This window comes from Collimonas arenae (assembly GCF_000786695.1).
In the GTDB taxonomy this organism is placed as follows: Bacteria; Pseudomonadota; Gammaproteobacteria; order Burkholderiales; family Burkholderiaceae_D; genus Collimonas; species Collimonas arenae_A.
Map to the genome: position 1 here is coordinate 1 of NZ_CP009963.1, position 41,440 is coordinate 41,440.

The following is a 41,440-nucleotide window of genomic DNA, read 5'->3' on the forward strand; positions in this document are numbered from 1 at the left end:
ATGTCAGTCCGGATCCTGGCGGCCGGCACCAGGTCCACGGCCAGGCGCTCCTATCTGGTCGAGCAGCTGGCCGGCGCCGCTGCCGGCGGCGGCTCCCTGCAGCTAGCGCCGGATCTCCGATCGGAACAACCAGGGCGAACACCTGGCGCCGGCTGCGCCGGCGCAGCCCACTCCTGCAGCTCGATGTCAGTCCGGATCCTGGCGGCCGGCACCAGGTCCACGGCCAGGCGCTCCTATCTGGTCGAGCAGCTGGCCGGCGCCGCTGCCGGCGGCGGCTCCCTGCAGCTGGCACCGGATCTCCGATCAGAACAACCAGGGCGAACACCTGGCGTCTGTTCCGATCAGACATAAAAAAGCGCCTCGGGCGCCTTTTTTTTTGATATCTCGGTGCCAGGGATAAAGAAGAAACCAAAGAACTTTGGAGAAATTAGCAATTTATGAGTGTCCAGTAATGCATACGACAAAATATTATTTCACCCAGATATGCGCCGGGCTTGCATCGGCCTGGTACGCCTCCCACATGGTTATGTAGGCACTTTCTAAGTGTTTAGAAAATTGTTTTGAGTCAAACAATGCGCTTTCTCGGCTTGTCACTTTAAGTTTCTGGCGCAATGTTAACAGCTTCGTCGGATTGGTTGCCAAATCCAACGCCAGCTGTTCATACTGTTCCAGTGATGTCGTAATTAATTCTGGAATTCCTGCCGCATTAAGCAGACTACCGGCAACGCGGCCAGCAAACGTTGTTCCTACGCAGGTGACCAGTGGCAAGCCAGCCCAAAGGGCATCACTGGTGGTTGTATGCGCGTTATAAGGCAAGCTATCCAGGAACAAATCAGCAAGTTGCAAGCGCCTTAAGTGCGATTTCAATTCCATATGCGGAGCAAAAATCAGTCGATCTCCACTGATGCCTCTTATTTCTGCCTCTTTACGTAAATTTTTTTCTTGCTCGGGCGACTTACTCAGCATCCAGAGCACGCTATTACTGACCTCTTGAAGCAGACGCATCCAGATATCGAAAAACTGCGGCGTTATTTTGTAGCTATTATTGAATGTGCAAAAAACGAAATCTTTATCTAAAAGTCCTATGTCATCGCGACTATGCGGCTTATCGCCAATTTCTCTCCTTGTATCATTTGGCTGATACGAACCAGGGAGATAGACAATTTTTTCTGCATAAAACCGTTGATGATCTTCTGGAACGATAAACTGGTCCGCAATAAGGTAGTCGATAAATTTCGCGCCCATAGTACCGGGGTATCCGAGATAGTTGATCTGGATCGGCGCTGGCCGGTATGCGAAGACGCCAGGTCTTGCGTCTGTCGTATATCCTTTCAGATCGACAGCTATGTCAACTTCTAAGGCCCTAACAATATCCGCGATCTCCTTGTCCGACTTGGCGCTAACATCGATGAATGTTTCGAAACTCGCTTCGAGTCTCTTTCTCATTACGCTTCTATCATTTTCGCCAAAAGATATTCCGATGACGTCAAATCGGCTTTTATCGTGAAGCTCAAATAACTCAACCATCAAAAACGCAGTGGCGTGTTCATGAAAGTCGGCGGATAGGTACGCAATGCGAATGCGATTATGTGAATATTTTTGCGATCCGCCTAGTGTTACGCTTGACCGTGAATAATGCTTCTCCGTAAATTTTTTCGCTACCTGTAGTTGGTCCGGCATTGAGTCAGACAGACCCAACAGGTAGAACGGATCGATGCAAGGTATTCCTTCGCTTATTTCAACCCGTAATGACAGAAGTTCCTGATTCAATCCAGACCAATCACAGCACATCATTTTTGCATGCAAGAGTAATCCGCGCGCATATTCAGTGTAAGCATCCAATTTCAATACTCGCTGAAAATGCACGACTGCCTTTGCAAACTGGCCGGTTTGAAGCAGAGCCACCCCATAATTCATCAACAGAGTTTCGTCATCCGGCCTCAGTATTTGAGCGACATCATAATTCTCTAACTCAGCTTTATAATTTCCTAGTTTGCTATATACAATGCCGCGATTCAAGTAAGCTTCGAAGGATTTTTGATTCAGCGAGACAGCCTTGTCAAAGCAAGCTAGTGCATCAACGTTTCTATTGATCGCCTGTAGGGAAACACCCAAATCATGCACGGGTTCAAATGAGTCCGGAGAAAATGCCAACGCCTCTCTAAAACACGTAATTGCGGCAGCGTGTTCTTCCATTTTCTGTAGCGCTACTCCCCTGTAATACCAGTTTTCAACTGACGTTGGATCTATCTTCAATGCCGCCTCAAGAGACTTCGCGGCATCAACATATGCCCCGCATTGATAAAACGCCTGCGCATTTTTTAAAATTTCTGCTAAACCGGAGTCAGGCATAGTTCTTTTCCATTCGATTTTCGTCGCACGTTATAAAGCACTTCATCAACAACCTCCAAAAAAACGCAGCCCTCGTAAGGGCTGCGCGAACTTTGTTTACGAATTAAAAAAGGTATATTTTAAAACGGAATGTCATCCCCCCTAGGATCCTGCGACGTATGAGGCCCCTCCGACGACGCACCTGCAAGACCAGGAGATGTGTCACTACCGGCTGGTCCCTGACGGCTGCCGAGCATCTGCATGGTGTCGGCGATGATTTCGGTGGTGTAGCGCTCAGCGCCGTCCTTGTCTTGCCACTTGCGCGTCTGCAGGCGGCCTTCGACGTAGATCTGCGAACCTTTTTTCAGGTACTGGCCGGCGATCTCCGCCAGCTTGCGGTAGAAGGTGATGCGGTGCCACTCGGTTAATTCTTTTTTCTCGCCGCTGTTCTTGTCTTTCCAGCTTTCCGTGGTGGCAACGGCAATGTTGGTGACCGCTTCGCCGTTCGGCATGTAGCGTGTTTCCGGGTCGCGGCCGAGATTGCCGACGATGATGACTTTGTTGATTGATGCCACGATGACTCTCCTATTGTATTAAATAGTAATTGCGTTGCAACTATCGACCAAAGCTCTTCGGCTCAATCCCTTTGTCGATTTTCCCTTGCGCTTCTTTACTGCCGAACTCCTTGACAATACCAACCCGATTAGCTGGATACCGTATTTCAACATTTTCCCCGGCCCTCAATAAATCTCTATTCAAACTGCTGAGCGCTATGCGTTCGTGCTGAACGTTCCGCTCTCGACCGTTGATTTTGACCAGCTGAACGACATACTTATCATCCACACTCGTAATCGTTCCGTTGTATTGCCCGCCTTTTTCGGCCAGCAGAACAAAATTTCCCTTCTCCATGAAAGCCTTCTCGCTTTTATAAACACCGCGCAGAGATTCGTTTTTAAAAGGATTGAGAGCATCACGTGAGTCGTTATAGACAAACGACCGTGCTGCACTCATGGCAGCCATTTCATACGCGGACGGCATTTGATTTTTCACTTGCGATTGCATAGTGCTTTCCAAAATTCGCACGAAACCAACCCGCTCTTCCTGTGTCAATTTATCGCGTCTTCCTTGTCTAATCAGTTGAAGTGCGTCGTTAATGACCTCCAATTCGACAGACCTCTTTAAATCATTTTGAAATTTTTTCATTTTATTTCCCAATAAAATTAATGCGCCCCACCATAGAAATAAGAAATAATAATTACGACGCAAAACAGACCCCAAAACACAGGTTTCGGTAACATCCAGATAGCCCTTCGAATAATTGCTCGCATGGCGGTTCCGATCAGCTGCGACAAATTTGGAATCATACAAATCCTCTCTATTTTTAAACATAAAATACCGCCTACCCAGGACAACTGAGAGGCGGCATATCGCAGTGCAACGAGTTCAGATGCTTAAGTCTTGGATCCAACGGAGCGGCACCGGCAGGACAATACGGTCAGTTGCAACCTGCATCGCCTGCCCTAAACTTTCGGCCTCTTCCACCGACATATCGAAATAGCTGGATTTTTCCAAAGCCAGATTTTGCGAACATTCTCTGAATGACAAAAGATGCTTCTTAGTCTCATTCCGCATCGCATTAAAATCTGGATGCTCACACTCGTTTTCGTATGCAGTGAAGAAAGCAATGCGAGATGCGGATATGCTGGCCCACTCCCTCCCTGCCAAGCGCCTAGCAGAATCACTCGCGCTCGACATCTCTAAGATTTGCCAGAAAAAAATGAACGCCAGTGCAGCAGTGGCGATTACGAAAATTTTTACCCCAAGCGCCAGATATTTCATCTGGTCTCTCCTGGTGGTAATGAGAGAATTTCAACGCGTCGATTGGGGGCAAGACAGGCGATGACAGACGGAGACTCTTTTCCAGGACATGCAATTAATGGGGATGATGACCCTGCGCCTTGAACGGTGAACGTACTTGTGACGCCATCGTTTTTCAGTTCATCGGCGATTGTCTGGGCACGAGCCTTCGACAGTGTTGCGTTGTGCTGCACTGATCCGAGTCGATCTGTAAAGCCTGTGACGGCGATTTTTTCGGGTGGCGCGGTATTGATTCGTTGCGCCAAAATATTGACGATCTGCTTTCCTTCCTGCGTGAGTGCAGCACTGTCAAATTTGAATGTCGTACTCGCAGACAAAACAATCGGCTTGGCTTTTGGCGCAACTACAGGTAAGGAAGGAGGCGGTGTTGGCGCAACACAATCTGCCATGTCACGCTCAACGTCGAGACGTAATTTTTTGGCCCGTTCGATCTGCGCCCAGCCATGAACCCAGCGCGTACCATGCGTCTCTTCTTGCTCTTTCCATATTTCATCCGTGAGAACAGCCAATCGGCCGGCCGACTCGCTCTTACAAGAAGACGCAGAAGCATGGATATTAGTTACTTCTATTTCGCGGATGGCTTTGGCCCAATTCGGTCGTGAAGGCCAGTTTTTGACAGTATACAGAGGGATAAAGGGAGCACTACCATCAACAAAATGTCTCCCGTTCTGTAATGCCTTCGGCGCTACATCGTTGAAAGTGCTGGATACCAGCACCTCTCGGTCCTGTCGGGCGGCTATTTCCAAAAAACCTTCAGCTAGACCGCGCTGAAACGAGTCTGGAATTTTTTTTGCTGCTGGCATCAAAGCGTCGGCTTCCGTGGCAACACTTGCAAATGCTGAGCCAGTGCATAGGGCCGCCAGAGCCAAAATGGTATTTTTTAGCATGGGTATATCCTCACAATTTATTATGGAAAATCACAATAAGTTGCATGTGGTTATCGAAGTGAAAGGAGTGGTGTATTGACACCACTCCCAATTGAATTTAGAAGCCTAAGGTTGCTCCAATCGAAGTCGCCATTTTTCCACCGCTCGTTGCGTGTGAAAAATGGGCGTTGATGAGAAATCTGTCCGAAGCCCAGTAGTTAGCTCCCACAGCTACAGCAGTCGCTCCCGCGTAGGTGCCCATGGCCGCAGCCAACTGGAAGTTACCTTCGGCACGAGCATTGGGAATGAGGGACGATGCGGCCATCGATGCAGCGCCGACAGCATTCATTTGTTTCGTGACTTGCTGTGAAAACTGCCCGAGCTTGCTGTCTGTGTAGGCATCGGCTTGGCTTACGCCAGAATTCACCATGCCCGTTACTTGACCGAGATTGGTGGCATCCGTGCTGTACGTACCTGCAGCGACGTTGGCGATGGCACGTTCAGCCCCGGCGCTCCCGACACTGACGGTATTGCTTCGATCGGAGACGGAACCAGGGCCAATCGCAACTGAATTGGCGCCCGATGCCACCGGATTGGGCAGTCCGCTTGTGTTGTTCGCCGCAATGGAACTTCCAACCGCGCCAATAGCGCCGCCAACGCTATTGTAGGTAACGCCATTGATCGTATAGCTTGGTGCAGTAACGGCCCCAGTGGCCGGATTGTAGGTTGCTCCGCCCCCCAAGTTCCCAGCCACCGAAGTGCCAAGTGCATTGACGTTGCTGCCCAACGCATTTACGGACTGATTCGTAGCATTAAGCTGACTGCCGTTTACTGCATCGGTGCTAGTCGCGTTGACCTGGCCGGCGGCCACATTTGTGACGGTTCGTTCGGAACCGACGCTCCCAACGCTGACTGTGCCGAGCGGCACAGTCCCGGCGAATTTGTAAGCAGTTCCATTGATCGTCGTGCCGGTGGTGGCAATTGTTGCCGCTGTAGTCGAACCGGCCCCCAATGCTACTGAGTTCGCTTGAGTCGCCTGAGCGCCAGCACCAAGCGCCACAGAATTGTTGCCTTGGGCGAGTGAATTTGCACCGATTGCAACTGTTGGATCGCCTGTCGCCTGAGCATTGAAACCGATTGCAACAGCACCAGCGCTAGATGCCTTAGATAATTGTCCAACAGCTACGGTATTCGCAGCTGCGGCAGTTGAGTTGTCCCCTACCGCGACCGCGCCGACTCCGCTTGCGGCAGACGTTGCACCTACCGCCACAGCACCAACGGCTGAGCCAACAGAATTCGCACCAAAAACCACGGTTTGGTCGGCGCTAGCTGTTGCGTTCAAACCACCAGCAATTGCCGAATTCCCGGCGACCACTGTTCCCGGCCCGATTGCAACCGCATCCGTGCCGGTTGCGCTCGATGCCGCGCCGGTGCTATTTGCTTGAAAATACTTGGTTTTAAGGTCGGTGTACGTGTTGGCTTGGTTTAAAGTATTGGCGCCAGCCGCATTGAGCTGATTCACATTGACCGCATCTGTGCCAGCAACACCTGCAGCTACATTATGCAGACTCACAGGCGTTGTAGAGCCGACGCCACCCAAGGTAATTGCGCTATGGCTTGGATCGTCGTACTGAACACTATTCGCGGCCAGAGTGCTCACCGCACCCAAAGCACTTCCGACGTCGTTGTAAGTGCTGCCGTTGACAGTGTAGGATGGTTGCGTGATAGCGCCAGTGGCAGGATTGTAAGATGAACCGCCACCCAAGCTGGATGCGACAGATTGACCTAATGCCGTTTGACTGGTACTTAAGCCTGAAACAGACGTGCTCAAAGTTGAAACTGTACTACTCAAGGCGGTTTGGCTGGTACTCAAACTGGAGACAGAGGTGCTTAGGTTTGTTACTGCTGTGCTGACGGTATTGAGTTGATTGACATTCACCGCATCCGTACCATTGACGCCAGGTGCTACAGTCACAGTTCCTGGATTCGCCGTGGTGCCTCCATTGTTATAGGTGACAGTGCTGGGATTGGCACTACTTTGAATGAGAGTCGTCAACTCACTAGTTGTCGCCGCATATCCAGCGTTCGTCGTGCCTGTTGGGCAAGTACTGCTAGGGGTCGCATCCAGCACGAAACCGAGGTTTGCGGGCAAGGGAATATCGGTGTTGCCAGTATAGGCAGTCCATGTACCGGTTTGACCGCCAGTGAGTCCAGGAAGCGTTCCTCCATTCTGCATCACAGCACTAGGGCCCTCGCAAAGCAAAGTTCCCGCATTTGCCTCATGCATAGATGGTACGGAAAATGCGATGAAAAGTGCTGCAGATAACGCCGTTTTTCCATATGGAAATTTTTTTTTGATTACTGCTTTTTTAGAACATATAATTGTGGTAGCCATTTGTAATACCTTTTCATTGAGACGTGGAAATTGTTACTTGGTTAGATCGGTGCGGGTGCTACAACACCTGTACCGACCGCATACTTATGAGACGACGATATAAATCAAGGGACCTCTCTTTCAATTAATAACTGGATTGATATGTCACTCCCTGCTGCCAGCGACTTTGCCAGTGCGCGATATACTGCCCAGCAATTTGCGGATTGTTCCAAACGACTATGACGTTTTCACTGTTACTTTTCGCTGCAGCGGATGAGTAGTTAAAACTGCCCGTCTCGACGTGCCGCCCATCGATCACGATGTATTTGTCATGATGAATTGGATACGTATTGATTGTCCTGGTAGGAATGCCTGCGTTGACAAGCAAATTAAGCGCTTTCTGCGGCGCGCTTGTTCGAGTCTCTTGCAGGTTATTCTTATAGTCCACCAGCACAGCAACATCGACGCCCCGACGCTTTGCATCAATTAGCGATCGCACGACCGGGGGCGACGTAAATGAATATGCCGCCAAGCGGATTGACGACCTTGAAGCCCGTATCGCCTTCAATACCAGGGCCTCACCACTACCATCAGGAGAGAATGCGGCTTCGACAGATTGAGCTGCAGGCGCCTCTGCCTGATTAGCGGTCATAGCATCATTGAACTGATTTAGCATGGACCCAAGATTGCCAGCGACTGCTCCAGGACCAAAAGTAAGGCACAAGGACATTAGAAATATTCGACGCATAAAATATTCCTACTTTCTCACTGTGCCAACGAATTCAAATGAATTCGCAGGCTGAATTTGCGCTGCATATAGACATCAATCGCCATAGGCGATTGCTGCTTCTGCCAAACAACCTTGTCATACACGTTCACGTAATTGCCGTCGTCAATATTCCCGGCTTGATAGGAGCTAAGTAGTTTCCCGACGCAAGCGCGCTTGCCATTCCCGTTCGTAGGATCCGTTTGATCGCCAAGCTGCGGAGTGTCAACGGTGGACCCGTTTGGTAAAGCTTGAACAACATTGATTCCTTGTGGTGCGGCTTGTAGCGGATCAGGGCAAGGGTCGTATGGGTCATTGACCATCTGTGCGTAGTTCGCACCGTTATCGTTTTTGTCCGACATGTCGCAGCTAGGAAATGGCCTACCGTGCGTCAGATCGTCGTACAAACGATTAATGAACGAGACACAGTAAGGCGCTGCAGTCGGGCCGTTAGGATTGGCCAGGCACAACAATACCGTACAGCCATATTCACTAGCTTGAGCGGCGCCAGTGACTCCTGTGGCACCAACCAACAACAGAACTGCCAATATTTTCTTAATCATTTTCAATTCCAAAAAATAAACTGCGAATTAATCAAATTAATCAACCACCATTACAAACGCATCGGTACCAGAATCTGTATTGCCTCCCCGTTGAACCTGAATCGCTTCCTGCTTTCCAACTGGCTCAATAACAACCGGCGGTAGCTCGTCGGTCTTGGCAGGCGCTAACTGCGGTACATCACCAAAACTTACCCAGTCACCGCCCTGGCTGGCTTTCGCCAATTTCTGCAGCGGCTGGCGACCGACCGCACGAACTGCTACGGCAACATCGCCGCTTTGCTGCTCAACGGCTGGAACTACCGTTGTTGGACTGCTTAAATTGAGCGCATTGGAAACCACCTTTTGAACATAGCTAGTTTCGCCAGGCCGATCTGGCCGAAAGCCACGCGTAAAATTTCCGCTGTAATAGCAAGAAAACGAAGCCCGCAAGGCTTGTTGTTCATTCGGGATTTTTTCTTTTGCTCTTACATAGCAATCTTTAAGGATTGCCGCGCCGGCCTTGATATTGCGGCACGGCTCAAAGATCGTTTCGTAGGTTTCGCCATACTTGGCGAGGTTGTATCGATTGACTTGAGCCAGCCCTAGGGAGAAATTAAAGCCATCCTTTTCCAGAGTTTTTGCGGTCGCGACCGCTTCGGCCTGGCTGCGTGGAGTCCGCGCCAACTTCCCATTGACGACGCCAATGGCAAACGGATTGAATGTCGATTCTGTCGTCACGACACCTTTGAATGTTTGCGGATGGATATCAGGAGCGCATTTGGCAACCAGTTCTTCAAACTCCGTGAGGTGCGGCGGAACAGCCGGCGCCGCAATAGCCATCAATGGCAATGCGTTGCATACACTGATCCCCGCCAGCAGCAGATTAATTGCCTTCATAAAGGATCTCCGAGATGAAGCGGCGCCCACTGTTTTTATCGTAGGAAAATTGAACAACCACCTGGATCAATGATTTGGCGTAGTCGATAATTTGCGACTGATTTAACGCAATACCAGCGCGTAGCACCATCATCGAAAGACGTTCATACATCATGGCCGGGCTATTTGAGTGGATCGTCGTTATCGATCCACCCGCCCCGGTATTAAGCATTTCAAGGTACGAATAAGCTTCTGCACCACGAAGCTCACCCATGATGATTCTGTCAGGCGTCAGCCGTAATGACGCCTCCAACAAATCAATTGCAGAAACTTTCGAAACGCCTTGGCCACCACGCGAGTACAGCAAGTGCAAACAATTCGGCTGCGGCGGCCGTATTTCTCGAGAATCTTCAATCGTCACAATCCGCTCATAGTCCGGAACCGTCTTGAGCAAGGCATTAAGGAACGTCGTTTTACCTGTGTTGGTTCCGGCAGAAACCACTATATTCTTATGCGTCAGCACGGCCCCCCGTAAAAATCCCTCCCAGTCTTTTTCCTTGCACATCCGTGTTAGGTTTTCGTTCGAATATTCGACGCTCTCCTTTTTCTCGTTGATGTTGTTGAAGGCGCCTTGCTTCTTGTAATCCTCAATGGTGAGATCCAACAATGAGGGCTTACGAATACAAAGTGCCATTGTCTTTTCCCCGACAGCCGGCGCCTTGACAACCTGGACGCGATAACCACCGCGCTCGGTATCATCGACACCATCAGACAAATCAATAGGCATCGTTGCCGACAACAACGGGCGTTCTCGATCTGTCTCCTGGCTGGAATACGACGCCGTAACGTCTGCCAAGGACTCCAGGAGCGCATACGACAGTTCCGGCATGTCGATGCGCTCCATATACCCCTGCCCCTGCCGTGCAACGAACATTTCAAAAGGCTTATTGACCACCAATTCAGTGACCTTGGCTTCATCAAGGTATGGCTTCATAGAAGCCAGTTTTTGCCGGAACGATGCGATTTGAGACATTTAAATTCCTTCAGTCAATAAGAACTGCGCCGTCTTGCTGCTTGGCTGCGTCCGCTTGTTTCTTATAAATTTTTGAGAAATCCAGATCCCGATTCACAAAAATGCGAATGCGCGTACCGGCCGGAGCAGTAATTGTTGGAGGGATATTGATATAGGGCGCCAGGACCGACTGCGAGGTCTGAGCCGCTGCTTGCTGGACCGATTGACGATATTGGGAGGAAGAGTTGTTTTGATCGCCAGTGGACACCCCAGTATTAGACGCACCAGCGCCAATGATTGAAATCAAGGATGATGTGCCAAATATTTCGGCAAAATGCGTGTCTACCAACCCGCCAATACCCGACGTACCGAGCTGGTCAGACCCGATGCTGTCCAGCACAACCTCGCTGATAGTGTTATCTGGGTTGGCCGTGCGCAAGGTATTCCAGACTGAAAACATGCGACTCTGCCCCTTGGCCAAGGACGAGTTATAGACGCCACACATTCGCGAACCCCAAGGAATCAGCTTCAAGCGGCCGCGCTCTGCATACACATCGCTTTGAATCGTAGCGCAAATGGTTCCCGGCAAATCAGAGATAGACCTTGGAACGATGATTCCATCAAGAACCTTACCCTGAAGGATTTTGTATTCCAGGTCTGTGATGTTGTATGCGAGACTTACAGGAACCCCTGTACCCGACACTGAACGGGCAAACCGTGAATTGGTATCCTGCGCCCCTTTGTCTCCAGCAGTTCCCGCGCCCAATCCAGCCTGTCCTTGCGCATCTGCCGCCGTGGACGGCCCCGCCTGCGCGCTGACACCACTAGGCTCAATTGCCGATTTTCTCCGTGCCTCCAAAAATTTGCGCGCCTGCTCTTCGCGCTGCTGCTCCAACTGGGCCTTTTGCGGATCCGCAGCTTGTTGGCTAGCTGGTGTTGCTGTCGGCGTGACAGCCGGTACAACTGCGGCGGACTGTTCCTTGAGCTGAGGTACTGGCTTACGCGGCGCCACCGTCAGATTAGCGTCAGGTAATGCGGCAGATTTTGATTCTCGCCCCTTTAAAAAATAGACCGCGACGATGGCAGAAACAGCAATAACGCCTATCGCAACGCCGTTCATTTTCTTTTTACGACTCGCGGCAACAATCGACGCGTTAGTCTCTTTCTCCCAAGAATCTACGGCCTGATCCCGAGAATCTAATGGTTGCGTAGTTGCCATTATTAATGCCCCCCGCCCTTCAAGTCACTAGCGCTACTTGCTAATTTCTTGGCATTAATGGCTATATTCTCTACGCACAAATGTGCATCACCGTTACGCAACGTGAACATATGACCAAGTCGCTCAACTACTAGGTACTCGCCGTCCCTGCGCGTGTTTACAACCGACTCCTTCCCATCGCTACCAACAATATAAATACCCGGTTTTTCGGAGTTTTTCTCGAACAAGAACCACGTGAATTCACCATCGTCGAAAACACTTTTCAACGGAATTGTGGTCTTGTCACCGGCAGCGAAATAGTGGGAGTTTGTCTTCGCTGGATCAAATCCCTTTGTCGTACGGTCGTTACTTTGGCTCTGAACAGCGTTCGACACAACATCGACTGAATTCGCGTTTGGGTATATGAATCGCACCAAAAACGTTATGTCACCCTGCTTTGAAGAGCTGTTGAGTTTGAAAAAGTAGGTGCGTTTGTTAGTCACAAGCGTCATATTTGTGGCTGCATTGGGCTCGACAGGCTTAACAAACACCCGGCTTCCGCTAATAACCGTTTGCCAAGCAATCGAGTCACCTATCGTACGAACTTTGATAACCTCGTCCGGCGCAAGCTCAATCGTTGTCTGATAGCCGTAGGTGCCAACAATTTCATACACCTGGTTCGCGTCATAAGCTACTTGTTTGATTCGTTGATCCGACACCAACGAGTTCGGCGTTTTCGCGGCATGCGCCGGTAACGCCGAAAACATCGAAGCGCCGGCAATGGTGGCGGCGGCGATAGAAAGGGTATTTTTCTTCATGATTTTCCTTGTATGTGCGATGAGATTATTGAGCGCTAAATCGTTGGCTCTTACTGTAGGAAGTTGAGGCAAATCCCAATGGATTTTCCCAACGATCCCCAAGCGCAAGCGGCTTAAACGTATAGATGTTGCGTATCATGGCTGTGTAGTATTCGGACGTTTCCACACCATCTTTATCTTTCGTGACGCTTTTAAATTCAACCTGGTAAGCGTCGCGTTTATCACCAAGAGGATTGATGGCCGTAATAACCGGGTAACGTCTTGCGCCTGGCTGCAGCTTGTAATAAGGATTGTCTGGATTGTCGGCGGCAGTCTCATGGTCGTACTGCTTTGCTACCGAAACAGTCGAGTGCAGGCGGCACAAATCAGCGTTGCGTTGACGCCAATTAGGATCAAACGTGTTACAGGCCGTAATAAAAGTGTTGATATCGCTTTCGACAAAACTTTCCAAGCCAGTGATAGTTTCCTTGGTCACGACCTGCTGCTTGATGACATGACCGTTCGCATCCAACACACTCACTACCGGAATAACTTTTTGGTTAGCAGCCAGGTACGCTACCGCCACCCCCAAACTAACTATTGCGATAATGCAGCCAGCACCAAACAGGTTTGAGCGATTCCGTTCAACCTTGACTTTATTGACCCCGCCAACTTGTGTCTGTTGAGTCTTTGGATCATCCTTGAACGTGTTTTTTCTAAACATTATTTGGCACCTTTTGTAGTAAGAGTTCGGACAGCCATCATTAATAACGAAGCGCCGCCGACCGTTGCACCGCCGGAGAGAGCGGCAGCCCATCCTTTGATCTGCAACATAAAAATAATCAAAACAGCTTCGATGATGAGGAGATAGGAAACTTGTTCGCCGGTAATTAATCTGGCATCAATGAAGCCGGCCGCTTTACCAACCTCATCGATGTAATCGCCAAATGCCAAAAATCCGAATCGGACAATAGCGATCACTAGGATGTAGACCAGCGAAAAATTGAACATCATGCTTAGCCAATTCATGAACCACTGTCTCGTTTGGCTAAACATGGCGAAACCGATGAACAACGGCAAAAGCACCATCGTTATCGCCAATCCAAATTTGGCGATAGTCATGTAGACCAGAGCAACGCCGAATAAAATTGTATTGACAATCAATATGCCCATACCTTCCAAGATCGCGTTGACCTGATACCAATCAACACCGCGAAGCGTTTCTGACACCTTGTCGGCATTGGTGTATAGGGCATCGAGCATATTGGCTGTTGGTTGTCCTGCCATAATCGTTCCTGCAGCGGACTCCATAAACGATACGAAGATGTTGTAAATCGTCAATGCAAGGCCACCCCAATTCAATGTCCCAAAAACCGCTGAAGTCATCACGGCTTTTGTGAGCACATCCCGCCATTCCAACGGCGAGTTCCCCGCGTAAACCTTGTATCCGAGCAGTGCCCAATACAAGATTGCGGCGTAGGTAATTGCAGGACTAATCGCAGACGCAATAGCAGGATAGGTCTGTGTCAGAAACGAGGTTGTGATGCCATCTGCAGCGCCGATAAGCCCTGTTAAAGTTAGGGTAGACATTGGCTATTTAGCTCCCGTTACCTGTTTCCAATGGCTTACAACATCGGCATTCACAATATCGTCGATGGTCAAGTGCACGCCGGTATTTGCCTCAACTCTTTTCGTTATATTGAAAATGCACACGTCCCTGGTGTGTTCGCGCTGCGTCGGCTGAAAATAAAGGTCAGCCTCGCAGTGAGTTGGAAACCACTGGCTAAACTGTTCCTTGGTCGCGGTCAGCAACGGATTCCCGGTTTTCTGCTCCGGTTGAATGACGGTCTGCGGCAGCATTGCCGTGCGCGGATCGGCCATTGGCTTTAGTAGGGTCTGCAGAAAAAAATAGGCCCCAATCAGTACACCAATAATGATTAACAATTTACGCATTGGTTACCTCAATATATGGCGTGTTGTCGATCGGCCGAAAATCGCAGCCGGCACACGGCGACGTATCCAGCTTGGCCGAATTACTGGCGCAGCCGGCGATGATGGCACCCAAGAACAAGATGGCGAAGAACCGCCAGCTTTTCTTGATAATCCAGAACGGGATCCATGCCGGCGCGAAAACGATTTTCAACAAGAGAAAAAAGAGTTTCATAGCGATATTCCTTCGAGAGTTTTGGCGATTGAAATTATTGGTCGGCGCGCTTGTAGCGTTGCTGAATACTTGCCGACGCCTGATTTTGTTGGTTCAACAGATTCGCCTGCAGGTTCGTATTCATCACATTGAGCTTCGCCATGGCCGAAGTGAGCATGCCGTTTTCGGTAGAGATGCGGTTTTGAAGATCGGCGGCATCTTTGGCGTTGACGGTGGTGTCAACTTGTGCTGCCATCGAAGCCAGGTTGTTGAGATGGGTCTGAACCTCCGAATACAAGGCATCGCCGCCAGTCAAAGCGGCGCGTACCGAATCGGTACTCAGCTTGTAGCTAGTAGCCGTCTGCCCGTTAGGATTCTGGAAAAGCTCTTGCGGAAGGGTCTGGATTATCTTTTCGTATGATCCTTGGCTGGCGCCGAACGTCCCGCTACTCTGTTGAGCAACGACTTCTTGCCATGAACCCGGAACAACCGAGGATTTCTGAATAGAATCAGTCAGGCCTGACAGGCCCCGGCCATAGCTACCCGTAACAGCGTCGTATTGCTTTTTGACTGTTTCGTACGTCTGCTGCAATTGCGCCAGATTAGCGGCTAATCCAGCCCAGGTAGCAGCATCGCCAACCGGTACGCCTTGCGCGAATACCGATGTGGATGCAGAAAAACTCATGGCGATAGCCAGGGAAATAAGTTTCTTTTTCATGGTCAAACTCCTATTGGTTAGAAATGTGTTTCTTGGTTTAACGGGACGGCCAATTACGCTTTCTGCTCATCATCGTCATCGTGGCGATACTCCGCGACCGGTGGCGGGGAAGGAGGTCGAAGGCGCAGCCGCAAAAATTCAGCATCGCTTAAGCGAAGCTGGGCATAGTCAGCGTCGTTCGAACCATCAGGAAAGAAGAATTTCGTCGTCATGGCTAAACTCCTTTTGGCTTCAAGTTGTGGGTGTTTTGCGATATGGCGCGTTCCATGAATATCGGCACCCATTGTTCCGGCTCATCGGTGCCAAGCTCTGCAATGATCGATTCCATAAGGGCGACGCCTTTGTCGTTAGACGATAGAACTGGAATGAACTCGGGTAAGTCGGAAATATCAAAAACGGCCCTAATAGACTCATTGCCGCGACGAATCAGAAACTTGCGATCTGATTGCGGCGTTTCTCGGATGAATTTGAATTCCTCTTCGGTCAGGCCCAGCTGGTCGACGTAATCAGGGTGGTTGGCGCCATCGTTCGGCAAAAAGAGTTTTGTCACTGACTGCTTTTGTATTGAGTCCGTTTCGCAGAACAAGTACTTTGCATCAGGCGTGACAAAAATCAGCAGCCCATTTTTCCGCCGAATTTGCATAATGTAGGCGTCGATCTTTTCCTTCCAGTACGCATGCTTCACCAAGTTCTGGCCCTCTTCCAGTACGATGATGAAAGGCAGACCGTTCATGGCCTGCTCGATCCGATGGAATGGATAGCTCAACACGACCGGCAATTCCGGTCGTGCATCCTGCCCCTTGATAAGCTGCTGCATTTCGAAGCAATAGTGCCTACAAGCCGTTAAATCGATGCTGTCATCCTGGTTGTCGAACACGCCCCAATTCGCGCCCAAAACGCCATTGGCACCGTGCCAGATGGACATGTCTTTACTCAGATCTCCCTGGCCAAAACACCATGCGACATTACGCAACCGTTGATCCGCGATCGGAAGCAAGTAATTTTCATCGACCGCCTTCTTAAAACGCTTAATATCGTCAGGAACGATCACACCGCCGTAGCAGGTTCGCATAAGCGACAGCAGCTCAATCAAGTAAGTGCGGTTATCTGGCGTGTCGGGCAGCTTGAAAGGATTCCAACCACTGTTGCCCATTACAGATAGCGTGGTGTGTTTTCCGCCCATGGCCTTCATAAAGACTTTTGCGCCATGCCGGTTATCAAACCAAAAAACACGCGGCTCAGCCTTGTCCGCCATCGTTACCAGCGCTGCTAAGATGGTCGTTTTCCCGGCACCAGTGTCTGCAGTAACTGCCGTGTGTCCAGCGACCATGCCTTCCAGTTCTCGATGAAAGTTAAAGTGATAAGCAGTGCCACTTTCGGTTTCAAAGGTCATGATTGCCGGCCCCCACAAATTGCCATCAATTTTTCCGATGGCAAAATTGTGTAGCGAGGCGAATCCGGCAAAATTTGCCGACTTGATTTTTCCGCGCCGCCCAATGTATTTCTGAGCCTGGCCCGGCAATTGCGACCAAAAGAAGGTTTCCACCCCGAACCACTCGCGAACGGCTTTAACACCAAGGCCGACAAAAGCCTTTTTCAAATGCCCGATAGCAGTATCCAGGTCACTCATGGTCAGGCGTTTATTTTCGATGGTGTTTGGCGAGTGTGAAGGTACGTGCACAAACATGGTCAGATGGTGCAAGCCATTCACAGACCGGCCACGCCTCAGATCTCGCATACCCTGTTTCAGATCATCGACATCTTCATCGGCCGCACCATCCTTGTCGTTGACTTCGGTACGTTTTTTTTCGGTCTTCATATCGGACTCGTCATGAATCCGATCTGTGAAAAAGAAAGACTGTGTGATGATGAATTCAACAGGCAACTTCAAGAAATCGTCCAGCATGTGCGATGGTGTGCGCGTAGGCCATTCAGCCATGCTTATCACCGCGCCGGCACGTTGATTCACAAGACCTTGACACTCCATCACATTACTAACGGCCTTGAAATTCAATCTCGACATTGCAAGCGCCTTGTCGAGCGTCAACTCGGTTACAGGAACGCGTTCATCTTCCAGGTTTATCAAATAGTGGAAAAATCCACCAATCTCAGTAAAATCCTCTCCGAGAAAATCGAGAACATCGGCGCCCTGATAAAAATCATGAAAGCCGTAAACAGCCTGAAATTTCGACCAGTTCAGCTTAAAGCCGTGAACCGCGTGTTTTGCAAAGTCACTCGAAATCGGTGACAACGGCAGATCTGGCCGTCGCTGAACCTGCAACCTACGGGCGCCATAATCAGACAAAGATTTGATAACCAGGCTCGATGCTTCGTTAATATCCTTCGCCTGCTCATCAAAAGATTCGATATCTTCCTGAGTAACCTGATTGCCGGAAAAAATATTAGCTACACGATCGATCAATCCAGGCGCCCCTTGACGAAAGCGATTACGCACAATTGAAATATAAATTTCATTGACGTAGAAGCTGCGACTTTCGCAGCGTTGGCGCCACGCCGCATTAAACTTACGCGCAAACCATGTTTTACCTTCGCCGGCGGGATAACTATCAAGCTTGCGCCGAATCAGGTGAACGTAGATGCCGCGATCGCTATTTGCAATCGAGCGCAACACCGTGTTGCGTCGATTTTCAAACTGCTTGATCTTCTTTGTTGAGAGGGATTCAAAGTACAAGCCATCGAGCTTAATGACCTGGACCAAACCATCATCCTTTGTAATAACCGTGTTGTCATCGTAATGAACGGTATACGGGATCATTAGGCTTGCAGGCATTTCGTCATCATCCTGCTTGGCCCCATTCGGAACCGGCATCGACATTGACATGTCGAATTTTTCTTTGAGTGTGTCAGCGAGGCGCATAGCTTCGGCATCCCCATAGTCGTTGATTTACACATGCCTTTAGATTCATGTACGCGCCGAAAATATTGAACAAGTACACGTCTTTTAAGCAAACCAGGTAAGAGATAAAAAGGAAAGCTGGCGCCAGTCCGAACATCAATATGGAACGCGTTACCATCGCGGCCATAACCGGGACAAAACAACTGATGCCAATGCTGGTCATCGTCAACCCGCCTATCATCGAAGGGCGGGCCATCGCGACAACGAGTAATTCCCCTTCGTCTTCGAATTTCTCGCCGTTCATCATTGAATAGTTCCGGCGCTATTCTTAAGGCTGAGAACTATGTTTGGTGCAAAGAACACGAGGCAAATTCCAAGCCCCCAACCGCCGAGGTCCATTAAATTGATGCGCCCGGTTTTCCAGCGATAACCCTGGATCGCCAAGGTAATGATGCCGATGTAATAGCCCCACTCGAAAATCAGCAGGTTTGCCGCCATCTTCAAGAAAGCCGTAGCGCCATCGAACGGGCTGCCCGTCGTTTGCGCATGGGCGAACTCGGGCATAAAAACAAAGGCGATCACTAATGTGTTCACCAGAACGCCCAAGACTGCGTCCAATTTATCCACTTTCTTATCTGCCACTACTTCCGGTTTTTGTGTGCTGTTCATTTCGATCCTTTTTAGTTAAAAAATAATGCAGGCGGTTTAGTCAATAAATTGCTGTCGTGTTTTTGGTCCTTTTTGGTTGATGAAAAATTTACTGATTCGAGTTGTCGTTGGTCCTCGCTAAATTCCATTTGCCAACCCGCACAAATACATCTGTCGCGGACTTGAAATTTTCTTGGGCATAAGAAATTGCATTCAGAATATTTCTCCACGCTTTCGTGTCACCCCGCGCCGTTTCAATCGCAAAAGAGTCGCCCTTCCCTTCAAATTTCACTGCAACAGTCCAATACCCTCCCTCTGTCTGATGCACGGTTACGGAGTATTTCCCGCCAAGCGATGCCGCCACCTCCAAATCGCGCTTGGTTAATTTGCTGGGCTGAGAGCACACGATCCGTACCGCTGCATTCGTCAAATCAGTCATATTTATCCACGTTTTAAAGAATTGTTTTATTTTATAGCAAAATAAAAACAAAATCGATTTTTGTTTTACAAAACTCTATTTTGTCAATTTTCACTACAAAACTGCCGAGGTGTTCATTGTCCAGTTCATACTATGCAAACAACAATGGGGGTAATTATTTGGAGATTGCGGCTATTCGCGGTATGCTTAAAGGTTTATAAAATTTTTTTGCATAAAATGCGCGACTTCAAAGCCTACGATCTGGTAATTGACGCGCGCTCTCCGCGTGAGTACGAAGACGATCACGTACCCGGCGCAGTGAATATGCCGGTGGTCAATAATGAGGAATATGCGGAAGTTGGCACCCTGCATCGCACGGACAAAATGGGGGCATACCGCATTGGTGTGCAGTATTCGCTTCGGAACATTGCGCGACACCTCGCCATCGATCTACCCAAATACGACGAACGGATCCGAATTCTTGTTTATTGCTTTAGAGGCGGGAAGCGCAGCAAGCTCTGGGCTGATGCGCTAGAGACAGTCGGCTACAACGTCGAGGTATTAAAGGGCGGCTGGAAGAGCTACAGGCGTAGCGTCAACGACCGACTGGCGACAATCCCCCCGCTCTTTCGATACAACGTCTTGAGCGGATCCACCGGATGCGGAAAGACCCGTTTGCTGTATGCCTTGCACGCAGCTGGCGCTCAGGTCCTTGACCTGGAAGATATCGCCTCTCATCGCGGCTCGGTCTTAGGCACTCTCCCAGGGAAACAGCAGCCTTCGCAAAAATACTTTGACTCTCTATTGCTTGAGAGATTTTCCGACTTTGATCCTGGTCGTCCAGTGTGGGTCGAGGCCGAGAGCAAGAAAATTGGTAATGTTCAACTCCCTATCACCCTGCTGGAAAAGATGAGAGCCGGACTGACAATCCGGATCGAAGTGGATTTACAGCAGCGGGTGTTGTTGTGGCGTCAAGACTATCGACATTTCGAGGACGACCCCCATGCCATGCTGGACCGCCTGAAATATCTTCGCCCACTGGTCGGCGGCGAAGAATTTAAAGTATGGGAAGATTTAGCAACACGGCACCAAATGCCGGAGCTATTCGCAAGACTGATGACACACCACTACGACCCGGCCTATCGCCGCTCTGTGCTGCACAATTACCCCGCAATCGATGCCTCACCGCTGATTACAGTGGACGACTTGTCTCCGGCCGGACTGCTGCCGGTCGCAAGGTCAATGCGAACCCTCTACGAAGGCTAACGATTGGTGACTGGATCCCGGCGGCCTTGGTGACATGGCCAGCAACCTGGTTGGCCAGCCAGATCAAAGATGTGTAAGATGCCCAGCCTTAAGGGCTTTCGCCAGCATAGTTGTGCCTATGCAGTCTGATTGATGCTCTAAGGTTTCACGAATTTCAAAGTCCCTAATCCATGTGTCAAGTCGGCACTTCATAATTCGCGTGAAAAAGGGCGGGACGAGCGCAACTACGAACATGACAGGATAGGACGCCGGGAGCGCCAGGCCGCCTTTGACGGCCCCCAATTCGTAATAAGGCCGGGAGATGACTAAATGATGTTGCCCATGAAAAGCATGGTTCAACGTAATGCATGCTTGCATCCAGCAACCATCCTCCCAGGAAAATCCAAAATCACCAAGCTCGGGAGTTTCCTTTTCAGATAGCCCCCAGTGCTGCAAATACGTGATCGCCTGCACTGAAAATGCAGCGCCGAAGACCTGAAACAGGTATATCGCAAGGCCGACTTTCCCCGCATAAATTGCGAATATTGTCCCGATCAAAACGGGTACAACCGCACGGCGGAACAGTCTATTTGCAATCCAAGATTTTTTAGTACGCTTCAATCGGAAAATCTCGTACTCCCAGGCGTAACCCAAAGACCTGATATAGCGACTAGCGGCATAGGCGTAAATTGAAGTGCCAGGCACAGCGGCATCGCCACCGTAATAGTGGCCGGTACGCGCATGATGGCTTAAATGCTCTTCAGGGAAATGGAAATAGCCGACCGATGCAATCAGGACCGCGCCTAGCCTCCGGTCAAAACTGCTCCGCGCATGAATTAACTCATGGCCGATTGCTGTGTTCAGAGAGCTTACGATCCAAAGAGCGAGAGCAAAGCTGATGCAGTCCATCAGTGACATTGTGTGCGTAGCTAGAAACCAAACGCACCAGGGCAGCACCACGGCCCACAGAATAACGTAGGCCCGTGGAATCGCCCGCAGAAACACGCCGACCGCTTTGGACGGCTTCCTATTCGGCTCCGATAGATCGTTGCCAACAAATTTGCGCAACACGGGTAATACGACGAAGAAAAACAAGACTGAAAGCCAAAAAAACCCAGTATATGCACCGATCACCAGCAAAATTTGCGGCGCTAGAACCAACAAATAACCGACATTTTTCACTGCCCTATTCTTCATTTTCATCCTGTCTCCGGCTCACTATACGGCCATGTCGGCGAGCGATCCGGCAAACATCTCTCTACCCGAGAAGCCCCGCCGCATCGGCTTTCATCACCGCTTGGTCTATTTTATCCACGTTAAATTTTTCTTTAATGACATTCAGCTTCCGGTACGCTGCCGTTACTTTAATGTCAAAAAGCGCTGCTATTTCATTCGCGACGACACCTTTTTTTGACAACTGAAGCAATTCGACCTCCTCATCGAGCAGGCTGAATTTACGCATTGCTTGTTGCTTCAACCGATTACTCCACCAGTGCAAAAGTTCCGTACCGAGTGCACCGAACTGCACTCGCTTTCGAAGAAGCATCGGTTCACCGATTTCTTCTGGCAGTTCAGAGCCGATATACAGCAGGCCCATGCGCTTGTTTGAATCCATGCTTGAATGTGTCGGCACCACTAGTCCGCTGCGGAAACCATGCTCCGCGCTAACCCGCATGATTTCGGCTTGCCCAGCCGTTTTAACTTTGATTTTTGACCCGACAGTAGGAGCGGTATTTGTACGTGCGTATTCAAAAAAAGGATCATTCATCATCCACATACGCTTATTGTAAATCTGACATAGTTCAGGTTTACAGCCTATGAAAAAACGAAAACTTTCATTTGCAGCACTAAATTCTGGCGGCAGGAGTGTCGTGTAGACGAACCACTTCGCACCTAACATCGTAATAATTCTAAACGTTAATTCGTTAGTTTCTGTTTCATTCAAACAGAGTGCCAAGCTACCAATTACGTCGATTACATCTTCTGTTGCCAAAATCGTTTCCATGTTGAATCTCATTGCCTGCTGACAGCGATTTGCTATACAGGTCAGTCTAACAAGAAACACATGAACTATCTGTGAACAATTGTAGCTAGAAATTTGTACTAGAGCCAACATCTATAAGGCTTAGCGGCCGTTTTCTATTTCCTCATCAGGTTGAAATGGTGTTTCACAAGCATGACATTGCAACCGAGAAATTAAAATTTCCGAAGGAGGTTCTGCCCACACAAAAACGGTTTCTTCCGAACATGCCAAGCATTCTTTCAGCAAAAACGTAAACGGAGTATCACAATTTTCGCATTGAATGGCATGTAATTCATTGGCAGCTAATAGTTCCAGCTCATCGTTAAATTGATGCTGGCAATGGGGACAGCTAAAGGTCAGTTCTTCGCTCACGTTAAATTACCCTTGAAAATGTCCATGCACCAATTCTTATGGTGACATTCTTGCAGTCGTCGCAAGTTTCTTGTATGTACACGATGGCGTCAGCGAGATTCGTCCAAGTCTTTAATGCGCCACGGGCTGTGAAAACGTCATAGTGTTTTTTTGGCTGTGTGATCGTAATAACAGCCTGCCATAAACGACTATCAAGCGTTTTAATTTCCACCGAGTAGTTATCTCTATTCGTCTCAGCAATAATGACAATCTCTCGTTTATTTAGTCCCATATTTTCATTCTGGATTTGACGTCAGCCCCTATGATTAGAGGTCGTATTTTACTTTAGTGCATACAGTTTCTGCTGTTTTTCGGGCTTTTAGCTACCAATACATCAAAACCACGAAGATCAGCCGTTCTTAGGTGCTCCCGCGTCCCTATGGACAAGTCAGGATATGTGGATAACGAAAAGCCGTTACCCACATACCCAAGACTTGACCACAGGGAACCCTCGCGATGTTTGCCTACGGCCTGACGCGCTTCGCTTGCCTCAATTTATATAAAATTCCTCAAACCAACCCCCGGCCTGCAGGCTAGCTTTACCGACCGTTGTTTAGCATGACAGGGGCGATTTGAGTCTGAGGACTGAAGCGAAGCGAAGGAGCGAAGATGGCCCGTTCAGGGCCACCCCTGTTTTTCATGGCGGAGCGGCGGCGCCGACCGGCGACGCGTAGCCAGGTACAGGCGGTTAATTATTTGTCTTGAGGCTATTTACCTTGTGCGCCGCATAGCGGTGCAGTCTAGTTATTAAGGGGTTCACAAGCGCGTAGCGCGTCAACCCCGCTTGCGGGGTCTGATTTTGATGTTTCGTAAGGTTTTGGGGTTCCTTGGAGTACTGATTTTGTAGTTGGTCTACCCCGGCCAAAACAGATATTAGAGCGGCGTTTTGAAAACCGGCCGGAAAGCCGCGCCAGTATTGGTAATTGTGTTTTTGATAAGGCTCATCCTATTGAGCTGTATAGAGATCGTCTAGGTGAGCTGTATAGGGATCAGCTAGGTGAGCTGTAGCAATTTTTTGCTATCACTGATGGATTTTCGGGTCAACCCACAATTTTAAATTGCCGGGCAGTGCTGAGTGATCCCTATACAGCTCATGCTTGAGCTAAATTTAGCAAGCCATGAGCTTGATTAGCTCACCGTTTGCATTTATATTATCATCGCATGATCTAAAAACGATCAACAATGAGCTGTATAGGGATCACGATGACCACTGAAAATCCAAGCACAGAAGTGCAGCTGGCCTCAGCGCAAAAAGAACTTGCGCGCTTAAAGCAAGGAGCAATTAACGCGGGCTTCATCCAGGTCAGCAAAATGTATATTGCTGAAATGACGGACCTGGCGCAACGCGCTCCTTCCGCGCACACGGTGCTGTGGACACTCGTTCAGCAAATGAACAAACTCAATGCCGTCATGATTAGCCAGGACTCGCTTTGCAAGTTGACTAAGCTGAGTTCGGCGACCGTCAAACGTGCAGTTTCTTTACTGCGGGAACAGCAGTGGCTTGAGGTTCTAAAAATCGGAACTGCGAATGTCTATAGGGTTAATTCGGATGTGTTCTGGCAAGATCGAGCAGATGGGCGTTGGGCCTCATTCCACGCAAACGTTATTCTCAATTTTGAAGAGCAAGACGAACTGACGAAAAGCCAGCCGCGAGTTAGAACGCGCCATTTGCCGCTTGTTGAGGCCGATGATGCAGTGATGCCAACGGTCCAACCAGAATTAAATTTTCACAACGCGACAATAAGCGAATGAACTTTAAAATCACCTCCCCTGCCCTGCGTCACTCTGAGTTAGACCTCTGATGCATTGGAGAGATCAAAAAGAGTGGACGCCCTGGGACGATAGGGAAATCGCAGGAACGGTCTACTCGTTCAAACATCTGCGATCTTTCGATATGTCGGTAATGAAGGAAGCGCGGGGAGATCTGGCTGAATTCAAGGTTACAGTGCGTGTGGTATTCGACTGTCACGTTGTTACGGAGAAAGCGGATTTCGTGCAAAACGACAGCCACTATTGGCAGGACACCGGTGGCCACGGCCGAAAGTTCGACCCAACCCGTTACGTGTATTCAATGAAGTTACCTACGCTAATTAGCGACCTCCCAAGCGGTAAGGTCAAATGCTATGTCGGCAAGCACATCGGAAAATACAACAATTACATGGTGTGGGACTCGGCCGACGCGCCAGGAAAAGCCCATTACCAGGCGTATTTCGATATTTACAAACCAACCGTCCAGCCCGCAGCAGGTGTGCCACTGCTGATTCTGTACGTGCAAAGCGCGTATCTCAAAGACGAACCATTTGCAAAGCAGCGGGAGCGATTTAAGTCATTTGGACAAATTTGCGCGGAGCTGGCCGGCGCCATCGCGCCGAAATCCAAGGGACCACGTTCAGCGATGAACAGAAAAAAATGATTCTAAAAAGACAGAAGCCTCCGCGAACGGAGGCTTCTGCTGATACGGTCCGATTCCTCTTACCTAGACCTAGCTAGACCATTTCTGGTGGGCGGTTCCTCACATCGGCTTAGGGAACCTCGTTAAATCATGGTTCAATTATAGCATAAGAAGAAAATAAGCAAGCGTGGCCTGGATTGCATGTTGTTTATGTTGCAAAAACGCAATTCCGATCAAGATCCTTATCGCCCGCCGACACTGACAACCAGGTCTACGCCCAGGTGCAGTTAAAGTCAAAACCACGAAGATCAGCCGTTCTTAGGTGCTCCCGCGTCCCTATGGACAAGTCAGGATATGTGGATAACGAAAAGCCGTTACCCACATACCCAAGACTTGACCACAGGGAACCCTCGCGATGTTTGCCTACGGCCTGACGCGCTTCGCTTGCCTCAATTTATATAAAATTCCTCAAACCAACCCCCGGCCTGCAGGCTAGCTTTACCGACCGTTCGCCGGATCTCTGCAACTCGATGCCGGTCCGGATCCTGGCCGGCCGGCTGGCACCAGGTCCACGGCCAGGCGCACCTGGTCGATCAGCTGGCCGGCGCCGCCGCCGGCGGCCGCTCCCTGCAGCTGGTGCCGGATCTCCGATCGGAACAACCAGGGCGAACACCTGGCGCCGGCTGCGCCGGCGCAATCCACTCCTGCAGCTCGATGCCGGTCAGGATCCTGGCCGGCCGGCTGGCACCAGGTTCACGGCCAGGCGTACCCGGTCGAGCAGTTGGCTGGCGCCGCAGCCGGCGGCGGCTCCCTGCAGCTGGTGTCAGATCAATCTCCGATCGGATCCCCGCGAAAGGCGGTTGGCGCCTGCCGGCGGCGCTATCCTTACCTGATAATGTATTATTATCAGGGTAACGTTTATGCTTAATTTGGCGCGTTTTTATCGTATTTCCCGGCAATACTCAGCCCCAGCCGCCCAGGAGACCCCATGGCCCAGCACACCAACGTCGTGCTCCCACCCATCACCTATACCCGAGCCGACTACACGGCGCTGCGCGCCCACTGCCTCAACATCCCGCTGGCCAAGATCGCCGAGCTGTACTACAGCGACGACAGCCCGCAGCGCCAGGCCGGCCTGGAACGCTTTTTACTGGCCATGCGCGCCGACCTGATCGAGCGGGCCATCTCCCACAACCCGGCCTTCGCCGTGTCGCTGCAGGGCGCCCGTAAGGGCGGCGCCATGACCGCGGCCGCCCTGCAGATCCTGATTAAAGCGGCCGATGCACCGCCGGCGCACCCGGCGCCTGGTCAACCCCTGTCGCAGTGGTTCCGGCCGCGCACGGTCGCCGCCCTGCAGAACGAGCAGCTGCGCACCCTGGCCGACCTGGTGGAGCTGGTGCGCCGGCGTGGACCGGGCTGGTGGCGCGGCATCTCGCGCATCGGCGCCGGCCGGGCGGCTGCCATCGTCCGCTGGCTGCAGCGGCACGAACACCGGCTGGGCGCCGTGCCGGCCGGCCGCTACGCCGCCCCGGCGCCAGCGGTCCTGGTAGTGCTGGATCCGGCCCGGCCGACGCAACTGGCGCCGCTGGGCCAGTTCACCGTGCTGGCCGCCCTCGACGGCTCCGCCGGCATCAACCGCGCCGCCCAATTCTGTTTTATTGCGGCCGGCAACGACCTGGAGGCGATCGGCTTCTACCTGGCGCGCTTTGAGGACCAGCCGCACACGCAGCGCGCCTACCGCCGCGAGCTGGAGCGTTTTATGCTGTGGTCCATTCTGATCGCCCGCAAACCGCTGTCGTCGCTGCTGGTGGATGACTGCGAAGCCTATAAGCGCTTCCTGCGGGCGCCGGCGCCGCATTTCATGGGCGTGCGTGCGGCGCGGACCTCCGGCCGCTGGAAACCGTTCGCGCCCGAGCCGCTGCATCCGAAGTCGCAAAAGCAGGCGATCATCATCTTGCGCAACGCCTTTACGTACCTGGTGCGGGTGCGCTACCTGGGCGGCAATCCCTGGGTGGTGGTCAAGGATCCGTCCGTCACCGAGGAAGTTCACGCCATGCAGATCGACCGTGCGCTGACGGTCGCGCAATGGGATTGGCTGATCGCGATCCTGAGCGAATCGGCCGAGGATCCGGCCAACGTCCAGGAGCGGGTAGCGCTGGCGGCCATTCTGCTGCTGGGCGACTCTGGCCTGCGCCGGGAAGAAGCCGCCGGCGCCCTGCGCGCCGGCCTCTCCCGCTGGAACGCAGAGTTGTGGATGCTGCGCGTCCTGGGCAAGCGCAACAAGAAGCGCGACGTGCCGGTCAGCCTGCGCACGGTGGAAGCGTTGCGCCGGCACTGGGACGACCGCCAGGCCGACTTCGATGCCGCCGGCGCCGACCAGCCGTTGCTGCGGCCGGTGTTTGTGCCGCCCACTGCCAGCGCCGCCGCCCGCCATGGTCCCGGCCAGGCCGCGAAAGGCTATACGGCCGATGGCCTGGCCCAGCTGGTGGCCACCGCCGTGCGCCGGATCCGCGCCGAGCTGCAGGGCGGCGGCATCGATGCAGAGGTGTTGGAGCAAGTGCCGGTGGACGCCTTTGACCGAGCGACGCCGCATGCCTTCCGGCATACCTTCGGCACCCTGGCCACCGAGCGCGGTATGCCGCTGGACGTGGTGCAAGCCGTCCTTGGCCACGCCAGCGGCACCACCACCGCGATCTATGTGCGGACGCGCCAAAAACGGATGGCGGAGGAAGCAGCCAAGTATTTTTTAGGGGATGTGGGGGATGGCGACGAACAGAGCGACTAGGAAATGTGGGCGGCGCCAGGTGCGTTATGCCTAGCAAGATCAAAATCGGTTTTTCAGGGGGAAGGGGGTAGTACGTGATGCACTTCTACCCTGCTCGATCGCCAGCGGACTACCCGACTAAAAATCCGCTAGTGACGCTTGAAGCGGCTACCGGCTCTCTCCGAATACCGCAACCTGGAGAAACGGGCAATTAATCCGGACGGATATTTTGCCCTGCGGGCCGTCTTTATTTTTGTCTTTCCTCGCGTATTTCATGTACCGCAGATCTCAGTAAATCTTCGATGGCGTTGATTTGCTCCCCAACTGGCACCGACTCAACATGTGCCAACGCTAGTTTCATCAAGCCCACTACGGAGGAGGGAGAAATCTGCGACTTGTTTGCGCGAAGCGCAGCTACAACAACTCCACTCGCATGCGCCGCGACCTCTGCCGATACGAGAAAATGAATTTTCTGTTCAATTTCAATGGCCGGTTGTACTTTTTTCGGATGACGTTCAGAGGTCATTGTTCGCTTTCTTTTTCCGCGCTGGTTCGGCTGCATACAGAATTTCAATGGCATCTAATAGTTCGCGCAAACGACCCGCTACACGTGGCGTCACGAACAAATCAACCTCATTCTCACGCGCATAGTGAATGCGGTCAGGACCAACGGCCGGCGTCACTTCGCCACCGCTTCCCGTTTCAAAAAGGCGCAGCTCACCAGTCGATTCGTCGCCGAAAGCCCTGTCGAACAGTCCATTGACCGAATCAATGTTGTAGATGTAACCGCGCTCACACCAGTTCTCGGTATCGCGGCACCATATCGCCGCCAATAGTTTTTCTAAGCGCAGGCCAGGTTCAAGACGGCTTGGCGATTCAAAGAAGACAATGCGATCTTGCATGACTCTGCTATCGTCAGCCATAACCACTGGCAAGCTGACGATGGCACGAAACAGAATTCCGCTACCGAGAGATGTAATTGGCCGACTTGGCGGTATGGTTTTCATGCTCTGTTCTCCGGTAAAAGTGTTACTCCATCCGTTACTTCTTTCAACTCCATTTCTTGGCTCTTAGTACCGAATAATTCTTCAAATTGATCCGTTACTATCTTCGTAATTTCCATGCAAGTCCGCGCATTAGGATTATTTAAATCTGGCCGAATTCGACGCGCAAGGTCATTGAGTTGATATCCATAGGCGGCATTATGTGCGCGCCAATCTGGCGACAGATAGCGGTTACGCAGCATGCCGCAGTAGAACATTGATGCGCTAGAGATCGCGTAGTGCAGGAGATCAGAATATTCCAATCCTGCTCGACGAATAATTTTTTTGACCTGCTCTTCGTCCGCGCAATCCGGTATGTTATTTAGCAAGCTCATTTCGTCTCTCAATTCTGAAAATATTCAGCAGATTTTCTTTACTCTTCTTCGTTGCCATCAGCGTCAACATGAATTTCTTCTTTCGACATTTCGACCCAGGCAACAGAATAAGTATAAATCGTATTATTTTTTTTCAAAACAGCAGTCGCCGCACAGCGATACAGTCGATTATTTATTCGCGTAACGGCGCCTATAGAATTTCCTCCGAGCTGATTCATGCAATAAATATTCTCGCGCTCATTGGCGTTCGCAGATGTAACCAGCAAAGTAGATGCCTTATACATCGATAAGCTAAGGACGGCGCCAAAAGCAAGCGCAACAAGATTGCGACGACGACTGCCTTTATTGCTGACCATGCATATCTCCATTTCCGGGCGACTCAACCAGATTAGCCTCAATGAGAAGCAGCCGCCAAACTGCATAAGGCATGTGTTTGTGATTGGGGGATTCAGGAGGGCTAAGCCACTTCCTGACAACCCTTGAATCAACGCCGGCACGTCCCGCTATTTCGGATCCAGTGAGCTCGCCCAATTTACGAATGACGCAGCGAATATCTTGCAACGTTGGCTCACAAAAATCAGGGTCCGTATATTTCAGCAAAGCATATTTGTTCGGATCTTCTGGAAGACCCGAAACAAGATATTGCGCTCTTGTTTCGGACATTTTGATTACTCCTTTTTATAGTTGACCGCTCTGAGCAAACGACATAGTTTTTGTTCCAGCAACGATAAAGTGATCGAGCAAGCGAACATCAATCAATTCCAGTGTCTGTTTAAGCTTCGCGGTCAAATCTTTGTCGGCGCGACTGGCCTCCAATGATCCAGATGGATGATTATGAAAAATGATCGCACTTGCGGCATTATGCTTTAACGCGGATTTCACAACCTCACGCGGATACACTGCAGCCTGTGTCAGGGTTCCAAAAAACATCTCTTCGCATGCAACCACGCCAAGATTTACATCAAGCCAAATAACGCCGAAAATCTCACGCTCTTCAAGAGCCAATTTATGCGTCAAGTATTGAGTTACCACTTCAGGCGAGGAAATTTTCACTACGGCAGTACGCAAGCGGCTTTCTAAAAGCTTAAGTGCTTGCTGAATGATTGTGTCTTCTAGGCTCATCGGTTTCTTCCGGTTATGACCTTGGCGCGATTGCCCGGTCTTCTTTGGGTGGTCTACATTGCTGCATCCCATGTAGAACATTATACATGGCCCAATGGGCCTATGTCAACATTATTTGTTCAATTTATGACTTATTTTTGATGTATTAATGATTACTTTTTGATTGCTTATTGTTTCTTTTTAGATTTCTTATTGATTCCCAAAATCTTTAAAAATCCCCGTGCTCGTGTCAGATCTACGGCTACAGCCATGGCGAACACCTGGCGCCAGCCACGCCGGCGCAACCCATTCCTGCAGCTCGATGCCGGTCCGGATCCTGCCTGCCGGCGCCAGGTCCACGGCCAGGCGCACCTGGTCGAGCAGCTGGCCGGCGCCGCTGCCGGCAGCCGGTGCCGGATCTCCGATCGGAACAACCAGGGCGAACCCATTTATTTTTCCTCTCGCTCTAAAATTTCACCAACAAATTTCCAAACAACATCAGTCATGTGGCGAAAATTCTGCGACTCTGAAGGCTGCAGCCATTTATTCAATGCATGAGTATTTGTTCCGATTCGCGAAGCGAATTGTTCACGCGTCATCCCTAAACGACGCATCGCATCCCGTAAAAATTCTTGCTGCGTCATTGGTTGTTTTTCCTATTTGGAAGAGTTACACCTCTCCTATGATTGACGTTTGTCTTTAGCAAGGAATGCGGTTTCGATCTTTGTTTCCACGAACGCGGTTACTAGAACGATTCCCGCTGCAATAACCCATTTCGCCAGACCATCAGGGCCAAGGGAAAGAACCGAAAGCACGCTGATTATGGACACAACCGTAATAACCAAATTTAATTCTGGAGTTGGTTTGAATTTCATAGCTAATTTTCCTTTAATTTCGTTCCAATAGGGTCATCGTGGTGACTCCTAGCGTGACTTGTACATATCGACCCAGCGCAGAATTTCGTCTAGCTGGTCATCGTTCAGGTGTTTTGCCTGCGCATAAATCACCGATGCGATGGATGCAAGCGATAGTTCGGTGGTAGATCCAGATTCAGCCTGAGCGTCCATCCCTGGCACACCGTCATCAGTCAATACCCGGCGGTCGAATCGGTCAACGAAATCATATGGCGCAATTGGTCGCGAAGCGTTGCTCATAGCGACAATCCCCCGTTATTGAGTGTCGATTTTCTACTCTTACTACCGATAGGGAAAAGCCACCAAAGAAGAAAAGTCAGCGTGAAAAACGCGCCTGCCAAAAAGTGCTTATATCCCGCCGTCAACTCAAGATTCCAACTATATCCCTCGGCAAATCCTCCGCAGATCAATCCAACCACGAGGAAAATAGCCGATATGCCGAAGAAATATTTTTCATGTCTAACTACCGCACACATGACCACGGCCGATGCGAACGCCGCAGCCATTCCTATCATCATCCCGAGATTAAAATTTTCTATAAATTGAAGTGTTACTCCATCTCGATTATTCACGGCGTAGAAAAAGCATAATCCCAGGAGAAGCACACCGACAGTCAAAACCTGGCCATACAAAGTGTAGCTACTGGGTTGCGATTTTTCGTTCATTTCTTACTCCATTTTTAAAATCAAAATCGGTTTTCAGGGGGCGAGGGTGTAATACGTGATGCACTTCTACCCTGCCCGATCGCCAGCGGACTACCCGACTAAAAATCCGCTAGTGACGCTTGAAGCGGCTACCGGCTCTCTCCGAATACCGCAACCTGGAGAAACGGGCAATTAATCCGGACGGATATTTTGCCCTGCGGGCCGTCTTTACGCCTACAGAAATATTTGACGGCCGTTGTGATCGTTGAAGGTAACAGTCTCAAGATCCACAACATGCCAAGTCTCAAAATTAGAGGTAATTTCCAGCTTACCAGATCGCACACGCGCACCGAAAGCGCGGGAGCAAACAGCAGTTGGATAGAACCCTGCAGACGTTTTCATGTGATGTTCATTAAGACGCTTTGCGGCACGTGTCGGGCTGATGTTTTTCGCGGTCATGTTTTCTCCTGGTGAAATAAATTTTTATACAAGATGCACAGGTACAAAAACTTGTTCTCCGCGAACAGCACTAAGAACCATCAGGTGTCCGTCTTCGACATGCCGCAAAAAAGGTGGCAAGCGAAAAAAATCACGGCGAGGCATTTTCAGAGTTGTAAAATCTGTCTTATCCATTTCAAGCTCCACAATAGTTTGTTTTGGTAGAGGTCCGGCAAGGTTGCAGCCCTGCCGGACTTTGCTTTTTAATCGATGGCTGCAAAAATCTTGCCGGCTTCGATGTGTCCATCCAAAAATTCGCGCAGTAAGTGATAGCGATCAATCAGAGCGTCAGCGGCGACCGTGCCATGATTTTTATTGGCCAGCTGACCGAGTGCAAATAGCGTAGCGACGATGCCGGCAGCGTCGGCCGACATGAGGCCGCTGTACCCATTTCCAGATACTTCGATGAGAAGAGAATCCGATAATTTCGGCGCCATGTAGAACCCACCATTGGACAGTTCGTAGTAATGCCAATAGCCGCCGTTATAGGCATCGCACAGCTTATCCAGCCAACGATAAACCAAGAATTCAGCATGCACAAAATGCTGACCAAAGTAAGTTGGCAGGAAATTTAAACGGCGGTCTTCTTCGACCAGGGAGGCGGTAACAGCTTGATTGATTTGAGTGTTATTCATCAGAAATTCTCCGGTTTTTGACCTTGGCGCGATTGCCCGGTCTTCTGGATATGGGCTGCATTTCTGCATCCCATGTAAAACATTATATAGGCCCATTGGGCTTATATCAAACTTTATTTAATCTTTTTCTGTTTTTTTCGGCTTATCCACGAACTCAACATCGCAGTCACCGCACCGAATATGCAGCTCAGGTTTGCCCCATACGTTCACCTCGCAGGCCGGGCATGTGTATTTGATTTTGACTTTCTTTTCAGTGCCAGGCTCAACAGTACTCAAACCTAGTTCAGTAAGTGCAGCAAGGTTTGGAGGATCGTCACCACCCTCGCCCTGGGCCTGGACGGCCGTTAGCGACGCGGGAACCTTCTTAGCGGCCACATCTACCCAGGAAATCATTACGGCCAGCTCAGGGGCCGCACAAACCGTTTGAAATGGACCGGCATCGATGATGTAGTGCGTCATCTGTTGGCCAACCCGGCGGCCGCCAGGCTCACCAGTGTGAGATGGCATTAGACCCACGGACTCCATTTTTGCCGCCCACTCTTTATTGTGGTATCCGCTACGCGTAGGCTTTCCGAAATTCTTCTGCCATTGGTGGACCATTTCATGCACTAGCGTCGAGAGTGTTTTTTCTACCGATCGGAACGCAAAGAATGCCGGGTTCAATGCAATTTCGTCAGCCTTGCCAGATGCATCCCGCCGCACAAATCGCGACTTCGAATAGAAGCCGAAAGTGTTTTGCTTGCGCTGCAGGGTGAACATGCAGCCTGGCAGCTGATTATCAAAAAGCCGTTCATTAAAAAATTTGTAGGCTTTCCGCAACTCGGTGTATATTTCTTCCGTTGGTTCCTGCAGTTCGTTCAGCATTGACCACCTCCAATATTTATGTATCGTACGATACACAGAAAAGATAAGAAAAAGGCGCCATTGCAGCGCCTTTTTTTATACCCCTAGCATCTTCACAACAACCACACCACCAACAGCTCCACCGATCACAGCGATCGCAGCGAAGACGGCTATAAACCGCCAAGCCTTGCGCTCCAGTGACTCGTTGACAGCAACCATTTGCGTCAGGCCAGAGTTAAACTGGCCCGCTATTTTCGAAGCCGCATTCAGGCCGGCATCGGTCAACTTGCGCTCCTGGCCGGAGATCATTGTTTCAAAAGACAAGCGAGAAGCCAGGAAAGCCTTGCCAGCGGCATCTTTAGTCGCTTGCTCTATGGTGGCGCCGAAGTCTTTATCGAACGCCTCAAAACGGCTAATTAGGCCATCTACATCTTGCATCAATTCGGCCAGCAAAGCCTCTCGCGTAGTCGAGATCCCCATTTCACCCCCTACTTGAACAACACTTTGAATACGTCATCCAGATTCTTGTTTGCGGACGTTGCCAGGCGCTTCGCCGAAATCATGCTAATGGCGTAGTCCTTGGTGTCCTCATCTTTTGCCTCGCGCATCATTGCCCGGTAATCGGTTTCATCTGCGACAACCTCAGCAACCGATTTTTTGAGAACGCGAAGGCGATCAAAAATTTCGTTTGAGAACAGCACCGCATCCGGCCGCAGAGTAAATTTTTTCTCTGCTTCATGGAAGCCGCACAACATGCTGAAGTGGCTTGTCAGGTCGTCAGCGTCGTCCAGGGCAACCTTGTTAAACACCACACGAATCTTTTTGGCAGGTACACCGAGGCCAGCCAGTGTTTTGATTGTGTTGATCGTATCAGTTTGTTGTTTCTTCTCGCTGACGACCGGCAGAACAAACCAATCAAACTCTTCGTGCGATCCGGAAAACTGGCCCATCAGTTTTACGAACTCATCGACGTTAGAAGCGCCGATATCGACAATTGCAGAATCAAGCCGCATCATTTCTTCTTGCAGACTGCCGAAGTCTTTACCCTTCAATGTTTCTGTAGCTGCGTTATCGCCGCCGCCTGCATTGATAGTTTCAACGGCAAATTCCGGCGCATTCATGCGAGGGGCGAAAAGTTGCTTGGCCAGGGTTGACTTACCAACGTTCCCGGAAAAATTGATGATCGCGATTTTAGATTTCATATTCATTTTTTCACTTTCCTTGATTGTTTAGCAATACGTTCGTAGTTGAGGATATCGGCCGCTTCTTGATCCGGATCCGGCTTCATTAGGTTCGATAGGTGTTGCATCGAAACTGGCTCACCTGGTGAATTTTCAGCCGCGCTTTCAGGTTGTCCAGTTTCAGTTTCAGCTGTTCCAACAGATGGTTTTTTAGAAACTGTAACTGTCTTTACGTTCTCTTTCCGAAATCGATACACGTACGTTTTGAACGTCGCAAGATCGAACTCTAGCCCTCCAATTTTTAATGCTTCCAGTACATCTTTGAATTGCACCCCTTCAGCCAATTTCCGTTCGATCTCAGGCATCAGGCTACGAAGTTTTGCAGCCTTTGTAGTGGGTTGCATTTCGCTAATTGCTTGCTTTACGGTTGATTTTTCCATCGCCTCCTCTACGTTAATTTGGGACTGGATGGATAATACATTCTTTCATCGAATTTTGTCTACTTTTTGTTCACCTGTTGTTTTCTTTTAACTTACCTATAGCGTGCTTTCTGCATAAAAACTGTTCTTTTTTTGTTAGCCTTCTGTTGCCTTATCGCTTACGGCCTTCGGCCTAAGTCGATTGCACTCACTCAAACCTAGATTTTTTGCTCCTTAACCCGAGCAAAAAACCAATACACATTACGCACCCCCTGCGGGGGGGCAAAATCAACGTAAAATAAGGCTTTACCACGGATGGCGCGAAATTTGTTAGCATACAAATGTATGACAAATCTCTTTTAAAGCCTTATATAGTCTCAAAAATCTGTATTACATTTGTAATACAAAGGAGTTTTTTAAATGGCAGACGAAAAACCACTCTCAGTACGCTATAGCGCCGATGAGAAAAACCGACTTGAACAAGCCGCAGCGCTGGCTGGTTATAAGAAGCTAGGTCCGTATATTCGAGACAAGTCACTCGACAAAATCGGCCACCAGAGCGGCGGTCGGGATAGTCTAGAAATGTGGGCAGAAAGACAAGAAATAACAGGGCGATTAGCTGAGATTGAGGCCACTCAAAAAGCCGCAAATGCCATGCTAACGACCTTGGTTTACTTGGTTCATCGGAAAGCTACGGCCGGCGAAATAAGTGATTTACGTGCCGCCGTGGAATACGCAGGACTGTCTTCAAATGTCCTGGACAAGATCGCGCCGGACATTGGCAAGCTCATCAAACAATTACAAGCGGAGTAATTAAGATGCAAAAATTAGAAGTCGAAAATGCAACTATGTTCTTCGGCGTTAGCTTGCCGATTGCCGGCTGGATAGCTGGAACTTATGTCGGCGGCATTCCTCTTTCGCCATTTCCAGCGGCAGCTACGGCAGCTTTACAAGCTACTACGCACAATCCATTTATTGCCGGCGGCGTTGTTGCTGGCGCCTGTTTAGCGGTCAGTGCTGCATACCTATTAAATGAATATGGCGATGACGGATACCGAGGCGCCCCCTACAAAAGATGGTTACGCGGGTCTAAGTTGGCGAACTGGCATACCGTCAAAGGCAAGGTCAACACCGTCAACCGTCAAGAAAACGGCCGCAGGAAGCGTGACAAAAAGCCAAAACTTGAACCGATAATGATTGGCAATTTACCAATGCCGATACATCTGGAAAACCGCAATACCATGATCTGCGCATCTGTTGGCTCGGGTAAATCCGTGACCATGGAAGGCATGATTGCGTCGGCGCTGAAGCGTCGGGACAAGATGGCAGTGATCGACCCGAACGGAACTTTTTACTCGAAATTCAGTTTCCCAGGGGACATTCTCATCAACCCGTATGATTCTCGCTCGGTAGGCTGGACGCTGTTTAATGAGATCCGGGGTATTCACGATTTCGACCGTATGGCGAAAAGCGTCATCCCGCCGCAAATCGATTCGGAGTCAGAACAGTGGTGCGCATACAGCCGCGATGTGCTGGCCGACACAATGCGCAAGCTAGTGGAAACCGGCAATCCCGACCAGGACACCCTAGTCAATCTCCTGGTGCGAGAAGACGGCGACGTTATCAAGGCTTTTCTTGCGAATACTGATTCGCAAGGCTATTTCCGAGAGAACGCGGAAAAGGCCGTTGCCAGCATCCAGTTCATGCTCAATAAATACGTACGGCCGCTGCGTTCAATGACCAAGGGGGATTTTTCCATCTTGCAATGGGTTCAAAACCCCAATTCCGGCAATCTCTTTATCACCTGGCGCGAAGACATGCGCTCGGCTCAAAGGCCATTAGTCGCAACCTGGATAGACACCATTTGCGCCACGATCCTGAGCTATGAGCCAACTTCGTCCACCGTTGACACGCCGCTATGGCTATTCCTAGATGAAGTGGAATCCCTTGGAAAACTCGAATCATTCGTCCCAGCAACCACCAAGGGACGGAAGCATGGTCTGCGGATCGTCGGCAGCATTCAGGACTGGGCGCAACTTGAGGAAATGTATGGCAAGGAGGCAGCGAGAACGTTGCTCTCATGCTTCCGTAACTACATTATTTTCGGCGCCTCTAATGCGCTCAACGCCGAAAAAGCCAGCGAGATCCTGGGTAAGCAGCAAGTAGAGCGCTTGAACATCACCAGAACATCGAATGGCACAACCCGCAGCACTGTCACCAGCCTGCCGGAACCCGTAGTTATGGACTCTGAGATCTCGAATCTAAACGACCTCACTGGCTATGTCATGTTTGCCGAAGATTTTCCAATCACTAAAATCACCATGCCATATGTAGATTATCCGCATCGTGCTGAAGGCGTTGTTTTAAAAGGCTAGTCATGCTCAACGTTACACCTATACGCGGCAACAACCAGTACGCTGCAGCTCATTATTTTTCGGCGGCTGACGATTACTACGGCAAAGATAGTCCTGGCGAATGGCAAGGGAAGGGCGCGCAAACATTGGGGCTTACCGGCTCGGTAGAGCATGGGGAGTTGTCCAGGTTGCTTAATGGCGAACTGCCAAACGGCGAACGAATTCAAACGACATTTGACCCTGCCGACAAGAAAAAGCGCATGGCATTAGACCTGACATTTTCGGCGCCAAAGTCAGTATCTATGCAAGCGCTTGTCGCCGGCGACCGCGCTGTCACCGACGCACACGATAAAGCGGTCCGTCGCGCCGTTGACCAGGTTGAAAAACTGGCAGAAGCCAGGAAAAAAATCAATGGCAAGAGCACCCGCGAACGCACCGGCAATATGGTTGTTGGGAAATTTCGCCATGAAATGAGCCGCGCCAAAGATCCCCAGCTCCATACGCATGCCGTCGTGTTGAACATGACGCAGCGTTCGGATGGTGCATGGCGGGCCGTATCAAACGAAGACATATTTCGTGTACAGCATCAGATCGACGCCATCTATAAAGCGGAGCTGGCGAAAGAGCTGCAGGGCATCGGCTACGAAATCCGGTTAGTAGACGATAAGGGCAGTTTCGAGCTGGCGCATATCACCCGCGACCAGATCGAGGCATTTTCTGCGCGTGGCCTGGTGATCGAGGAAGCGTTAGCCAATGAAGGCAAGACCAGGGCGACAGCCACCGCGTTAGAAAAGCAAATCATCTCATTGGCGACCAGGCCACGCAAAGACGAGAGGGACCGAGAATTAGTCAAGCAATATTGGGTTGAGAAAAGTCGTGAGCTGAACATTGACTATGGCCCACGATCGCACCTCGACGGCAGGAGTTACGAGCCGACCGAGAGCGGTAAAAAAACTGGCGGCCGCGATACAGACTCGGCAACCGACATGACGCCAGCGTCGGCCACCGACCGCGGCTTCGAATACGACGAAGATTCCGATAGCATCCATACAGGCGCGTCTGATGGCAAAGCAAGTCCGGAGAAGTCAGCAGGAAGAAACAACGGCAAAAACTATGAGCCAGGCGACAGCAGTAGTGGCCGAGATATTAAAACGCTGCCGGCCAGCATTACGCCAGCACAGGCGGTTGTGCAGTACGCGATCAATCATTTAACCGAACGCGAAGCTGTTGTAAAAGAAAGTGCATTGATGACGGCCGCCACGCGCCGAGCAGTGGGTCTAGCTGGGTCCGAAGAAATCAAGGTTGAGATAAACCGTTTAATCAAGCAAGGGACGTTGATCGAAGCTGTTCCAGCCTATCAAATTGCCGACAGCAAAAGCGGAACCGCTTTATCTGTAGAGGGCTGGAAGTCGTACCTGCAGGAGATCAAGGGCTGGACGAAGGCGCAAACCACGATGTACGTAAATAACGCCGTCAAGCAAGGATCATTGGTGCCGGCCGAGAAGCGCTATACAACACAAAAAGCGCTAAAACGAGAAAAAGCAATTCTGGCCATTGAGCGTACTGGCCGCAATGCCGTGGCTCCAATATTAGCGGCAGCTGAAGTGCAGAAAGCACTTGCGAACTCCACCTTGAACGCCGGCCAACGTTCCGCAGTGGAGGCCATAGTCAGCAGTACAAATCGCTTTGTCGGGATCCAGGGCGATGCCGGCACAGGTAAGACCTACACCGTACAACGGGCGGTTGACCTCATCAAGCAGACAAATGAATTATCTGCAGAGGAGGGCGCTGGCTTTCGCACGGTCGCTTTGGCGCCATATGGCAACCAGGTCAAAGCCTTGAAAAACGAAGGCTTGGAAGCGCATACGCTTGCCAGTTTTCTCAACACAAAAAACAAACCGATTAACGACAAGACCGTCATCGTTTTGGATGAATCTGGCGTAGTAGGATCGCGGCAAATGGAACAGCTTATGCGCGTAGTCGAGAAGCACGGCGCTCGGATGGTCTTATTGGGCGACACCAAACAAACAGAAGCGATTGAAGCCGGAAAACCTTTTGCCCAACTTCAAAACGGCGGTATGCATACTGCTCGAATCAGTGAGATTCAACGACAAAAAGACCCTGAGCTAAAACTCGCCGTTGAACATGCTACTGAGGGACGGGTAGGGCAATCGTTGAGCCACATCAAACACATTGAAGAATTGCCGGACGCCACAGACAGACACCGGGCAATTGTCAATGACTATATCAAACTCACCGAACCAGAACGGCGGGAAACGTTGATCGTTGCCGGCACCAACGAAGCCAGGCGCGAAATCAATGAGATGGTGCGCGAATCGCTGGATCTGAAAGGGAAGGGGAGGGAGTTCGAGACTCTAACGCGAGTGGATATGACACAAGCGCAGCGCCGCTTTGCACCTAGCTACGCACCAGGTGTCGTAATTCAGCCCGATAAAGACTATCCAAAATTTGGCTTGGTTCGCGGAGAGACATATACGGTCAAGGAAGCAATGCCTGGCAACATGCTCATCGTTCAGCGGCAGGATGGTACAACGACCGAAATCAACCCGCGCAAGACAACGCAATTGAGCGTGTACAACCTTGAGCGCCCCGAGCTAGCCGTAGGTGACACTATCCGAATCAATCGAAATACGCCTAGCTTGGATCTCACAAACGGCGATCGCATGCGCGTAGCTGGAATTGTTGGGGGTGCAGTACACCTTGATTCTATCGAACAAAAAGATGGCCGCCCGGTCCGCTCTCTCGATCTCCCAGCCAGCAAACCTTTGCACCTGGAACATGCATACGCATCGACGGTGCACAGCTCGCAAGGATTGACCAACGACAGGGCGATGATTGCTCTGGACACCGCCAGCCGCACTACGTCGCTAAATCTATACTACGTGGCGATCAGCCGCGCTAAGCATGAGGCGAGGGTATATACCAACTCAGTAGCCGGGCTACCCGCTGCTATCGCTAGGCGCTTCGATAAGACAACTGCGCTTTCCATTCAGAAAGAAAGAACAATACAACGGCAAGCACAAGGATTGCAGCCCATTGGCGCTGCGAATGGCAAGCAGTCAATACAGCACAAGCAAGTCGACAAAAAACAGCTTCAAACGCCGCCTACAGAGAAAAAAACAAAGAAATTTGGGGAGCTTGGCAACCCGTAGAGAAAACACCAGGTGCCGGCGCAGCCCACTCCTGCAGCTTG

51 protein-coding genes are annotated in these 41,440 nt (G+C 50.5%); 8 read left to right on the plus strand and 43 right to left on the minus strand.

The window, feature by feature from the left end:
- The gene (locus LT85_RS27010; protein WP_040126117.1) at nt 1–351 is read left to right on the plus strand and encodes a hypothetical protein; all 351 of its coding nucleotides are present in this window, start codon (nt 1–3) and stop codon (nt 349–351) included.
- A gap of 117 nt (nt 352–468) precedes the next feature.
- Here LT85_RS27010 and LT85_RS24865 read toward each other — a convergent pair whose 3' ends face one another.
- From LT85_RS24865 to LT85_RS24965, 22 genes are all read right to left on the minus strand, one after another.
- A complete protein-coding gene (locus LT85_RS24865) occupies nt 469–2,352 on the minus strand; it encodes an O-linked N-acetylglucosamine transferase family protein (protein ID WP_052135601.1) in 1,884 nt (627 codons plus the stop codon).
- Between the two features lie 119 nt (nt 2,353–2,471).
- Entirely contained in the window at nt 2,472–2,906 is a 435-nt protein-coding gene (gene ssb / locus LT85_RS24870; protein ID WP_040126118.1) for a single-stranded DNA-binding protein, read from the minus strand.
- A gap of 40 nt (nt 2,907–2,946) precedes the next feature.
- The gene (locus tag LT85_RS25710; RefSeq protein ID WP_052135602.1) at nt 2,947–3,720 is read right to left on the minus strand and encodes a KfrB domain-containing protein; all 774 of its coding nucleotides are present in this window, start codon (nt 3,718–3,720) and stop codon (nt 2,947–2,949) included.
- 54 nt (nt 3,721–3,774) lie between these two features.
- Nucleotides 3,775–4,170 carry a hypothetical protein gene (locus LT85_RS24880; RefSeq protein ID WP_040126119.1) on the minus strand — a complete coding sequence of 132 codons (396 nt, stop codon included), beginning with the start codon at nt 4,168–4,170 and terminating at the stop codon, nt 3,775–3,777.
- Nucleotides 4,167–5,096, minus strand: a complete 930-nt coding sequence (locus LT85_RS25715) for an OmpA family protein (protein ID WP_052135603.1) — start codon at nt 5,094–5,096, stop codon at nt 4,167–4,169. The genes LT85_RS24880 and LT85_RS25715 overlap by 4 nt, the downstream gene beginning before the upstream one ends.
- Before the next feature lie 97 nt (nt 5,097–5,193).
- Nucleotides 5,194–7,470: a YadA family autotransporter adhesin gene (locus tag LT85_RS24890; RefSeq protein WP_081992872.1), complete on the minus strand. Its 2,277-nt coding sequence runs from the start codon at nt 7,468–7,470 to the stop codon at nt 5,194–5,196.
- A 124-nt stretch (nt 7,471–7,594) separates the two neighbouring features.
- A complete protein-coding gene (locus LT85_RS24895; protein WP_040126152.1) occupies nt 7,595–8,125 on the minus strand; it encodes a phospholipase D family protein in 531 nt (176 codons plus the stop codon).
- 89 nt (nt 8,126–8,214) lie between these two features.
- Nucleotides 8,215–8,778: a hypothetical protein gene (locus tag LT85_RS24900; protein ID WP_052135604.1), complete on the minus strand. Its 564-nt coding sequence runs from the start codon at nt 8,776–8,778 to the stop codon at nt 8,215–8,217.
- A gap of 36 nt (nt 8,779–8,814) precedes the next feature.
- Nucleotides 8,815–9,654 (minus strand): lytic transglycosylase domain-containing protein, encoded by an 840-nt coding sequence (locus tag LT85_RS24905; RefSeq protein WP_052135605.1) that lies wholly within the window; start codon nt 9,652–9,654, stop codon nt 8,815–8,817.
- Nucleotides 9,641–10,666, minus strand: a complete 1,026-nt coding sequence (gene virB11, locus LT85_RS24910; RefSeq protein ID WP_040126121.1) for a P-type DNA transfer ATPase VirB11 — start codon at nt 10,664–10,666, stop codon at nt 9,641–9,643. The genes LT85_RS24905 and virB11 overlap by 14 nt, the downstream gene beginning before the upstream one ends.
- Nucleotides 10,667–10,676: 10 nt before the next feature.
- The gene (locus LT85_RS24915; protein ID WP_040126122.1) at nt 10,677–11,864 is read right to left on the minus strand and encodes a TrbI/VirB10 family protein; all 1,188 of its coding nucleotides are present in this window, start codon (nt 11,862–11,864) and stop codon (nt 10,677–10,679) included.
- A gap of 2 nt (nt 11,865–11,866) precedes the next feature.
- Nucleotides 11,867–12,661 carry a P-type conjugative transfer protein VirB9 gene (gene virB9 / locus LT85_RS24920; protein WP_040126123.1) on the minus strand — a complete coding sequence of 265 codons (795 nt, stop codon included), beginning with the start codon at nt 12,659–12,661 and terminating at the stop codon, nt 11,867–11,869.
- A gap of 25 nt (nt 12,662–12,686) precedes the next feature.
- Complete coding sequence (locus LT85_RS24925) at nt 12,687–13,367, minus strand: type IV secretion system protein (protein WP_040126155.1); 681 nt, start codon at nt 13,365–13,367, stop codon at nt 12,687–12,689.
- Nucleotides 13,364–14,230, minus strand: coding sequence for a type IV secretion system protein (locus tag LT85_RS24930; RefSeq protein WP_040126124.1), 867 nt, complete (start codon nt 14,228–14,230; stop codon nt 13,364–13,366). Before LT85_RS24930 ends, LT85_RS24925 begins: the two co-directional genes overlap by 4 nt.
- 3 nt (nt 14,231–14,233) lie before the next feature.
- A complete protein-coding gene (locus LT85_RS25720; protein WP_052135606.1) occupies nt 14,234–14,593 on the minus strand; it encodes a hypothetical protein in 360 nt (119 codons plus the stop codon).
- Nucleotides 14,586–14,804 carry a hypothetical protein gene (locus tag LT85_RS24940; RefSeq protein WP_040126125.1) on the minus strand — a complete coding sequence of 73 codons (219 nt, stop codon included), beginning with the start codon at nt 14,802–14,804 and terminating at the stop codon, nt 14,586–14,588. The genes LT85_RS25720 and LT85_RS24940 overlap by 8 nt, the downstream gene beginning before the upstream one ends.
- Before the next feature lie 34 nt (nt 14,805–14,838).
- Nucleotides 14,839–15,507, minus strand: a complete 669-nt coding sequence (locus LT85_RS24945) for a type IV secretion system protein (protein WP_040126126.1) — start codon at nt 15,505–15,507, stop codon at nt 14,839–14,841.
- A gap of 47 nt (nt 15,508–15,554) precedes the next feature.
- Nucleotides 15,555–15,713: a hypothetical protein gene (locus LT85_RS26845; protein WP_156117690.1), complete on the minus strand. Its 159-nt coding sequence runs from the start codon at nt 15,711–15,713 to the stop codon at nt 15,555–15,557.
- Nucleotides 15,714–15,715: 2 nt separating this feature from the next.
- Nucleotides 15,716–18,343: a type VI secretion protein gene (locus LT85_RS24950; RefSeq protein ID WP_040126157.1), complete on the minus strand. Its 2,628-nt coding sequence runs from the start codon at nt 18,341–18,343 to the stop codon at nt 15,716–15,718.
- A 22-nt stretch (nt 18,344–18,365) separates the two neighbouring features.
- Nucleotides 18,366–18,665 (minus strand): VirB3 family type IV secretion system protein, encoded by a 300-nt coding sequence (locus LT85_RS24955; protein WP_040126127.1) that lies wholly within the window; start codon nt 18,663–18,665, stop codon nt 18,366–18,368.
- Entirely contained in the window at nt 18,662–19,027 is a 366-nt protein-coding gene (locus LT85_RS24960; protein ID WP_052135607.1) for a TrbC/VirB2 family protein, read from the minus strand. The genes LT85_RS24955 and LT85_RS24960 overlap by 4 nt, the downstream gene beginning before the upstream one ends.
- 88 nt (nt 19,028–19,115) lie before the next feature.
- Nucleotides 19,116–19,445, minus strand: coding sequence for a hypothetical protein (locus LT85_RS24965; protein ID WP_052135608.1), 330 nt, complete (start codon nt 19,443–19,445; stop codon nt 19,116–19,118).
- Between the two features lie 144 nt (nt 19,446–19,589).
- Between LT85_RS24965 and mnmH the strand changes: the two genes are divergently transcribed.
- Nucleotides 19,590–20,690 (plus strand): tRNA 2-selenouridine(34) synthase MnmH, encoded by a 1,101-nt coding sequence (gene mnmH, locus LT85_RS24970; protein ID WP_253273788.1) that lies wholly within the window; start codon nt 19,590–19,592, stop codon nt 20,688–20,690.
- A 63-nt stretch (nt 20,691–20,753) separates the two neighbouring features.
- Here mnmH and LT85_RS24975 read toward each other — a convergent pair whose 3' ends face one another.
- The 3 genes from LT85_RS24975 to LT85_RS26850 all read right to left on the minus strand — a co-directional run bounded on the left by LT85_RS24975 (nt 20,754) and on the right by LT85_RS26850 (nt 23,064).
- The gene (locus LT85_RS24975; RefSeq protein WP_040126128.1) at nt 20,754–21,872 is read right to left on the minus strand and encodes a fatty acid desaturase; all 1,119 of its coding nucleotides are present in this window, start codon (nt 21,870–21,872) and stop codon (nt 20,754–20,756) included.
- A 55-nt stretch (nt 21,873–21,927) separates the two neighbouring features.
- On the minus strand, nt 21,928–22,674 hold the full coding sequence (locus LT85_RS25725) for a helix-turn-helix transcriptional regulator (RefSeq protein WP_052135609.1): 747 nt from the start codon (nt 22,672–22,674) through the stop codon (nt 21,928–21,930).
- A gap of 120 nt (nt 22,675–22,794) precedes the next feature.
- On the minus strand, nt 22,795–23,064 hold the full coding sequence (locus LT85_RS26850) for a hypothetical protein (RefSeq protein WP_156117691.1): 270 nt from the start codon (nt 23,062–23,064) through the stop codon (nt 22,795–22,797).
- 1,242 nt (nt 23,065–24,306) lie between these two features.
- Between LT85_RS26850 and LT85_RS24990 the strand changes: the two genes are divergently transcribed.
- Nucleotides 24,307–24,855 (plus strand): replication/maintenance protein RepL, encoded by a 549-nt coding sequence (locus LT85_RS24990; RefSeq protein WP_040126130.1) that lies wholly within the window; start codon nt 24,307–24,309, stop codon nt 24,853–24,855.
- A 49-nt stretch (nt 24,856–24,904) separates the two neighbouring features.
- Nucleotides 24,905–25,516, plus strand: a complete 612-nt coding sequence (locus tag LT85_RS24995; protein ID WP_040126131.1) for a hypothetical protein — start codon at nt 24,905–24,907, stop codon at nt 25,514–25,516.
- 477 nt (nt 25,517–25,993) lie between these two features.
- Here the strand turns inward: LT85_RS24995 and LT85_RS25000 are convergent, their stop codons facing one another.
- The gene (locus LT85_RS25000) at nt 25,994–26,155 is read right to left on the minus strand and encodes a hypothetical protein (RefSeq protein WP_156117693.1); all 162 of its coding nucleotides are present in this window, start codon (nt 26,153–26,155) and stop codon (nt 25,994–25,996) included.
- Between the two features lie 328 nt (nt 26,156–26,483).
- Here LT85_RS25000 and LT85_RS25005 point away from each other — a divergent pair, with 328 nt between their 5' ends.
- The gene (locus LT85_RS25005; RefSeq protein WP_052135610.1) at nt 26,484–28,280 is read left to right on the plus strand and encodes a phage integrase family protein; all 1,797 of its coding nucleotides are present in this window, start codon (nt 26,484–26,486) and stop codon (nt 28,278–28,280) included.
- Between the two features lie 226 nt (nt 28,281–28,506).
- Here the strand turns inward: LT85_RS25005 and LT85_RS25010 are convergent, their stop codons facing one another.
- From LT85_RS25010 to LT85_RS25080, 17 genes are all read right to left on the minus strand, one after another.
- Nucleotides 28,507–28,785: a hypothetical protein gene (locus LT85_RS25010; RefSeq protein WP_040126133.1), complete on the minus strand. Its 279-nt coding sequence runs from the start codon at nt 28,783–28,785 to the stop codon at nt 28,507–28,509.
- Entirely contained in the window at nt 28,775–29,266 is a 492-nt protein-coding gene (locus LT85_RS25015; protein ID WP_156117694.1) for a hypothetical protein, read from the minus strand. Before LT85_RS25015 ends, LT85_RS25010 begins: the two co-directional genes overlap by 11 nt.
- Complete coding sequence (locus LT85_RS25020; protein WP_040126135.1) at nt 29,263–29,637, minus strand: hypothetical protein; 375 nt, start codon at nt 29,635–29,637, stop codon at nt 29,263–29,265. Before LT85_RS25020 ends, LT85_RS25015 begins: the two co-directional genes overlap by 4 nt.
- Before the next feature lie 38 nt (nt 29,638–29,675).
- Nucleotides 29,676–29,993 (minus strand): hypothetical protein, encoded by a 318-nt coding sequence (locus tag LT85_RS25025; protein WP_040126136.1) that lies wholly within the window; start codon nt 29,991–29,993, stop codon nt 29,676–29,678.
- Nucleotides 29,980–30,300: a hypothetical protein gene (locus LT85_RS26855; RefSeq protein WP_156117695.1), complete on the minus strand. Its 321-nt coding sequence runs from the start codon at nt 30,298–30,300 to the stop codon at nt 29,980–29,982. The genes LT85_RS25025 and LT85_RS26855 overlap by 14 nt, the downstream gene beginning before the upstream one ends.
- A gap of 15 nt (nt 30,301–30,315) precedes the next feature.
- Nucleotides 30,316–30,759, minus strand: coding sequence for a JAB domain-containing protein (locus LT85_RS25030; RefSeq protein WP_040126137.1), 444 nt, complete (start codon nt 30,757–30,759; stop codon nt 30,316–30,318).
- Between the two features lie 428 nt (nt 30,760–31,187).
- Nucleotides 31,188–31,382, minus strand: coding sequence for a transcriptional regulator (locus LT85_RS26305; protein ID WP_081992878.1), 195 nt, complete (start codon nt 31,380–31,382; stop codon nt 31,188–31,190).
- Between the two features lie 36 nt (nt 31,383–31,418).
- Nucleotides 31,419–31,613, minus strand: coding sequence for a hypothetical protein (locus tag LT85_RS25040; protein ID WP_040126139.1), 195 nt, complete (start codon nt 31,611–31,613; stop codon nt 31,419–31,421).
- 48 nt (nt 31,614–31,661) lie between these two features.
- A complete protein-coding gene (locus tag LT85_RS25045) occupies nt 31,662–31,892 on the minus strand; it encodes a hypothetical protein (protein ID WP_040126140.1) in 231 nt (76 codons plus the stop codon).
- Nucleotides 31,889–32,317, minus strand: a complete 429-nt coding sequence (locus tag LT85_RS25050) for a hypothetical protein (RefSeq protein WP_040126141.1) — start codon at nt 32,315–32,317, stop codon at nt 31,889–31,891. Before LT85_RS25050 ends, LT85_RS25045 begins: the two co-directional genes overlap by 4 nt.
- Before the next feature lie 213 nt (nt 32,318–32,530).
- Nucleotides 32,531–32,755: a hypothetical protein gene (locus tag LT85_RS25055; protein ID WP_040126142.1), complete on the minus strand. Its 225-nt coding sequence runs from the start codon at nt 32,753–32,755 to the stop codon at nt 32,531–32,533.
- Nucleotides 32,756–32,779: 24 nt separating this feature from the next.
- The gene (locus LT85_RS26860; RefSeq protein WP_156117696.1) at nt 32,780–32,929 is read right to left on the minus strand and encodes a hypothetical protein; all 150 of its coding nucleotides are present in this window, start codon (nt 32,927–32,929) and stop codon (nt 32,780–32,782) included.
- Between the two features lie 68 nt (nt 32,930–32,997).
- Entirely contained in the window at nt 32,998–33,429 is a 432-nt protein-coding gene (locus LT85_RS25060; RefSeq protein WP_040126143.1) for an antirestriction protein, read from the minus strand.
- A gap of 117 nt (nt 33,430–33,546) precedes the next feature.
- Nucleotides 33,547–34,293: a SprT-like domain-containing protein gene (locus LT85_RS25065; protein WP_040126144.1), complete on the minus strand. Its 747-nt coding sequence runs from the start codon at nt 34,291–34,293 to the stop codon at nt 33,547–33,549.
- A 75-nt stretch (nt 34,294–34,368) separates the two neighbouring features.
- Nucleotides 34,369–34,752: a hypothetical protein gene (locus LT85_RS25070; RefSeq protein ID WP_052135611.1), complete on the minus strand. Its 384-nt coding sequence runs from the start codon at nt 34,750–34,752 to the stop codon at nt 34,369–34,371.
- An 8-nt stretch (nt 34,753–34,760) separates the two neighbouring features.
- Nucleotides 34,761–35,480, minus strand: coding sequence for a StbB family protein (gene stbB, locus LT85_RS25075; RefSeq protein WP_253273787.1), 720 nt, complete (start codon nt 35,478–35,480; stop codon nt 34,761–34,763).
- Entirely contained in the window at nt 35,477–35,893 is a 417-nt protein-coding gene (locus tag LT85_RS25080; RefSeq protein WP_040126145.1) for a hypothetical protein, read from the minus strand. The genes stbB and LT85_RS25080 overlap by 4 nt, the downstream gene beginning before the upstream one ends.
- A 399-nt stretch (nt 35,894–36,292) precedes the next feature.
- Between LT85_RS25080 and LT85_RS25085 the strand changes: the two genes are divergently transcribed.
- The 3 genes from LT85_RS25085 to mobF are packed head-to-tail and all read left to right on the plus strand — an operon-like array spanning nt 36,293 to nt 41,399.
- Entirely contained in the window at nt 36,293–36,685 is a 393-nt protein-coding gene (locus LT85_RS25085; RefSeq protein ID WP_040126146.1) for a hypothetical protein, read from the plus strand.
- Between the two features lie 5 nt (nt 36,686–36,690).
- Nucleotides 36,691–38,247 (plus strand): type IV secretion system DNA-binding domain-containing protein, encoded by a 1,557-nt coding sequence (locus LT85_RS25090; protein ID WP_040126147.1) that lies wholly within the window; start codon nt 36,691–36,693, stop codon nt 38,245–38,247.
- A 2-nt stretch (nt 38,248–38,249) separates the two neighbouring features.
- Complete coding sequence (mobF, locus tag LT85_RS25095; RefSeq protein WP_040126148.1) at nt 38,250–41,399, plus strand: MobF family relaxase; 3,150 nt, start codon at nt 38,250–38,252, stop codon at nt 41,397–41,399.
- The last annotated feature ends 41 nt before the right edge of the window (nt 41,400–41,440 follow it).

Coding starts and splice junctions, on each gene's coding strand:
- LT85_RS24975 (WP_040126128.1), bottom strand. CDS start 21,872: ATGAAAATGAAGAATAGGGCAGTGAAAAATGTCGGTTATTTGTTGGTT.
- LT85_RS24955 (WP_040126127.1), bottom strand. CDS start 18,665: ATGATGAACGGCGAGAAATTCGAAGACGAAGGGGAATTACTCGTTGTC.
- LT85_RS25060 (WP_040126143.1), bottom strand. CDS start 33,429: ATGAATAACACTCAAATCAATCAAGCTGTTACCGCCTCCCTGGTCGAA.
- LT85_RS25055 (WP_040126142.1), bottom strand. CDS start 32,755: ATGACCGCGAAAAACATCAGCCCGACACGTGCCGCAAAGCGTCTTAAT.
- mobF (WP_040126148.1), top strand. CDS start 38,250: ATGCTCAACGTTACACCTATACGCGGCAACAACCAGTACGCTGCAGCT.
- LT85_RS24965 (WP_052135608.1), bottom strand. CDS start 19,445: ATGACTGATTTGACGAATGCAGCGGTACGGATCGTGTGCTCTCAGCCC.
- virB11 (WP_040126121.1), bottom strand. CDS start 10,666: ATGTCTCAAATCGCATCGTTCCGGCAAAAACTGGCTTCTATGAAGCCA.
- LT85_RS26860 (WP_156117696.1), bottom strand. CDS start 32,929: ATGGATAAGACAGATTTTACAACTCTGAAAATGCCTCGCCGTGATTTT.
- LT85_RS25025 (WP_040126136.1), bottom strand. CDS start 29,993: ATGGTCAGCAATAAAGGCAGTCGTCGTCGCAATCTTGTTGCGCTTGCT.
- LT85_RS24890 (WP_081992872.1), bottom strand. CDS start 7,470: ATGGCTACCACAATTATATGTTCTAAAAAAGCAGTAATCAAAAAAAAA.
- LT85_RS25010 (WP_040126133.1), bottom strand. CDS start 28,785: ATGACCTCTGAACGTCATCCGAAAAAAGTACAACCGGCCATTGAAATT.
- LT85_RS24880 (WP_040126119.1), bottom strand. CDS start 4,170: ATGAAATATCTGGCGCTTGGGGTAAAAATTTTCGTAATCGCCACTGCT.
- LT85_RS25725 (WP_052135609.1), bottom strand. CDS start 22,674: ATGGAAACGATTTTGGCAACAGAAGATGTAATCGACGTAATTGGTAGC.
- LT85_RS24950 (WP_040126157.1), bottom strand. CDS start 18,343: ATGTCAATGTCGATGCCGGTTCCGAATGGGGCCAAGCAGGATGATGAC.
- LT85_RS25015 (WP_156117694.1), bottom strand. CDS start 29,266: ATGAAAACCATACCGCCAAGTCGGCCAATTACATCTCTCGGTAGCGGA.
- LT85_RS27010 (WP_040126117.1), top strand. CDS start 1: ATGTCAGTCCGGATCCTGGCGGCCGGCACCAGGTCCACGGCCAGGCGC.
- LT85_RS24900 (WP_052135604.1), bottom strand. CDS start 8,778: ATGATTAAGAAAATATTGGCAGTTCTGTTGTTGGTTGGTGCCACAGGA.
- LT85_RS25720 (WP_052135606.1), bottom strand. CDS start 14,593: ATGCGTAAATTGTTAATCATTATTGGTGTACTGATTGGGGCCTATTTT.
- LT85_RS25715 (WP_052135603.1), bottom strand. CDS start 5,096: ATGCTAAAAAATACCATTTTGGCTCTGGCGGCCCTATGCACTGGCTCA.
- LT85_RS24990 (WP_040126130.1), top strand. CDS start 24,307: ATGACCACTGAAAATCCAAGCACAGAAGTGCAGCTGGCCTCAGCGCAA.
- LT85_RS25070 (WP_052135611.1), bottom strand. CDS start 34,752: ATGGGGATCTCGACTACGCGAGAGGCTTTGCTGGCCGAATTGATGCAA.
- LT85_RS24905 (WP_052135605.1), bottom strand. CDS start 9,654: ATGAAGGCAATTAATCTGCTGCTGGCGGGGATCAGTGTATGCAACGCA.
- LT85_RS25050 (WP_040126141.1), bottom strand. CDS start 32,317: ATGAACGAAAAATCGCAACCCAGTAGCTACACTTTGTATGGCCAGGTT.
- LT85_RS24930 (WP_040126124.1), bottom strand. CDS start 14,230: ATGTCTACCCTAACTTTAACAGGGCTTATCGGCGCTGCAGATGGCATC.
- LT85_RS25065 (WP_040126144.1), bottom strand. CDS start 34,293: ATGCTGAACGAACTGCAGGAACCAACGGAAGAAATATACACCGAGTTG.
- LT85_RS25030 (WP_040126137.1), bottom strand. CDS start 30,759: ATGAGCCTAGAAGACACAATCATTCAGCAAGCACTTAAGCTTTTAGAA.
- stbB (WP_253273787.1), bottom strand. CDS start 35,480: ATGAATATGAAATCTAAAATCGCGATCATCAATTTTTCCGGGAACGTT.
- LT85_RS24940 (WP_040126125.1), bottom strand. CDS start 14,804: ATGAAACTCTTTTTTCTCTTGTTGAAAATCGTTTTCGCGCCGGCATGG.
- LT85_RS24895 (WP_040126152.1), bottom strand. CDS start 8,125: ATGCTAAATCAGTTCAATGATGCTATGACCGCTAATCAGGCAGAGGCG.
- LT85_RS25020 (WP_040126135.1), bottom strand. CDS start 29,637: ATGAGCTTGCTAAATAACATACCGGATTGCGCGGACGAAGAGCAGGTC.
- LT85_RS25045 (WP_040126140.1), bottom strand. CDS start 31,892: ATGAGCAACGCTTCGCGACCAATTGCGCCATATGATTTCGTTGACCGA.
- LT85_RS25080 (WP_040126145.1), bottom strand. CDS start 35,893: ATGGAAAAATCAACCGTAAAGCAAGCAATTAGCGAAATGCAACCCACT.
- mnmH (WP_253273788.1), top strand. CDS start 19,590: ATGGGGGTAATTATTTGGAGATTGCGGCTATTCGCGGTATGCTTAAAG.
- LT85_RS24995 (WP_040126131.1), top strand. CDS start 24,905: ATGCATTGGAGAGATCAAAAAGAGTGGACGCCCTGGGACGATAGGGAA.
- LT85_RS25090 (WP_040126147.1), top strand. CDS start 36,691: ATGCAAAAATTAGAAGTCGAAAATGCAACTATGTTCTTCGGCGTTAGC.
- LT85_RS25085 (WP_040126146.1), top strand. CDS start 36,293: ATGGCAGACGAAAAACCACTCTCAGTACGCTATAGCGCCGATGAGAAA.
- LT85_RS24915 (WP_040126122.1), bottom strand. CDS start 11,864: ATGGCAACTACGCAACCATTAGATTCTCGGGATCAGGCCGTAGATTCT.
- LT85_RS25710 (WP_052135602.1), bottom strand. CDS start 3,720: ATGTTTAAAAATAGAGAGGATTTGTATGATTCCAAATTTGTCGCAGCT.
- LT85_RS24960 (WP_052135607.1), bottom strand. CDS start 19,027: ATGAACAGCACACAAAAACCGGAAGTAGTGGCAGATAAGAAAGTGGAT.
- LT85_RS25040 (WP_040126139.1), bottom strand. CDS start 31,613: ATGAAATTCAAACCAACTCCAGAATTAAATTTGGTTATTACGGTTGTG.
- LT85_RS26855 (WP_156117695.1), bottom strand. CDS start 30,300: ATGTCCGAAACAAGAGCGCAATATCTTGTTTCGGGTCTTCCAGAAGAT.
- LT85_RS26305 (WP_081992878.1), bottom strand. CDS start 31,382: ATGACGCAGCAAGAATTTTTACGGGATGCGATGCGTCGTTTAGGGATG.
- virB9 (WP_040126123.1), bottom strand. CDS start 12,661: ATGAAGAAAAATACCCTTTCTATCGCCGCCGCCACCATTGCCGGCGCT.
- LT85_RS26845 (WP_156117690.1), bottom strand. CDS start 15,713: ATGACGACGAAATTCTTCTTTCCTGATGGTTCGAACGACGCTGACTAT.
- LT85_RS25005 (WP_052135610.1), top strand. CDS start 26,484: ATGGCCCAGCACACCAACGTCGTGCTCCCACCCATCACCTATACCCGA.
- LT85_RS24865 (WP_052135601.1), bottom strand. CDS start 2,352: ATGCCTGACTCCGGTTTAGCAGAAATTTTAAAAAATGCGCAGGCGTTT.